The sequence below is a fragment of the Stutzerimonas sp. LR2 genome (assembly GCF_055755175.1).
In genome coordinates this window covers 1-57671 of sequence record NZ_JBVTRR010000006.1, presented here as the reverse complement: position 1 = coordinate 57671, position 57671 = coordinate 1, and the positions used below count along the sequence as shown (strand labels likewise).

45 protein-coding genes and 4 tRNA genes (1 of these 49 running past the window's edge) are annotated in these 57671 nt (G+C 65.4%); 22 read left to right on the top strand and 27 right to left on the bottom strand.

Annotation, left to right across the window (positions count from 1 at the left end; translation table 11 throughout):
• The 3 genes from ACVRRC_RS19660 to ACVRRC_RS19650 form a co-directional block, all read left to right on the top strand.
• On the top strand, positions 1 to 770 hold the end of the coding sequence (locus ACVRRC_RS19660) for a heavy metal translocating P-type ATPase (RefSeq protein WP_045159683.1). Its footprint begins 1609 nt before the window's first position; 770 of the gene's 2379 nt are visible here — the last part of the coding sequence; its start codon lies off the left edge, out of view; its stop codon occupies positions 768 to 770.
• Positions 771 to 783: 13 nt separating this feature from the next.
• Positions 784 to 1233: a Cu(I)-responsive transcriptional regulator gene (gene cueR, locus ACVRRC_RS19655; RefSeq protein WP_014597738.1), complete on the top strand. Its 450-nt coding sequence runs from the start codon at positions 784 to 786 to the stop codon at positions 1231 to 1233.
• A 176-nt stretch (positions 1234 to 1409) separates the two neighbouring features.
• Positions 1410 to 3332, top strand: a complete 1923-nt coding sequence (locus tag ACVRRC_RS19650; protein WP_045159684.1) for a methyl-accepting chemotaxis protein — start codon at positions 1410 to 1412, stop codon at positions 3330 to 3332.
• Positions 3333 to 3374: 42 nt separating this feature from the next.
• Here the strand turns inward: ACVRRC_RS19650 and bfr are convergent, their stop codons facing one another.
• Complete coding sequence (gene bfr, locus ACVRRC_RS19645; RefSeq protein WP_014597740.1) at positions 3375 to 3842, bottom strand: bacterioferritin; 468 nt, start codon at positions 3840 to 3842, stop codon at positions 3375 to 3377.
• A 246-nt stretch (positions 3843 to 4088) separates the two neighbouring features.
• Here bfr and ACVRRC_RS19640 point away from each other — a divergent pair, with 246 nt between their 5' ends.
• Genes ACVRRC_RS19640 through ACVRRC_RS19630 form a run of 3 tightly spaced genes read left to right on the top strand, consistent with a single transcriptional unit; the run spans position 4089 to position 9680 of the window.
• Complete coding sequence (locus ACVRRC_RS19640) at positions 4089 to 5168, top strand: efflux RND transporter periplasmic adaptor subunit (RefSeq protein WP_472997394.1); 1080 nt, start codon at positions 4089 to 4091, stop codon at positions 5166 to 5168.
• Positions 5169 to 5172: 4 nt separating this feature from the next.
• Positions 5173 to 8217, top strand: coding sequence for an efflux RND transporter permease subunit (locus tag ACVRRC_RS19635; protein WP_181090124.1), 3045 nt, complete (start codon positions 5173 to 5175; stop codon positions 8215 to 8217).
• Entirely contained in the window at positions 8214 to 9680 is a 1467-nt protein-coding gene (locus ACVRRC_RS19630; RefSeq protein WP_472997393.1) for an efflux transporter outer membrane subunit, read from the top strand. Before ACVRRC_RS19635 ends, ACVRRC_RS19630 begins: the two co-directional genes overlap by 4 nt.
• A 76-nt stretch (positions 9681 to 9756) precedes the next feature.
• Here ACVRRC_RS19630 and ACVRRC_RS19625 read toward each other — a convergent pair whose 3' ends face one another.
• On the bottom strand, positions 9757 to 10647 hold the full coding sequence (locus tag ACVRRC_RS19625; protein ID WP_017244499.1) for a PA4780 family RIO1-like protein kinase: 891 nt from the start codon (positions 10645 to 10647) through the stop codon (positions 9757 to 9759).
• Positions 10648 to 10804: 157 nt separating this feature from the next.
• Between ACVRRC_RS19625 and ada the strand changes: the two genes are divergently transcribed.
• From ada to ACVRRC_RS19610, 3 genes are read left to right on the top strand one after another with little or no spacing between them, the layout of a single operon-like run.
• Positions 10805 to 11845 carry a bifunctional DNA-binding transcriptional regulator/O6-methylguanine-DNA methyltransferase Ada gene (gene ada, locus ACVRRC_RS19620; protein ID WP_423565536.1) on the top strand — a complete coding sequence of 347 codons (1041 nt, stop codon included), beginning with the start codon at positions 10805 to 10807 and terminating at the stop codon, positions 11843 to 11845.
• Between the two features lie 51 nt (positions 11846 to 11896).
• Positions 11897 to 12139, top strand: coding sequence for a hypothetical protein (locus ACVRRC_RS19615; protein WP_013984058.1), 243 nt, complete (start codon positions 11897 to 11899; stop codon positions 12137 to 12139).
• A gap of 49 nt (positions 12140 to 12188) precedes the next feature.
• A complete protein-coding gene (locus ACVRRC_RS19610) occupies positions 12189 to 12968 on the top strand; it encodes a TatD family hydrolase (protein ID WP_013984059.1) in 780 nt (259 codons plus the stop codon).
• Between the two features lie 9 nt (positions 12969 to 12977).
• On the opposite strand, the gene ACVRRC_RS19605 is transcribed toward ACVRRC_RS19610, so the two are convergent.
• The 4 genes from ACVRRC_RS19605 to nfi form a co-directional block, all read right to left on the bottom strand.
• The gene (locus ACVRRC_RS19605) at positions 12978 to 15008 is read right to left on the bottom strand and encodes a methyl-accepting chemotaxis protein (protein WP_014597746.1); all 2031 of its coding nucleotides are present in this window, start codon (positions 15006 to 15008) and stop codon (positions 12978 to 12980) included.
• A 310-nt stretch (positions 15009 to 15318) separates the two neighbouring features.
• Positions 15319 to 16155, bottom strand: a complete 837-nt coding sequence (gene ampE, locus ACVRRC_RS19600) for a regulatory signaling modulator protein AmpE (RefSeq protein ID WP_019405338.1) — start codon at positions 16153 to 16155, stop codon at positions 15319 to 15321.
• A 15-nt stretch (positions 16156 to 16170) separates the two neighbouring features.
• Positions 16171 to 16722 (bottom strand): 1,6-anhydro-N-acetylmuramyl-L-alanine amidase AmpD, encoded by a 552-nt coding sequence (gene ampD, locus ACVRRC_RS19595; RefSeq protein ID WP_011914648.1) that lies wholly within the window; start codon positions 16720 to 16722, stop codon positions 16171 to 16173.
• Positions 16723 to 16825: 103 nt separating this feature from the next.
• Positions 16826 to 17551, bottom strand: a complete 726-nt coding sequence (nfi, locus tag ACVRRC_RS19590) for a deoxyribonuclease V (RefSeq protein ID WP_045159691.1) — start codon at positions 17549 to 17551, stop codon at positions 16826 to 16828.
• A gap of 154 nt (positions 17552 to 17705) precedes the next feature.
• Between nfi and ACVRRC_RS19585 the strand changes: the two genes are divergently transcribed.
• Positions 17706 to 18695, top strand: coding sequence for a GlxA family transcriptional regulator (locus ACVRRC_RS19585; RefSeq protein WP_013984063.1), 990 nt, complete (start codon positions 17706 to 17708; stop codon positions 18693 to 18695).
• 143 nt (positions 18696 to 18838) lie between these two features.
• Here ACVRRC_RS19585 and zapE read toward each other — a convergent pair whose 3' ends face one another.
• The 3 genes from zapE to ACVRRC_RS19570 all read right to left on the bottom strand — a co-directional run bounded on the left by zapE (position 18839) and on the right by ACVRRC_RS19570 (position 22133).
• Positions 18839 to 19933, bottom strand: a complete 1095-nt coding sequence (zapE, locus tag ACVRRC_RS19580) for a cell division protein ZapE (protein WP_045159692.1) — start codon at positions 19931 to 19933, stop codon at positions 18839 to 18841.
• Positions 19934 to 20096: 163 nt separating this feature from the next.
• On the bottom strand, positions 20097 to 21455 hold the full coding sequence (locus ACVRRC_RS19575; protein WP_013984065.1) for a tryptophan--tRNA ligase: 1359 nt from the start codon (positions 21453 to 21455) through the stop codon (positions 20097 to 20099).
• Positions 21456 to 21506: 51 nt separating this feature from the next.
• Entirely contained in the window at positions 21507 to 22133 is a 627-nt protein-coding gene (locus ACVRRC_RS19570; RefSeq protein WP_020305933.1) for an alpha/beta hydrolase, read from the bottom strand.
• Between the two features lie 138 nt (positions 22134 to 22271).
• On the opposite strand from ACVRRC_RS19570, the gene ACVRRC_RS19565 reads away from it, so the two are divergent.
• The gene (locus ACVRRC_RS19565) at positions 22272 to 22700 is read left to right on the top strand and encodes a Z-ring associated ZapG family protein (protein ID WP_013984067.1); all 429 of its coding nucleotides are present in this window, start codon (positions 22272 to 22274) and stop codon (positions 22698 to 22700) included.
• A gap of 40 nt (positions 22701 to 22740) precedes the next feature.
• On the opposite strand, the gene nadC is transcribed toward ACVRRC_RS19565, so the two are convergent.
• Complete coding sequence (gene nadC, locus ACVRRC_RS19560) at positions 22741 to 23589, bottom strand: carboxylating nicotinate-nucleotide diphosphorylase (protein WP_017244509.1); 849 nt, start codon at positions 23587 to 23589, stop codon at positions 22741 to 22743.
• Between the two features lie 425 nt (positions 23590 to 24014).
• Between nadC and ACVRRC_RS19555 the strand changes: the two genes are divergently transcribed.
• From ACVRRC_RS19555 to ACVRRC_RS19545, 3 genes are all read left to right on the top strand, one after another.
• Positions 24015 to 26273 (top strand): DUF1631 domain-containing protein, encoded by a 2259-nt coding sequence (locus ACVRRC_RS19555; RefSeq protein ID WP_048329919.1) that lies wholly within the window; start codon positions 24015 to 24017, stop codon positions 26271 to 26273.
• Between the two features lie 115 nt (positions 26274 to 26388).
• Complete coding sequence (locus ACVRRC_RS19550) at positions 26389 to 26562, top strand: DUF3094 family protein (RefSeq protein WP_017244511.1); 174 nt, start codon at positions 26389 to 26391, stop codon at positions 26560 to 26562.
• A gap of 53 nt (positions 26563 to 26615) precedes the next feature.
• Complete coding sequence (locus ACVRRC_RS19545; protein ID WP_011914657.1) at positions 26616 to 27911, top strand: NAD(P)/FAD-dependent oxidoreductase; 1296 nt, start codon at positions 26616 to 26618, stop codon at positions 27909 to 27911.
• Between the two features lie 117 nt (positions 27912 to 28028).
• On the opposite strand, the gene ACVRRC_RS19540 is transcribed toward ACVRRC_RS19545, so the two are convergent.
• The 6 genes from ACVRRC_RS19540 to rluD all read right to left on the bottom strand — a co-directional run bounded on the left by ACVRRC_RS19540 (position 28029) and on the right by rluD (position 32901).
• A tRNA-Lys gene (locus ACVRRC_RS19540) sits at positions 28029 to 28104 on the bottom strand.
• 5 nt (positions 28105 to 28109) lie between these two features.
• Positions 28110 to 28186: transfer RNA gene (locus tag ACVRRC_RS19535), tRNA-Pro, on the bottom strand.
• Positions 28187 to 28195: 9 nt separating this feature from the next.
• A tRNA-Asn gene (locus ACVRRC_RS19530) sits at positions 28196 to 28271 on the bottom strand.
• A 187-nt stretch (positions 28272 to 28458) separates the two neighbouring features.
• Positions 28459 to 31023, bottom strand: a complete 2565-nt coding sequence (gene clpB, locus ACVRRC_RS19525) for an ATP-dependent chaperone ClpB (protein WP_020305930.1) — start codon at positions 31021 to 31023, stop codon at positions 28459 to 28461.
• 169 nt (positions 31024 to 31192) lie between these two features.
• Positions 31193 to 31930 carry a peptidoglycan editing factor PgeF gene (pgeF, locus tag ACVRRC_RS19520; protein ID WP_472997392.1) on the bottom strand — a complete coding sequence of 246 codons (738 nt, stop codon included), beginning with the start codon at positions 31928 to 31930 and terminating at the stop codon, positions 31193 to 31195.
• On the bottom strand, positions 31927 to 32901 hold the full coding sequence (gene rluD, locus ACVRRC_RS19515) for a 23S rRNA pseudouridine(1911/1915/1917) synthase RluD (protein ID WP_011914661.1): 975 nt from the start codon (positions 32899 to 32901) through the stop codon (positions 31927 to 31929). Before rluD ends, pgeF begins: the two co-directional genes overlap by 4 nt.
• A 204-nt stretch (positions 32902 to 33105) precedes the next feature.
• On the opposite strand from rluD, the gene ACVRRC_RS19510 reads away from it, so the two are divergent.
• From ACVRRC_RS19510 to ACVRRC_RS19495, 4 genes are all read left to right on the top strand, one after another.
• Complete coding sequence (locus tag ACVRRC_RS19510) at positions 33106 to 34095, top strand: outer membrane protein assembly factor BamD (RefSeq protein ID WP_048329921.1); 990 nt, start codon at positions 33106 to 33108, stop codon at positions 34093 to 34095.
• Between the two features lie 121 nt (positions 34096 to 34216).
• Positions 34217 to 34450 carry a PP0621 family protein gene (locus ACVRRC_RS19505; RefSeq protein WP_013984074.1) on the top strand — a complete coding sequence of 78 codons (234 nt, stop codon included), beginning with the start codon at positions 34217 to 34219 and terminating at the stop codon, positions 34448 to 34450.
• The gene (locus ACVRRC_RS19500; protein ID WP_472997391.1) at positions 34440 to 36032 is read left to right on the top strand and encodes a sensor histidine kinase; all 1593 of its coding nucleotides are present in this window, start codon (positions 34440 to 34442) and stop codon (positions 36030 to 36032) included. Before ACVRRC_RS19505 ends, ACVRRC_RS19500 begins: the two co-directional genes overlap by 11 nt.
• A 130-nt stretch (positions 36033 to 36162) precedes the next feature.
• The gene (locus ACVRRC_RS19495; protein ID WP_026006503.1) at positions 36163 to 37500 is read left to right on the top strand and encodes a sigma-54-dependent transcriptional regulator; all 1338 of its coding nucleotides are present in this window, start codon (positions 36163 to 36165) and stop codon (positions 37498 to 37500) included.
• 43 nt (positions 37501 to 37543) lie between these two features.
• Here ACVRRC_RS19495 and ACVRRC_RS19490 read toward each other — a convergent pair whose 3' ends face one another.
• On the bottom strand, positions 37544 to 38602 hold the full coding sequence (locus ACVRRC_RS19490) for a DUF2333 family protein (protein ID WP_011914666.1): 1059 nt from the start codon (positions 38600 to 38602) through the stop codon (positions 37544 to 37546).
• 217 nt (positions 38603 to 38819) lie between these two features.
• On the opposite strand from ACVRRC_RS19490, the gene ACVRRC_RS19485 reads away from it, so the two are divergent.
• Both ACVRRC_RS19485 and ACVRRC_RS19480 read left to right on the top strand, forming a co-directional pair.
• Positions 38820 to 40415 (top strand): response regulator, encoded by a 1596-nt coding sequence (locus ACVRRC_RS19485; protein ID WP_014597755.1) that lies wholly within the window; start codon positions 38820 to 38822, stop codon positions 40413 to 40415.
• Between the two features lie 127 nt (positions 40416 to 40542).
• Complete coding sequence (locus tag ACVRRC_RS19480) at positions 40543 to 42504, top strand: methyl-accepting chemotaxis protein (protein ID WP_108242335.1); 1962 nt, start codon at positions 40543 to 40545, stop codon at positions 42502 to 42504.
• A gap of 39 nt (positions 42505 to 42543) precedes the next feature.
• Here the strand turns inward: ACVRRC_RS19480 and ACVRRC_RS19475 are convergent, their stop codons facing one another.
• On the bottom strand, positions 42544 to 44823 hold the full coding sequence (locus ACVRRC_RS19475) for a YgiQ family radical SAM protein (protein ID WP_061372988.1): 2280 nt from the start codon (positions 44821 to 44823) through the stop codon (positions 42544 to 42546).
• Between the two features lie 168 nt (positions 44824 to 44991).
• Here ACVRRC_RS19475 and ACVRRC_RS19470 point away from each other — a divergent pair, with 168 nt between their 5' ends.
• Entirely contained in the window at positions 44992 to 46854 is a 1863-nt protein-coding gene (locus tag ACVRRC_RS19470) for a diguanylate cyclase domain-containing protein (protein ID WP_068506197.1), read from the top strand.
• Here the strand turns inward: ACVRRC_RS19470 and alr are convergent.
• The 9 genes from alr to rnr all read right to left on the bottom strand — a co-directional run bounded on the left by alr (position 46842) and on the right by rnr (position 57378).
• The gene (gene alr, locus ACVRRC_RS19465) at positions 46842 to 47918 is read right to left on the bottom strand and encodes an alanine racemase (protein WP_068506196.1); all 1077 of its coding nucleotides are present in this window, start codon (positions 47916 to 47918) and stop codon (positions 46842 to 46844) included. The genes ACVRRC_RS19470 and alr overlap by 13 nt on opposite strands.
• A 124-nt stretch (positions 47919 to 48042) precedes the next feature.
• Complete coding sequence (gene dnaB, locus ACVRRC_RS19460) at positions 48043 to 49437, bottom strand: replicative DNA helicase (protein ID WP_013984082.1); 1395 nt, start codon at positions 49435 to 49437, stop codon at positions 48043 to 48045.
• A 104-nt stretch (positions 49438 to 49541) separates the two neighbouring features.
• The gene (gene rplI, locus ACVRRC_RS19455; protein WP_011914672.1) at positions 49542 to 49988 is read right to left on the bottom strand and encodes a 50S ribosomal protein L9; all 447 of its coding nucleotides are present in this window, start codon (positions 49986 to 49988) and stop codon (positions 49542 to 49544) included.
• Positions 49989 to 50009: 21 nt separating this feature from the next.
• The gene (locus tag ACVRRC_RS19450) at positions 50010 to 50903 is read right to left on the bottom strand and encodes a YybS family protein (RefSeq protein ID WP_011914673.1); all 894 of its coding nucleotides are present in this window, start codon (positions 50901 to 50903) and stop codon (positions 50010 to 50012) included.
• A gap of 34 nt (positions 50904 to 50937) precedes the next feature.
• On the bottom strand, positions 50938 to 51168 hold the full coding sequence (gene rpsR / locus ACVRRC_RS19445) for a 30S ribosomal protein S18 (protein ID WP_003283112.1): 231 nt from the start codon (positions 51166 to 51168) through the stop codon (positions 50938 to 50940).
• 28 nt (positions 51169 to 51196) lie between these two features.
• Positions 51197 to 51613, bottom strand: coding sequence for a 30S ribosomal protein S6 (gene rpsF / locus ACVRRC_RS19440; protein ID WP_011914674.1), 417 nt, complete (start codon positions 51611 to 51613; stop codon positions 51197 to 51199).
• A 179-nt stretch (positions 51614 to 51792) separates the two neighbouring features.
• Entirely contained in the window at positions 51793 to 53952 is a 2160-nt protein-coding gene (locus ACVRRC_RS19435) for a PAS domain-containing protein (RefSeq protein WP_312941610.1), read from the bottom strand.
• Positions 53953 to 54124: 172 nt separating this feature from the next.
• A complete protein-coding gene (gene rlmB / locus ACVRRC_RS19430) occupies positions 54125 to 54880 on the bottom strand; it encodes a 23S rRNA (guanosine(2251)-2'-O)-methyltransferase RlmB (protein ID WP_011914676.1) in 756 nt (251 codons plus the stop codon).
• Complete coding sequence (gene rnr / locus ACVRRC_RS19425) at positions 54877 to 57378, bottom strand: ribonuclease R (protein ID WP_472997390.1); 2502 nt, start codon at positions 57376 to 57378, stop codon at positions 54877 to 54879. Before rnr ends, rlmB begins: the two co-directional genes overlap by 4 nt.
• Before the next feature lie 204 nt (positions 57379 to 57582).
• On the opposite strand from rnr, the gene ACVRRC_RS19420 reads away from it, so the two are divergent.
• Positions 57583 to 57669, top strand: a tRNA-Leu gene (locus ACVRRC_RS19420).
• Positions 57670 to 57671 lie beyond the last annotated feature (2 nt).

Below are 57671 nucleotides of genomic sequence, written 5' to 3'. Positions count from 1 at the left end.
TCGCGGTGCCGGATGTGCAGAAGAGCCAGGCCCTGAGCGGCCGCGGCATCGCCGGGACGCTGGACGGTCGGCAGCTGGCGCTGGGCAATCGGCGCATGCTGGACGAATTCGGCCTGCAACCGGGCGAGCTGCTGGATACCGCCCAGCGTTGGGAAGCCGAAGGCCGCACGCTCTCCTGGCTGGTGGAGAGCGCACCGCAACCGCGCGTGCTCGGCCTGTTCGCCTTCGGTGACAGCCTCAAGGAGGGAGCTGCGGCGGCGATCGCCGCACTCGATGCCCGGCATATCCGCAGCCACCTGATCACCGGCGACAACCGTGGCAGCGCGCGGGTGGTGGCCGAAGCGCTGCACATCGACGACGTGCACGCCGAGGTGCTCCCGGCAGACAAGGCCGCCACCGTGGCGGAGCTGAAGAAGGGCGGCGCCGTGGTGGCGATGGTTGGCGATGGCATCAACGATGCGCCAGCCCTGGCCGCAGCGGATGTCGGCATCGCCATGGGCGGCGGCACCGACGTGGCCATGCACGCCGCCGGCATCACGCTGATGCGCGGTGATCCGCGCCTGGTGCCGGCAGCGCTGGAGATCGCCCGGCGCACCTACCGCAAGATCCAGCAGAACCTGTTCTGGGCCTTCATCTACAACCTGGTGGGCATTCCGCTCGCCGCCTTCGGCTTCCTCAGCCCGGTGGTGGCCGGTGCGGCAATGGCCCTGTCGAGCGTCAGCGTGGTGAGCAACGCCCTGCTGCTGCGTTCCTGGAAACCGGAAGAATGATCGGGAGCACGCCATGAACATCGGTCAGGCAGCCAAGCACAGCGGCCTTACGGCGAAGATGATCCGCTACTACGAATCCATCGGTCTGCTCACGCCCGCCGGGCGTGGCGCCAATGGCTACCGCCACTACAACGAGCGCGACCTGCACCAGCTGGCCTTCATCCGCCGCGCTCGTGATCTGGGCTTCTCCCTCGAGGAGGTCGGCAAGCTGCTGGCGCTGTGGCAGGACCGCCAGCGCGCCAGCGCCGACGTGAAAGCCCTGGCCGGCGCGCATATCGACGAGCTGAACCGCAAGATTGCCGAGCTGGTCGGCCTGCGCGACACGCTGCAGGAGCTGGTCGACCACTGCCAGGGTGATGATCGGCCGGACTGCCCGATCCTGCAGGGCATCGAAAGCGGCTGCTGCAGCACGCGTCCCGCACCCTCCCGGACAGGCATACCAGCCCGAGCGGGCGGGGCCTGATCCTCGCGCGGGCGTTCACACGCCCGCCGATCGCTCGCTGCCGCGCAGGCACGCGGGCAACCGTCCCTCGGCTGACATTCAAGTTCGCATGCGCCAGGCCGACAGTGAGGCCGAAGACAGAAGCGGCCGCCCTGCGTACCCGCTCGCATCGACAATTCATCTTGATTTGGACTGCCATGAATAACTGGTTTGCAAATATCGGGGTCAGCAGGAAGCTCGCACTGGGCTTCGGCGTCGTCCTGGCCCTCACCTTCATCCTCGCCTGGAACGGCTGGGGCAGCCTGGGCAGCGTGATCCAGCGCAGCGGCTGGATGACCGAGATCTCGCAGCTGAACAAGACCCTCACCGACCTGCGCATAGCCCGCCTGCAGTTCATGCTGGCCAACGGCGACGCCGAGTCCACCGAGCGGCTGGACAAGAACCTCGGCATCTACCTCGCCCAGCAGACCAAGCTGCTGGACACCTTCAAGAACCCGATCAACGTCGCCCAGCTCAAGGAACAGGCCGGCTACAACGCCCAGTACCAGAACTCGCTGAACGACATGCGCAAGGGCTACGCCCAGGCCAACGCCGCGCGCACCACCATCGACGGTGCCGCCGCGCGTCTGGCAGAGCTGAACGCTGGCGTCACCGGCCAGGTGCTGCGGTTGTCGGAATACGATGAAGGGCGCTTCGCGCAGTTCCAGGCCATCACCCGGATCGAGGATGACGTGCAGCGCGCCCAATACCTGCTGCGGGTCTATATGGCGGCTCCGGGTGCCGAGGCGGCCAAGGCCGTCTACGCGCAACTGGATGCCGCCCAGGCCACGCTGGATCGCCACGCTGCCGCGCTCGACGCTGACCACGCGGCGACGCTTGAGCAGATCCGTGCCGTGCTCGGCGAGTATCGCAGCGCCATCGAATCGCTGGAGGCGGCCACCGTCGCCATCGCCAAGGCACGCCAGGAGATGACCGACCAGCAGAAGGAGATCGTCCGCATCAGCGACTCGCTCTATCAGTTCCAGCTCGACCGGCTCGATGTGGAGAGCAGCGCCGCCCGCACCCGCCTGATCATCAGCACGCTGCTGGCACTGGCGCTCGGCGCCCTGGCCGCCTGGCTGATCACCCGCCAGATCGTCCTGCCGCTGCGTGCCACCCTGGCCGACGTCGAGCGCATCGCCTCCGGCGACCTCAGCCCGACGGCGCAGGTCCATCGCCGCGACGAACTGGGCGCGCTGCAACGCGGCATCCAGCAGATGGGCTCGACCCTGCGCGAGCTGATCGGCGGCATCCGCGATGGCGTCAGCCAGATCAGCGCCGCCGCCGAGGAGCTGTCGGCGGTCACCCAGCAGACCAGCGCCGGGGTGAACAGCCAGAAGGAAGAGACCGACCAGGTTGCCACCGCTATGCACGAGATGTCGGCCACCGTCCAGGAGGTCGCGCGCAACGCCGAGCAGGCCGCCCTGGCCGCCACCGAAGCGGATAGTGAAGCCCGTGAAGGCGACCGCGTGGTGCTGGAGGTGGTCAACCAGATCGAACGCATGGCCGATGCCGTGGTGCGCTCCACCGAGGCGATGAGCGCGCTGCAGAGTGAAAGCGACAAGATCGGCAGCGTGATGACAGTGATCCGCGCCGTGGCCGAGCAGACCAACCTGCTGGCGCTCAACGCCGCCATCGAAGCCGCCCGCGCCGGCGAGGCCGGCCGCGGATTCGCCGTGGTCGCCGATGAGGTGCGCGGGCTGGCGCAGCGCACGCAGAAGTCCACCGAGGAAATCGAAGGGCTGGTCGCCGCGCTGCAGAACGGCACCCAGCAGGTCGCCTCGATCATGCACACCAGCCGCGACCTGACCGACAGCGGCGTCGAACTGGCACGCCGCGCTGGCGCTTCGCTCGGCAGCATCACCCGCACCGTGTCGAACATCCAGGCGATGAACCAGCAGATCGCCGCGGCCGCCGAGGAACAGAGCGCGGTGGCCGAGGAGATCAGCCGTAGCGTGGTGAACGTGCGCGATGTATCGGAGCAGACCGCCGCCGCCAGCGAAGAGACGGCCGCCTCGAGCACCGAACTGGCGCGTCTGGGTGGTCAATTGCAGATGATGGTGAGCCGCTTCCGGCTCTGAGAAGAGGCACCGCGAGGCAGGCCCTGCCTCGCGGTGCAGCGATCAGCTGGCCTGGGATTGCAGGTAGTTCTGCAGACCGATGCGGTCGATCAGGCCGAGCTGCTGCTCCAGCCAGTAGGCGTGGTCTTCCTCGGTGTCGTGCAGCTGCAGGGCCAGAATGTCGCGGGTCTGGTAGTCGCCATGCTGCTCGGCCAGGGCGATGCCCTGTGCCAGTGCCGCACGCACCCGGTACTCCAGCGCCAGATCGTTGCGCAGCATGTCCGGCACGGTCTTGCCCGGATTGATCGGCTCCGGCGTCATGTCCGGCGTGCCTTCGAGGAACAGGATGCGCTTGAGCAGCGCATCGGCATGCTGCGTTTCCTCTTCCATTTCATGGTTGATGCGCTCGTAGAGGCGGGAGAAGCCCCAGTCGGCGTACATCCGCGAATGCAGGAAATACTGGTCGCGGGCCGCCAGTTCGCCGCGCAGCAGCTCCTTGAGATAGTCGATTACCGGTGCCTGGCCTTGCATTGCGTATTCCCCATGACTGATGCGCCTTTGACAGCGGGCAAGCATCCCCGCTGGGTTCGTCACGGTCAAGCGCTGCAGCGCCGCAGCCGTGCACCCTCCAGTGTGGCAGAGCGCGGGCAGAAATCGACTTCCCGGTCACGCTGCCGACGACAGGCGCCTGTCGAACTCCTGAGCTGACACGGGGCTCTATTGACAGTCCCGACGACCGACAGCGGCGGTCGTCCAGCCGATCAGACAGGAGCCCCGATGACGTCAACGCCAGTATTCCCCCTGTTCAAGGCCGGGTTGACCCTCATCGTCTGCGCGCTGCCGCTGCTCGGCGGCTGTTCCTCGGAGGCCGAGCCGGCACCTAAGCCGCCGCGGGTGGCGCTGGTCGAGCCGCTGCAGCCCGCCGCGCCGCAGGCCGAGGCGCTGCGTTTCTCCGGGGTGGTGCAGAGCGTGACCACCACCCAGCTGTCGTTCGAGGTGGCCGGGCGCATCGAGCGCATCCTGATCGATGAAGGCACCCGAGTCAGACGCGGCCAGCCGCTGGCGGAGCTGGACCGCACCGACTACCGCCTGCAGCTGCGTGAAGCCGAGGCGCGCCTGCGTCAGCTGGAGGCGGATCTGGCGCGCAAGCGCACCCTGCTTGCCGAAGGCATTCTCGCCCCTGCCGCCATCGAGGCGCTGGAGGCCAACACCGTGGCCGCGAGGGTGGCGCGCGACAGCGCCCAGCGCAATATCGATCACAGCACCCTGAACGCGCCGTTCGATGGCGTGGTGGCGCGCCGCCTGGCCGAGCCGGACATGGTGGTGGCGGTCGGCACGCCGGTGTTCGAGATGCAGGACAACCGCCAGATCGAGGTCAGCGTCGATCTGCCGGAAAGCGCCGCGCTGAGCATCCCGCTCGGGCCCGAGCTCGAGGCCGAAGCGCAACTGGTGATCGCCGACCTGCGCCTGCCGCTGCGCTACAAGGAGCACAGCACCCAGCCGCGCGAAGGTGCGCGCACCTACCGGCTGGTGCTGCAGGGCGAGCCGCCCGAGGACTACAACCTGCTGCCGGGCATGGCCATGCGCGTCAGCCTGCAGCGCCCCGCACAGCCACAGACTGAGGATGAGGGCTTTCGCCTGCCGCTGTCGGCGCTGCAGACCGGCAGCGACGGCAAGCACTTCATCTGGCAAGCCGATGAGGGCCGCGCGCGGCGGCTCGCGGTGCAATTGCAGCAGGTCGAGGGCGATCAGGCGCTGATCCGCGGCGAGGGCCTGGAGGCGCAGCTGCCGATCATCGTCGCCGGCGGCAGCAAGCTGCACGAGGACCAGCCGATCGAAGCGCGGGAGCGGAACTGAGCCGATGGATTTCGCCCGTTATGCCATCACTCGGCCGGTCAATATCTGGATTCTGGTGCTCACCTGCCTGCTCGGCGGCATCCTCGCCTTCTTCGAGATCGGCCGCCTGGAAGACCCGGAATTCACCATCAAGCAGGCCATCGTCAACGTGCAGTACCCCGGCGCCACGGCGCTGGAGGTCGAGCAGCAGGTGACCGAGCCGCTGGAAAGCGCCATTCAGCAGATGTCGCAGATCAAGGAGATCCGCTCGCGCTCGATGCCGGGCATCGCCGAGATCCGCGTGGAGATGCAGGACCGCTACGACGGTGACGCGCTGCCGCAGATCTGGGACGAGCTGCGCAACAAGATCAACGATGCCCAGGGCGACCTGCCGCCAGGCATCGAGCCGCCGCAGGTCAACGACGATTTCGGCGATGTCTACGGCATCTTCTACGCCCTGACCGGCGACGGTCTGACGCTCAAGGAACTGCACGAAACGGCCAAGGACCTGCGCCGCGCGCTGCTCACCGCCGACGGCGTCGGCAAGGTGGAGATCGCCGGCGTGCAGGAGGAACGCATCCTGGTGGAGGTCGATCAGGCGCAGCTGGCGGCGATGAACATCGCCCCGGACGAGATCGCCGCAGCGCTGGGCGATACCGATGCCGCGGTGGAGGCCGGCGGCGTCAACGCCGGCGATTTCTTCGTGCGCCTGCGCCCCAGCGGGGCGTTCGATTCCCTGGAGGAGCTGCGCGCACTGTCGGTCGGCCAGGGTCCGCAACGGGTCGAGCTGGGCGCCATCGCCAAGCTCTCGCGCGACTACGCCGAGCGGCCGCAGCAGATCATCCGCCACAACGGCCAGCCGGCGCTGACGCTGGGTATCAGCGGGGTGTCCGGGGCGAACATCGTCGAGGTCGGGCACAGCGTCGAGGCGGTGCTGCAGGCCAACGAGCACCGCATGCCGCTGGGCGCCGAGCTGCACCCGCTGTACGAGCAGCACCGCATCGTCGACGAGTCGGTGAACAGCTTCGCCCTCAACGTGTTTCTCTCGGTGGCCATCGTGGTCGGCGTGCTGTGCATCGCCATGGGCCTGCGCGCCGGGGTGATCATCGGCGCGGTGCTGTTTCTCACCGTGCTCGGCACGCTGCTGGTGATGTGGCTGGCCGGCATCGAGCTGGAGCGGATTTCCCTCGGCGCGCTGATCATCGCCATGGGCATGCTGGTGGACAACGCGGTGGTGGTCTGCGACGGCATGCTGGTGCGTCAGCGCCAGGGCAAGAGCATTCTCGAGGCGTCGCAGCAGACGCTGCAGCAGACGCAGTGGCCGCTGCTGGGAGCGACCATCATCGGCATCCTGGCCTTCGCCGGCATCGGCCTGTCCCAGGACACCACCGGCGAGTTCCTCTTCTCGCTGTTCTTCGTCATCGCCGTGTCGCTGCTGCTCAGCTGGCTGCTGGCCCTGCTGCTGGTACCGCTGTTCGGCCATTACCTGCTGCGCAATGCCGGCGCCGACGAGGATGCCGATGCCGCATACGACGGCCCCTGGTACGCGCGCTACCGCCGGCTGGCTACAGGCGTGCTGCGCCGGCCGAAGCTGACCATCGGCGCGCTGCTGGTGCTGACGGTGATCAGTGCGGTGATCTTCACCCGTCTGCCGCAGAGCTTCTTCCCGCCGTCGAGCACGCCGCTGTTCTACGTCAACCTGTTCCTGCCGCAGGGCACGCATATCCGCGATACCGCGCGCGCCGCCAGCGAGGTCGAGCAGTACCTGGCCGAGCAGGACGGCGTGAGCGATGTGTCGAGCTTCATCGGCGCCGGGGCCTCGCGCTTCATGCTCACCTACATGCCGGAGCAGCCGAATGCCTCGCTGATGCACTTTCTCGTGCGCACCGAGGATGCCGAGCGGATCGACGGCCTGGTCCGGCAGATCAATCAGGAGTTGCCGCAGCGCTATCCATCGGCGGACGTCAGCGCCGCCCAGTTCATGTTCGGCCCCAATGCCGAGGCCAAGCTGGAGGCGCGCATCAGCGGCCCGGACATCGAGGTGCTGCGCGAGATATCCGCCGAGGGGCGCAAGCGCCTGCAGGAGCAGGGCCAGGTGCTCAACGTGCGCGACGACTGGCGTCAGCCGGTGCTGGTGCTGCGCCCGCAGCTGGCGCTGGATCGCCTCGCCGATGCCGGGCTGACCCGCCAGGCGGTGGCGCGCGCACTGGCTGCCGGCAGCGAGGGCCAGCGCGTCAGTCTGCTGCGCGAGCGCGACGAGCTGATCCCAGTGCTGCTGCGCGCCGCGCCGGATGACCGCATCGATGCCGACAACCTGCTGCAACGGCTGATCTGGAGCCCGGCCGGCAACGGTTACGTGCCGCTGGCGCAGGTCGCCGACCGCATCGAACCGAGCAGCGAGGACGGCATCATCGTGCGCTACGACCGCGAGCGCACCATCTCCATCCGCGCCGAACCGCGCGACGGCGAGAACACCAACGAGGCGCACGAGCGCATCCGGCCGCTGATCGAGGGCATCGAACTGCCGGTCAACTACAGCCTGAAGTGGGGCGGCGACTACGAGCAGTCCTCCGATGCCCAGCAGGCGCTGGCCAGCACGCTGGCGGTGCCTTATCTGGCGATGGTGCTGGTCACCGTGCTGCTGTTCGCCCGGGTGCGCCAGCCGCTGATGATCTGGGCGGTGGTGCCCATGGCCATCTGCGGCGTGAGTTTCGGCCTGCTGCTCACCGGCCAGGCCTTCGGCTTCATGGCGCTGCTTGGCCTGCTCAGCCTGACCGGCATGCTGATCAAGAACGCCGTGGTGCTGGTGGATGAAATCGACCGGCAGATCGCCGCCGAGGTGCCGCGCCTGACCGCCATCATCGAGGCCTCGGCCTCGCGTCTGCGCCCGGTGACGATGGCCGCCGGCACCACGGTGCTGGGCATGGTGCCGCTGCTGTTCGACCCGTTTTTCGCCAACATGGCGGTGACCATCATGGGCGGCCTGGGCTTCGCCACGCTGCTGACCCTGCTCGCCGTGCCCTGCCTGTACTTGCTGCTGATGAAAGTGCGCCCGGAGGAAACCGCATGACTGCCAAGGCCCTAGCCGCTCCGCTGCTGCTCGCCCTGGCCCTGAGTGCCTGCTCCAGCGCACCGCAGCACCCGGCGCCGCAACTGCCGGATACCTGGTTCAGCGCCGCCGGCGCCCACCCGGCCGATGCCGAGTCGCTGGCCAGCTGGTGGCGCCAGTTCGACGACCCGCAGCTCACCGCGCTGGTCCACCGCGCCATGCAGCAGAACCACGATGTACGCCTGGCCATGGCGCGGGTCGACAGCGCCCGCGCGCAGCTGCGCCAGTCGCGCGCCGGCCTGCTGCCGAGCTTCGACCTGCCGGGCTCGGCCAGCCGCCAGTGGATCGAGAACGACCAGGACGCCGAACCCGGCAGCCCGCTGGCCGAGTTCATTCCGGACGACGACCCGATCGCCTTCGACAGCTGGGAACTGGCGCTGCAGGCGACCTGGGAGCTGGACCTGTTCGGCGCCACCCGCGCCCGACGCGACAGCGCCGCCCAGCAACTGCGCTCGGCCGAGGCGCAGACGGTGGCCGCACGCCTGGCCGTGGCTGCCAACACCGCGCAAGGCTATCTGCAACTGCGCGCGCTGCAGGGGCAGCGCGCGCTCTTGGTCGAAGGCATCGAGGTGGCGCGCGAACTGGAGCGCATCGCCGGGCTGCTGTTTCACGCCGGCGAGGTGACCCGGCTGGACGTGGAGGCCACCTCCGCCGAACGCGCATCGCTGGAAGCCGATCTGGACGAGCTGGATATCCACCTGGCCGAAGCGCAGCTGGCACTGGATACCCTGCTCGCCGCGCCGCCGGGCAGCAGCGCCGTCCAGCTCGCCGCCAGTACGGCGGTGCCGTTGGCCGAACCGCGCATCGCCGCCGGTCAGCCCATCGACCTGTTGCGCCGTCGCCCGGACCTGATCGCCGAAGCGGCGCGGCTGGATGCCGCCGAACTGCAGGCACTGGCCGCCCGCCGCGACCTGTTCCCGAAACTGGCGGTGCAGGCTGCCGTGGGGCGCTCCGGCTTCGCGTTGGGCGACGCCGTTTCCAGCGCTTCGAACTTCGCCCGGGTCGGCGCCACCTTCGGTCTGCCGCTGCTGGACTATGCAAACCGTGGCGCCGCCATCGAACTAGCCGATGCCGAAGGCGAGACCGTCTACATCGCCTTCGAGCAGGCCCTGGCCCGCGCGCTGGAGGAGGTCGAACGCGGCCTGACACGCATCGCCGGCCAGCAACGTCGACACGCCGCCCTCAGCCGCACCCGCGAGCACCGCGAGCGCGCGCACCGGCTGGCGCAGCGCAGCTACGAGCTGGGCGAGGCGAACCTGAGCGAGGTGCTGGACGCCCAGCGCGGCGCACTGCAGGCGCGCCAGCGGGCACTGGAAGGCCGCACTGCACTGGCGACCGCGCAGGTGGCGTTGTACGTGGCGCTGGGCGGTGGCTGGAACGCCGCGGATGGTGCGGCGGTCTCTGAGGATCAGTCAGCGCCCTGAGGGGTCGGTTGGTGACAATGCAAGCCGGCTGGCGAATGGGCTACTCGGCAGCGGCCGGGCCGAGTAGCCAGAACCATCACCCCTTCATCCAGGGCGGCTCGGGCGCCTCGTCCGGCTCGCCGTCTTCTGCGCCCCGCATGGCCTCCCGCCGCGCCTGTTCGGCCAGCGTCGCCTTGATCTCCCGCATCACCGCATCGATATCCGCCGCATCCTCCGGCTCGGCGAACTCGCCGGTCAGCTCGGTCTCAGGGGTCAGCTTGCCCTGCTGATAGAGCGCCCACATCTCCTTGGCATAGCGGGTGAACCTGAGCTCCGGGGCGAAGCGGCCGAAATAGGCCGACATGTTGCCGACATCCCGCTCAAGCATCTCGAATGCATGGTTGTTGCCCGCCGCGTCCACGGCCTGCGGCAGGTCGATGATGACCGGGCCGTGCTCGTCGAGCAGCACGTTGAACTCCGACAGGTCGCCGTGCACCAGCCCGGCGCAGAGCATCTTCACCACTTCATGGATCATGAAGGCGTGGAATTCGCGGGCATCGTCCGGATGCAGGTCGACATCATTGAGGCGCGGTGCGGCATCGCCATCCTCGCCGGCGATCATTTCCATCAGCAGGACACCATCGAGAAAGTCGTAGGGCTTGGGCACCCGCACGCCGGCGTCAGCCAGGCGGAACAGGGCCGCCACCTCGGCGTTCTGCCAGTTCTCTTCCTTCTCCTTGCGCCCGTGCTTGGAGCCCTTGGCCATGGCGCGCGCGTCGCGACTGCTGCGCACCTTGCGCCCCTCCTGGTATTTCACGGCCTGGCGGAAACTGCGCTTGTTGGCTTCCTTGTAGACCTTGGCGCAACGCAGCTCGTCGCCGCAGCGCACCACATACACCGCTGCTTCCTTGCCGCTCATCAGCGGCCGCAGCACCTCGTCGATCAGGCCATCCTCGATCAGCGGTTCGAGTCGTTTAGGCGTTTTCATCAGCGGCTTGCAGGTCCTTCGGTCAGGGGCGGTGTTGCAGGTTACGGCAATCACAAACCGGCTTCCATGCCTGCCATCGAGTTTGAAAGCGCGCTTTGGATTGGCGCACAGCACGTTCAGCGCCGACAATCGAGCCATCATTCCCTGGAGCACCGTCATGCTCGATGAAGACCGTTGCTGGCAGGCGCTGTGCGAGCGCGATGCCGCCTTCGATGGGCGTTTCGTCTTCGCCGTGCGCTCGACCGGCATCTTCTGCCGGCCCAGCTGCCCGGCCCGCCGCCCCGCCCGCGAGCGGGTGGCCTTTTTTGCCGATGGCGAAGCGGCCCACGCCGCCGGCTTTCGTCCCTGCCGACGCTGCTCACCGATGGGGCCGAGCCCGAGCGAGCAATTGGACGCGCTGGTCGTCGCCGCCTGTCGCCTGCTCGACGAAGCCACCGCGCCCATGACACTGCCCCAGCTGGCTGCACGTATCGGCCTGTCGCCGACGCATCTGGCCCGCGCCTTCAAGGCGCGCACCGGTCTGACGCCCCATGCCTGGGCAACCGCGCGCCGGCGTGAACGCCTCGATGCCCAACTGCCCGAGGCCGGTTCGGTACTGGATGCCGCCCTTGCCGTCGGTTACTCCGGCACCCGTGCGCCCTATGCCGAGGCACGGGCGCTGACCCCGGCACAACGGCGTCGCAAGGGCGCCGGCGAAACCCTGCGCTATGCCCTGGCGCCCTGCCCGCTCGGCCTGCTGCTGCTTGCGGCCAGCGATAAGGGCATCTGTGCCCTGCTGTTCGGCGATGACGAAGGCGCGCTGGAGCAGGAGCTGCGCTCGCGCTTCGCCGCCGCCGACCTGCACCGCGATCAGGCCGGGCTGGGCGACTGGCTGCAGGCAATCGTCAGCCAGCTGGAAGAACCGCAGCGCGCCACCCAGCTGCCGCTCGACCTGCGCGGAACAGCCTTTCAGCAGCGCGTCTGGCAGGCGCTGCAGCAGATTCCCGCCGGCGAGACACGCCGCTACGGCGAGCTGGCGGCGACCCTCGGCAGCCACGCGCGGGCGGTGGCGCGTGCCTGCGCCAGCAACCCGATCGGCCTGCTGGTACCCTGCCACCGCGTGGTCGGCAGCCAGAACGCGCTGACCGGCTACCGCTGGGGCCTGGCGCGCAAGGCCAGGCTGCTCGATCGGGAAGGGCAAGGCGAGTCGGGAGCCTGAGCGGATTTCAGCGGTCGGATATTGCAGTGCCGCCCACCGCAGGAAGCCGTCATGACCGAACTGAAGCGTTACCGCATCCACTACCGCATCAATGGCGAGCCCGCCTCGCTGCTGATCAGCTCGTTCGAGATGCCCGGTCTCGAACAGGCCGAGCTGGAGATCCTGCTGCATCATGTCCGCGAGCCGCGTGCCGCGGTCGACGCACCCTGGGAGAACCCGGTGCACCCCAGCGAAGCCAGCCGCTTGAGCGAACTGGGCGTCAGCGATATCCAGATCGAAGAGGAAAGCCGCTGAAGTCCCGGTAGCATTGCCCACCCGCCCTCGCAGACCGCATGGAGCCCTCGTGCAGCTGATCGACACTCATACCCACCTCGACTTCGAGATGTTCGACGATGACCGGGCGCAGGTAATCGCCCGCGCCCGGAACGCCGGTGTCGAACGCATCGTGGTGCTCGGGGTGCATGCCGCCAACTGGCAGCGGGTCTGGCAGTTGGCCTGTGACGAACCGTCGGTGCATGCGGCGCTGGGCCTGCATCCGGTGTTTCTCGAGGAGCACCAGGACGCCCACGTGCAGCAGCTGCGCGACTGGCTGGAACGTCTGCGCGGCGAGCCTAAGCTCTGCGCCGTCGGCGAGATCGGCCTGGATTACTACATCGACAACCCGGACATCGAGCGCCAGCAACGGTTGCTCGAGGCGCAGCTGGCGCTGGCGGCCGATTTCTCCCTGCCGGTGCTGCTGCACGTGCGCCGCGCCCATGCGCCGATGATCGCCACGCTCAAGCGTTACAAGCTCGAGCGTAGCGGCGTCATCCACGCCTTCAGCGGCAGCTGGGAGGAAGCGCGCGAGTATCTGCGCCTCGGATTCAGGCTCGGTCTCGGCGGCGCCGGCACCTGGCCCCAGGCGCAGCGGATGCATCGGGTACTGCGGCAATTGCCGTTGGAGGCCATCGTGCTGGAAACCGACGCGCCGGACATTCCACCCGCCGGCCATGCCGGCGAACGCAACAGCCCCGAGCTGCTGCCGGAAATCTGCCGACGCCTGGCCGACCTCAAGGGCATCGATGCGCACGCGCTGGCGGCGGCCAGCTATCGCAACAGCTGCGAACTGTTCGGCTGGCGCTGAGCCGCCCCGTCAGACGCGGAAGGCGGCGATCAGCTGCTGCAGGTGGCCGACCAGCTGGGTCAGCTCCCGACTCGCCTGCTCGGTGTGGCCGGCGCCCTCGGCGGTGCGCTGGCCGGCCTCGTTGATGGCGACGATGTTGCGATCGATATCGTGAGCCACCGCCGTCTGCTGCTCCGCGGCTGCGGCGATCTGCTGGTTCTGATCGACGATCAGGCCGACCGCATCGAGAATGTGCTCCAGCGCCTGCTCCACCTGCGCCGACTGGCCGACGGTGTCTTCGGCCAGCGCATGGCTGGCATGCATGGTCTTGACCGCCGCGCCGACGCCGTTCTGCAGGCGCGCGATCATCTGCTCGATTTCCGCCGTGGATTTCTGCGTGCGCTGTGCCAGTCCGCGCACCTCGTCGGCCACGACCGCGAAACCGCGTCCCTGCTCGCCGGCGCGGGCCGCCTCGATGGCCGCGTTGAGGGCCAGCAGGTTGGTCTGTTCGGCGATGGTCTTGATCACGTCCAGCACCTGGCTGATCGCCTGGCTGTCACCGGCGAGCTGGTTGATCACGGTGACCGACTGCTCGATCTCGCTGGCCAGGCGCTGAATCCCGCCCACCTGCGCGACCACCAGGGCACGGCCGTTGACGGTTTCTTCGTTGACGCTCTGAGCGCTGCCCACCGCGGCTTCGGCGCTGGTGGCAACCGCCTGGGCGGTGGCCGACATCTCGTTCATGGCAGTGGCCACCTGCTCGATCTGGCCGCGTTGCTCGGACACCGTCTGGTTGCTTTCGCCGGAAACGCTCTCCACCCGTCCGGCCTGGCGTTCCACCTCGGCGACGGTCTGGCCGACCCGCTCGATCAGCTCGCGAACCTGCGCCACGGTGGTGTTGAACACCTGGCCCAGCTCACCCAGTTCGTCGCGGCTGCGGACCTGGAAACGCACGGTCAGATCGCCATCGGCAACCTTGCCCATGATTTCCCCCAGGCTACGCAGCGATGCCCGCGTCGAGGCGTAGAACCCCGCATAGAGATAGGCCACCAGGCAGAGCACCACGGCCAGCGCGGAAAGCAGCAGGGTCATCAGCAGGCGCTTCTGCTCCAGCCGCTCGCCGAGTTCCACGGCAAGAAAGTCGAGGACGCCATCGTTCAGCTCGTAGGTCTTGGCCATCTGCGCGCTGATGCGCTCGTAGAACTGTTCCCAGGGACGATCCAGCGCATCGGCCATGATCACCTCGTCCTGCAGGATGTCGCTGCTCACCTGCAGCGACTCGCGGCTGGCGCTCGCCAGCGCATCCAGACGCCGCCTCGCGGCCTCGCTGGCCGCCAGCGCGTCCTGCAACTGCGCGGCGTACTGCACCTGCAGCTTCTCCAGCTCCAGCACGAGGTTGTCCAGCGTGTTGCTGGCATCGGAGTTCAGGTAACCCTGGCCGAAGGTGTAGGAGCCTACCGCGCGTCCCTGGCCGAGCGAGGCGCTGATGGCCGGCGTGACGGACGTCAGCAGTTCGGCCAGCAGCCGAACCTCGCGCTCGAGGTCTTGGCTGAGCCCGGATTGCCCGGCCACGAGTTTGATCATCACCTGCGACTGACCCAGCAGCGTCTCGGCCATCGCCGCCTTGGACTGCAGCGACTGCTCGGCCTGAGCCGCCCGCAGGCCGGCCACCAGCTCGTCGCGCCGGGCATTGAATTCCGCCACCTGCTCGGGCGCATCGCTGACCGGGGCGAGGGCCTGCAATTGCGCCGACAGCTCGGCCTCGATACGGCTCAGGCGGGTGCCCAGAGCCTCGACGTTGCCGGTCTGGCCGATGATCGACTCGATGCGCACCAGGTCCTTCCAGTCCTCCATGCTGCGCCGTACCTGCAGGGTCGAACCGAGCAGTTCCAGACTCTGCAGCTCCGTTCGCGTGCCGACGAAGGCCCGGTACGACTCGCGCACCAGGTAGTAATTGCTCAGCAGCATGGGAACGAAGAACAGGACGCTGACCAGACTGAACTTCATGCCGAAGCTCAGGCGGTTCATGAACGCGATCGCGGGATACAACAGGCTATTCACACGACGTCTCCCAAATCTTATTGGTATGGGCTTGCACGCAATTGCAGCGCGCAGCAGGGCTCGTCAGAGAGTGGCATCTGCCGGGGTTATACGGGATATCGGTAGCGGAATTTGTAACTTAAGGTAATGGCTAACTGATGGCTCGCCAACGACCAGCGGTCGCCCGAGCTGCGAAGCGTCTAGCCTGAGCTCTGCAGCGTTGCGAGCCGGTTTGCGCCATACAGCGGCCGTATGGCGGCGTATTCAGAAATGCGTCAGTGAACGCCAAGCGAGTGGCCTGTGCCCGCTGTGCGGGCCAGGTTTACACAAACTAGGCCAGCAGCGTCAGCACCGCGATCACCGCGTACCACAGCACGCGGGTGCGTACCAGCAACGCCGCCAGGCCGTCGAGGCGAGCGATGCCGGCTTCGCCGTCGATCGCAGCGGGCAGGTCGGCGGCAAGGGGCCCGGCGTCGGCCAGCAGGCGCCGGGCCGACACGTCCCAGCTCAGCAGCTCGTGCAGCAGCGCGCGGTTGACCGCGACGAAATTGCCGACCAGGGCGAAGCTCCCCAGCAGCAGACGCACCGGCAGCCAGTCGAACGCATGTCGCAACTGCTCGGCGCGTTCGCGCAGCCCGTCTTGCTGGGCGTGCTCGACGCACAACGCCAGCAGCCGATAAGCCAGAGCCGCCATCGGTCCGAGCAGCAGATACCAGAAGATCACGGCAAAGAAGCCTTCGTAGCTCTTCCACAACAGTCGCGTCTGCACCGCGTGCATCAGGCTGGCCGGGTCATTCTCGCGCAGGCCGGCATCGCGCTCGGCAGCCAGTGCCGCGGCTTCTTCGTCGCCGCGCCGCCAGGCATCACGGAAGGCGCCGAGCTCGGCCTTGGCGTGACCGCGGCCGAGGCTGTAGAGCAGTACCAGCAAGTGCACCGGCAGGGCCAGCCAGCCATAGGCCAGCGGCTCCAGGACCTCCAGCAGCAGACCGAGCAGCACCACCGGCAACACGACCAACAGCAGCAGCGTCAGCCAGGGCGCATCCCGCAGGCGCGGAGTGGCTTCGGCCTGACGCAGCCTGGTCAGCCAGGGGCCGTCGTGCTGCAGGCGTGGTCGCCAATCGGAGAACTTGTCCACCAGCAGCACGAGCAGGATCACCAGAAAACTCATCGTTCCTTCCTTTCGTCAGCAGGTAATGGAGGCCGCCCGCAGGCGCAGCCAGTCGAAGGCCGGCCCCGGATCGGTCTTGCGTCCCGGCGCGATGTCGCTGTGGCCGCATACACGCTCGGGCGTGATTGCCGGATATGCACACTGCAGCAGCCGGCAAAGCTCGATCAGCGCCTGGTACTGCGCCTCGCTGAACGGCTCGTGGTCGGTGCCTTCCAGCTCGATACCGATGGAAAAGTCGTTGCAGCCCTCGCGGCCGTCGAAGCAGGACACACCGGCATGCCAGGCCCGATCCAGACAGGAGACGAACTGAGTGATGGCGCCATCACGCTCGATGAGAAAATGTGCGGAGACCTGCAGCCCGGCGATCTCTTCGAAGAAAGGATGCTCGTCGCACTGCAGACAGTTCTGAAAGAACTGCTGAACCCTGCCGGTACCGAACTGGCCTGGCGGCAGGCTGATGTTGTGGATCACCAGCAAGGAAATCTCGCCGGCCGGGCGCTGATTGAAGTTCGGCGAGGGGCAGTGGCGCACGCCATGGCACCAGCCGGTGGCGGAATCCAGGTGCATCGTGGGAAGGCCCATGCTGAAGGCAGGCGAGCAGGCTAGCGCCTGCATGACACCCGCTGCAAGCGCAGCGTCCGGCGCCAGTATGGCCTGATGTGTCCCGCTCTTACCTGAGCGCGGCCAGCCGCCGACTGGCTGCCTTCTCCTCGCGCCGCGAGGCGAGCCGGTCGGCCAGGCGCGTCGGTTCCGGCAGGCGGTAGCGGGTCACGTAGCGCATGACCAGCTCCGGCGCCGTGGCGATGCTGACCCGGTTGCCCGGCGAGATGATCAACGGCCGCACCTTGTCCTTGCTACGCAGTACACAGCCGATCACCTCGCCGGTCTTCTTGTCGCGCAGCGCCACCCGGGCACCGCGCTGCAGGTCCAGCTCGTCATGCTCGCCGGTGAGCAGCTTCTTCGCCACGCCAATGGTGGGCAGGCCGGTCACCACGCCCAGATGCGCAGCGATGCCCAGGCGCCGCGGGTGGGCGATGCCGTGGCCGTCGGAAAAGATCAGGTCGGGAACTGCCGGCAATTCCGCCAGCGCCTGCAGTACGGCCGGCAGCTCGCGAAACGACAACAGGCCGGGCACGTACGGCATGTTGGTGGGGATTCGCGCCAGGCTGCTGCCCACCAGTTCCAGGGTATCGGCATCCAGCAGCACCGCTGCCGCCCGGGTGATGCTGCCGCCGTCCTCGAAGCCGACATCCACCCCGGCGATCAGGCGCAGCGCTGGGAAATCGTCCTGCAGCCGCACCTGCGCAGCCAGCGTCAGCTGCATCGCTCGTGCCGCGGCAGGACTGCCATCCCAGTCGCCGAACGGGGCAGCGGGATAGTGACTGATCTGGCTCATGTTTCGCTCCTCTGCATCAGCGATTCGACGCCGCACCGCCCACGCCGTTCAACGCGACGCGCTGAGTTCGTACTGGACTTTGCCCTGGAAAAATAGGACGCTCCAGCCACCGCACGGCTGATTTACCCTGAAATCCCACAATAATTAGAATCGTATGACCCATCTCGCCTCGATCCAGCGCGTCAGCATATTGGCCACCGAAGGGGTTTTCGCCTCGACGCTCATGCAGGCCAAGGACTTTTTCCATATGGCTAGCCTGCGCTACGGCCGCCAGCTCGGCCTTGACCTCAAACCGGCATTCGAAACCCGCCTGGTCAGCCCGGACGGCGGTGCGGTGAGCACCTTCAGCGGAACCAGCATTGCCGTGGATGGCGCGCTGGACAATGCCGACATGCTGATCCTGCCGGCGTTCTGGGGCGATTTCGACGCGCTCTGCGCGCGCTACCCGCAAGTCGCCCGCTGGCTGCGCGAACGCCATGCCGCCGGCAGCGTCATCTGCGGCGAAGCCACCGGAGCTTTCTGGATGGCCCAGGCCGGGTTGCTGGAAGGCCGCGAGGCGACCACCCACTGGCGCTTCGCCGGGGAGTTCGCCGAGCGCTTTCCCGGGGTGCAGTTCAGCGCCGACAAGCACCTCACCGACAGCGACAACCTCTACTGCGCCGGCGGCACGACCTCGGCCTGCGACCTGTACATGTACCTGATCGAGCGTTTCTGCGGCGCCCATGTCGCTCAGGGCATGGCGCGCGATGTGCTGTTCGAACTGCAGCGCAGCTACAGCCCGGGCCGACTGGGCTTCGGCGGGCAGAAGCTGCACCTGGATACCCGCATCCTGCAGATCCAGGAATGGCTTGAGGCCAACTACGCAGAGAAATTCCGCTTCGAGGACGTCGCCCGCCAGCACGGCATGAGCATCCGCAACTTCATGCGGCGCTTTCAGGCCGCCACCGGCGACAAGCCGCTGCACTATCTGCAACGCCTGCGCATCGAGACGGCCAAGAGCCTGCTCGCCACTACGGGCAAGAGCATCAAGACGATCAGTTACGAAGTGGGCTACGACGATGCCAGCTTTTTTGCCCGCCTGTTCCGCCAGCACACGGAGCTATCGCCGAACCACTATCGGCAGAAGTATCGGCCGGCATCCTAGGGCAAACACGGAAAAGCCATGCGTGCTGAAGCGGGCTGCCGATTGCAGCGCGCGGCCTGGCAGGAAGACCGCTCCGACACCAGCGCAGTAATCGTGGGGGAGGCCCCGGCCGCGAAGAACAGGTCTTCGCGACCGGCTCACGGTCAGGGCTTGTGTGGACGCGCCAGGTACTCGTGGGACTGCATCTCCAGCAGCCGGCTCAGGGTCCGCTGGAATTCGAACTCCAGACGGCCGCCGGTGTAGAGGTCCTTCAGTTCCACTTCGGCGGAAATGATGAGCTTGACGTTGCGGTCGTAGAACTCGTCCACCAGGTTGATGAAGCGACGCGCCATATCATCCTTGGCGACGTTCATCTGCTCGACGTTGGCCAGCAGGATGGCACCGAAGATCTTGCCCAGCTCGATGTAGTCGTTCTGGCTGCGCGGCCCGTCGCAGAGCTCGCGGAACTCGAACCAGGCCACGTCGTTGCCGGTCTTCACCGCGCGGATTTCACGGTTCTCGATCATCAGCGCGTCGTTGTTCACGACCCGGCAGTTCTCCGGCAGCAGGCTCTTGAAGCTGCGCTCCAGGCTCTGTTCGGCCTCGGCATCGAGGGGGAAGTGGAACAGTTCGGCCTGCTCCAGCGCACGCAGGCGATAGTCGATGCCGCTGTCGACGTTGACGATCTCGGTGTGCTTCTTCAACAGGTCGATCGCCGGCAGGAAGCGCGCACGCTGCAGGCCGTCCTTGTACAGGCCGTCCGGCACGATGTTGGACGTCGCCACCAGGCTCACGCCGTTCTTGAACAGCTCGTCGAGCAGCGTGGCGAGAATCATCGCATCGGTGATGTCGGAGACGAAGAATTCGTCGAAGCAGATGACCCGGGCCTCGTCGGCGAAGCGCTTGCCGATGATGGTCAGCGGGTTCTTCTCGCCCTTGAGGGTTTTCATTTCCTCGTGCACGCGCTTCATGAAGCGGTGGAAGTGCGTGCGCATCTTCTGCTCGAAAGGCAGCGCGTCGAAGAAGGTATCCACCAGGTAGGTCTTGCCGCGGCCGACGCCGCCCCAGAAGTAGATGCCCTTGATCGGACCCTGCTGCTTCTTGCCGAACAGCTTGCCGAGCAGGCCGCTCTTGCTGCGATCGTCGGCGACTAGGTCGTCGTACAGACGCTGCAGGTGACGCACCGCGTTTTCCTGGGCGGCATCGTGGAAGAAGTCAGGACGTTTCAGGTCGGCCTGATAGCGCTCAAGAGGAGTCATGGCGGAGTCTGGGTAGTGAAACGGGGCCGCCACTTTAGCGGCGCCCTCGGTGGTTGGCAATTTACTCAGGTCGTTCAAGCGTCAGCCCTCCTGGGACACCCGTACTTGGAAATCACCGCGTCGCCGAGCGCACCCATCGGCCGCGCCCGGCCTGCCAGCAGCGTTACTCGACAAGCGTGGCCAGCGCCTCGCGCACCCGCAACATGGCGGCGTCGAGCGCTTCGGCGCTCTCGTAGTGCGGGCTGTCGGCGATGCATTCGTCGTCCAGCCACAGGGTGAATTGATCACCTTCGTCCTCGCGAAGTTCCAGGGCATCCGGGCCGCCGGCGATCAGGCGCTGGGTCAGGCTGCCGATGGCCTTCGGATTGCTCAGCGGACGGGACAGCAGCAGCTCCTCGCCGTCGGCGGCGAAGAAGCGGAAACGGAAGGCGCCATCGGCCTCGCGGAAGCTGGCAAAACGAGCGGTCTTGCTGGACTTCTTCTTGGTCGGCGCCGCGCTTTTCACTTCGCTGCTGAAGTTGCGCAGCCCCACCGCCTCGCGCAACTCGCCGAGGAATGGTGTGGCGATCCGGCGTGCCTTGGCCGCTCCCGCCTGCAGAATGTCTTCCAGCTCGGCCGGCTTGGCGATGAGCTGGTGATACAGCTCGCGCGCCTGGCCCAGTTCGTTGTCGAGCAGCTCGAACAGACGTTGCTTGGCATCGCCCCAGGCCAGGCCATCGAGCAGCTCCTGGCGGAAGTCAGCCTGCTGCTGCGCGGTGGCAAAGGCCTGGTAAAGCGTGAACAGGTGGGAGTTGTCCGGATCCTTCGGTTCGCCCGGCAGGCGCGAGTCGGTGACGATGCGTGCGATCGCTGCCTTCAGCTCCTTGGCACTGCCAAACAGCGGGATGGTGTTGTCGTAACTCTTGGACATCTTGCGCCCATCGAGCCCGGGCAGCGTGGCGACGCTCTCCTCGATCACCGCTTCGGGCAGGGTGAAGAACTCGCGGCCGTTGCCGAACAGATGATTGAAGCGCTGGGCAATGTCACGGGCCATTTCCACATGCTGGATCTGGTCGCGCCCCACCGGCACCTTGTGCGCGTTGAACATCAGGATGTCCGCCGCCATCAGCACCGGATAGCTGTACAGGCCCATGGTGACTCCGGCATCCGGGTCTTCGCCGTTCTCCACGTTCTTGTCCACCGACGCCTTGTAGGCATGGGCGCGGTTGAGCAGGCCCTTGGCGGTGACGCAGGTCAGCAGCCAGGTCAGTTCGGGAATCTCAGGCACATCCGACTGGCGGTAGAAGGTCACGCGCTCGGCATCAAGGCCGCAGGCCAGCCAGGTAGCGGCGATTTCCAGACGCGAGCGCTGGATGCGTAGCGGATCGTCGCACTTGATCAGCGCATGGTAGTCCGCGAGGAAGTAGAACGAATCGGCGGCCGCGTCGCGGCTGGCGAGGATGGCCGGGCGGATCGCTCCGGCGTAGTTGCCCAGATGCGGCGTACCGGTAGTGGTGATACCGGTCAGGATGCGGGTAGTCATGCAGTCATTCTCGAATCGTTGCAGCGCGACGGAGGGGATTGGCACGCAGCATCAAAGCCGCGGGACGACCAGTTCCTTCAGCTCCACCAGCTTGCCGTGAAAAAAGTGGCCGCATTCTGCCACTTTCAGCAGCTCGTGGGGGTGCTGCAGCTGCGCAGAAAAGGCATACACGGACTCGGCATCGATCACCTCGTCCTGCTCCGGCTGGATGATCGTCAGCTGACAATCTTCAGCCAACGACAGCGCCGCAAGACGCGACACCGCCGGAGCCACCATCATCAACCGCTGCACCGTCACGCCCTCGGCGTTCAATCGGCCGGCCAGATTGCCGGCAACGAACCCACCGAAGGAGAACCCCAGCAGCGTCAGCGGCAGCTCGGGGTTCTGCTGGCGCAGCCAGCGCAGCGCGGCCTCGGCGTCATCCACCTCACCCTCGACCATGTCATGCGCGCCGGCACTGCCGCCGACACCCCGGTAATTGAAGCGCAGCGTGCTGTAGCCGGCATCCCGCGCGGTGCGCTGCAGGGTCGAGACCACCTTGTTCAGCATGGTGCCGCCCTTGACCGGGTTCGGATGGCAGATCAGCGCCAGGCCGCGGGCCTGCGGCTGATCGAAATACAGCGCTTCCAGCACCCCGCAGGGGCCATCGATAGAGAGGGGCTCTTCGCGTTTCAACAAAACAGGAACTCCGTGACCTTGGGACGAGTCGACTCGTCTTGCTAACTAGCTGCCGATAACCGCCGCCTCGCGTTGCGGTATACAGAGCAGGTACGAGACGTTAACGTAAGCACAGCCGTTTATATAGAGGAAGGACTCGTGGAACAGACCCTCGCGACCTGGTTGCTCCCGATCGTCGGCCTGATCGCCGGCATCGCCATCGGTTATCTGGTGGCGCGCAGCAGCGCACCCAACCGCACACAGCGTCAGGTCGACGACCTGCAAGAGCGCTTCGACACCTATCAGAGCGAAGTGGTCACCCACTTCAACACCACTGCCAGCCTGCTGCGCAAGCTCACCCAGAACTACCAGGACATCCAGGAACACCTGTCCGATGGTGCCAGCCGCCTGGCGCTCGACGAGCAGACCCGCCAGCGCCTGATGGCCGCCCTGCACGAGGAAAACCATGGCTCGCGCGAGCGGCTCTCCTCGCCGGCCTTCACCGAACCGCCCAAGGACTACGCTCCCAAAGGCGACGATACCCCCGGCACGCTGCACGAAAACTTCGGCCTGAAGAGCCGTCACTGATCCATCGCCTGGCGCAGCCACTGCGCCAGGCGCCCCTCTCCTACTGACGCAAGCGCATCGACAGGTCCACCGCCTGTACATGCTTGGTCAGCGCCCCGATCGAAATGTAATCCACGCCGGTTTGTGCAACGCTGCGTAGCGTGTCGTCGCTGATTCCACCTGATGCTTCGAGCTTGGCCCGGCCCGCCGTGATCGCCACGGCCGTGCGCATGTCGTCAAGCGTCAGTTCGTCGAGCATGACGATATCCGCCCCTGCCCCCAGCGCCAGCTCGAGCTCGTCGAGGCTCTCCACCTCGATCTCCACCGGCTTGCCCGGCGCGATGCGATGCGCAGCCGCCACCGCCTCGGCGATCCCGCCACAGGCGGCGATGTGGTTCTCCTTGATCAGAAAAGCGTCATAGAGGCCGATCCGGTGGTTATGGCAGCCCCCGCAGGTCACGGCGTACTTCTGTGCCAGGCGCAGGCCTGGAATGGTCTTGCGAGTGTCCAGCAGGCGCACGCCCGTGCCCTCGACCATGTCGGCGTAGTGTCGGCAACGAGTGGCCACCCCCGACAGCATCTGCAGGAAATTCAGCGCGCTGCGCTCGCCGGTCAGCAACGCCCGAGCCGGCCCTTCCAGGTGGAACAGCACCTTGTCCGCCTCCACCCGGTCCCCGTCGGCGACCTGCCAGTGGACTGCGACCCGAGAGTCCACCTGCCGGAACACCGCGTCGACCCATGCGGTTCCACTGATCACCGCCGCCTCGCGCGTGATGACCGAGGCATGTGCCAACCGCTCGGCAGGGATCAGCTGCGCGGTGATATCTCCGCTGCCGACATCTTCGGCTAAGGCGCGGCGTGCATTGGCATCAATTTCTGCGGATAGATCGGCAAGGCTGAGATTCGGCATGTCGGGCTCCTCGAGTTTGCGCGGAGTATAAAGGCTCGCACCGACCGCGGCAGCGTCAAGCTGCCGACAGCCTACGGATCGCTCGACCGGCTTTTTTTACCTCCTGGCGGAAAACCTGCGAGCATCTGTGAGCCAGGTCATGTCCAATGAAAAACTGACCTTGGCAGGGGAGCACAATGCTTATAATCCCCTCCAAGAATATTGACGCCACCTAACTGACGATACTTGCTGACGAGGCGTCGTTGTAAAATCAAAGCGCTCGGCTATGCTGCGTCTGGATCCGGTTCGACAGAAGAAACCCGCACAAGATTGCGGGCTCGCCCGGTACCTTCCGCCTTGCCCTGCCGACTTGGTTACCTATATAAGACGCTGCCGAATTCAAGCGTTGTGACCGCCGCAAAGCAGGCGACCGCAGGAGAGTCTCGATGCGAACCGATGCGAAAGTGGTGCACCTGAACAAGGTTGCCCCTGAGCACAAGCCGTCTTCACCGGCAGGCCGCCTTCCGGTGGCGCTCATCAGCGTGCGCGACAAGGCCGCCCAGCAACTGCGTCAGGCGCTGCAATCGCTGTTCGACAACGCCGATGACTCGCTCTTCGAGATCGCCGATCGCGCGACCAGCAACGCCGAACAGAACGCTTTTTTCGAGGCTATGCGCGACCTGCGCATGAAGCGCCGCAACATCGAACGCGGCTTCCTGCAGCAGCTGTTCGAAGCATTCGCCAAGCTCAACCAGTATGAAATCGGCAAGCCGCCCGCGCTGGATGCCGTCTCCTTCGACAGCCTTTCCCTGGTGCAGAACGACGAGCTGGAAGAATCCGTAGCCGTCGACACCATGGTCGCCAAGGTCATGAGTCGTGCCGCCCAGCCGCTGGGCCACCTGACCACGCGCATGAACGCGCTGATCAGCAAGAAGCTCGACGACAAGAGCAACCCCCTCGGCCCTCATGCGCTCTGTGACTATTTCATCGAAGCCAGCAGCAGCCTGGGCGTGCAGATCAAGGTCAAGCTGATCATCTTCAAGCTGTTCGAGAAGCATGTTCTTGGCGATATCGACCAGCTATATGCCGAAGCCAATCAGACCCTGGTGGCTGCCGGCATCCTGCCCGAACTCCAGTCTGCGCCGCCGCGCCGACAGCAGCGCCCGGGCGGTCCGGCTGCCAGTCACACCTCGCCAGCGACGCATAGCCAGCCGGTCCATGTCGACGAGGGGCTACAGGAAGCCGCTTTCAGCGCCTTGCACAACTTGCTGTCCGACCTGCGCGGCAGCAGTGTTCTGCCTGCCCGCAACGTGCCCAGCGACGCCATCCCGATCTCCAGCGGAGACCTGCTCCGCCTGCTGTCGCACATGCAGACCCGCGCGCCACAGACGGTCGACGATTTCGATCTGCAAGAGCAGCTCGGCAGCCTGCTGAGCCGGGTAAGTGCCAAGACCGGAAAATCGCGGGTGGTTGGCGAGATCGATGACGACGTCATCAACCTCGTCTCCATGCTGTTCGAGTTCATTCTCGACGACCGTACCCTGCCGGATTCTCTCAAGGCTCTGATCGGGCGCCTGCAGATCCCGTTGCTCAAGGTCGCGGTGATCGACAAGACCTTCTTCAGCCGCGGCAGTCACCCCGCGCGCCGCCTGCTGAACGAAATCGCGTCGGCGGCGATGGGTTGGGGCGATCAGGACGAGGCGCAACGCGACAGCCTCTATCAAAAGATCGAGCAGATTGTGGCCCGCCTGCTCAATGACTTCGTCGATGATCCGGCGATCTTCTCCGAGCTGCTGGCCGATTTCCTCGCCTTCATCGGTGACGAGCGACGCCGCAGCGAACTGCTCGAGCAGCGCACCCGTGACGCCGAGGAGGGTCGCGCCAAGGCTGAAATCGCTCGCCAGGAAGTCGAGCACGCGCTGAACCAGCGCCTGCTGGGCAAGACGCTGCCGGAAGTGGTGGTGCGCCTGCTGCAGGAGGCCTGGAGCAAGGTTTTGCTGCTTACCTGCCTGAAGCACGGCACCCAGTCCGAGGAATGGCAGGCAGCCCTGGACACCATGGATGACCTTGTGTGGAGCGTGACTCCCCACGAGGACGACGAATCCCGCGCGCGTCTGCTGGAGCTGGTCCCGAGCCTGCTCAAGGCATTGCGTGAGGGGCTGGTCAGCGCCGCGTTCGACCCCTTCTCCACCGGCGACTTCTTCACCCAGCTCGAAGCACTGCACGTACAGACCCTGCAGCGCATTCAGCAACCGCAAGCCACTCCAGGCGCATCCGGACCGGCCGCTGACGCGTCAGGCGAGTTGATCACCGCTGCAGCGGTCGAGGCTGCGCCGGCCATGGTCGAGGTGGTGGACGAGATCGTGCTGCTGGCACCCGGCGAGAGCCGCGAGCCCGAGCCTGAAATCAGCCTGCCGGACAACGACGAAGCGCTGATCCAGGTGGACAATCTGAGAGTCGGCAGCTGGGTGGAATTCCAGGAAGATGAAGAGCACAAGCTGCGCTGCAAGCTGGCCGCGGTGATCAAGCCCACCGGCAAGTACATCTTCGTCAACCGCACCGGCATGAAGGTCCTGGAGAAGACCCGCATGGGCCTGGCCAGCGAGTTCCAGCGCGGCGCCATTCGCCTGCTCAACGATACCCTGCTGTTCGACCGAGCCCTGGAATCAGTGATCGGCAACCTGCGAAAGCTGAAGAACACCTGATCCGCGCCGAGCATGCCTGCCGGCATGCTCCTTCCCTGCGCGGCAAAGCGCCGCACTTCGCGCTTGGCTTTTGACCCCGCGCAGCTAGAATGCCTGCATTCTACTCGAGGTGCCTATGCCCAGCCGCCTGAACCCCGAAGACCAGCAGCGCGTCGATGAATACCTCCGCGCCCCGCAGCATCAGGTCGAACGCCAGCCGTTTCGCCCCTGGATCCTGCTGCTCGTCGTGCTGGCGGTGGTAGTCGGCCTCGGGCTTCTGAGCCGCCTCCTGAGTCGCCTGGTGCTTTGAGCCTCGCTCGCCCCGTCGCGCCGCCGTTTCTCTTGCAGCTATGAGTCATTCCCATGTCACATCGAATCGTAATCGTCGGCGGCGGCGCTGGCGGCCTGGAGCTTGCTACCCGCCTGGGTAGAACCCTGGGCAAGCGCGGCAAAGCCCGGGTCACCCTGGTCGACGCGAATCTCACCCACATCTGGAAGCCGCTGCTGCATGAAGTGGCAGCCGGCTCGCTGAACTCGTCAGCCGACGAGCTCAACTATGTGGCGCAAGCCAAGTGGAATCACTTCGAGTTCCAGATGGGCCGCATGGCCGGCCTGGACCGTGCGAACAAGTGCATCCGCCTGGAAGCCACACGCGACGAGTTCGGCGTGGAGCTCGTGCCCTCGCGTGCGTTGAATTACGACACCCTGGTGATAGCGGTCGGCAGCACGACCAACGATTTCGGAACCCCCGGGGCCGCCGAGCACTGCATTTTCCTGGATACCCGCGAGCAGGCCGAACGCTTCCATCGCCAGCTGCTGAGCCGTTACATGAAGGCACATGCCGGTGAAACCGGGCCGAGCGGCATCAGCATGGCCATCGTCGGCGCTGGCGCCACTGGTGTCGAACTGGCCGCCGAACTGCTGCATGCAGCCAAGGAACTGGCCGCCTATGGCCTCGATGGAATCAAGCCGGAAGATGTGAAGATCACGCTCATCGAGGCCGGCCCGAAGGTTTTGCCGGCACTGCCCGAGCGCATCAGCCAACCGGTACACCAGACACTGCTCGACCTGGGTGTGAAGGTGCTGACCGGCGCAGCGGTCAGCGAAGTCACCGCCGACGGCCTGCACACCAAGCAGGGTGAATTCGTGCCGGCCAGCCTCAAAGTCTGGGCGGCCGGCATCAAGGCGCCCGCCTTCCTGCATGAAATCGATGGGCTGGAGACCAACCGGATCAATCAACTGGTCGTCCACCCCACCCTGCAGAGCACCCGCGACGAGAACATATTCGCCTTCGGCGACTGCGCCGCCTGCCCGCAGCCGGACAGCGACCGGAACGTGCCGCCTCGCGCCCAGGCAGCCCACCAGCAGGCGTCAATGCTGGCCCGGTCGATCCGCAACCGACTGGAAGGCAAACCCCTGCCGACCTACCGCTACAAGGATTACGGCTCGCTGATATCGCTCTCGACCTTCTCGGCCGTGGGCAATCTGATGGGCAATTTGACGGGCAACGTCATGCTCGAGGGCTGGCTGGCGAGGATGTTCTATATCTCGCTGTACCGCATGCACCAGATCGCACTGTACGGCATGCCGCGCACGCTGCTGATGATGCTGGGCGACAAGCTCAGCCGTAGTACCGAACCACGCCTGAAGCTCCATTGACGCATTGATGGCGCACCCGAGCGGTGCGCCATCTGGCAAGCACTAAACGGCAGGCAATAAAAAAGCCGGATGCCCGTATGGACATCCAGCTTTTCATGCTTGCCGAGCAAGCCTGTATGGTGGGTCGTGTAGGATTCGAACCTACGACCAATTGGTTAAAAGCCAACTGCTCTACCAACTGAGCTAACGACCCAAAAATGGTCGGGGTAGGGGGATTCGAACTCCCGACATCCTGCTCCCAAAGCAGGCGCGCTACCGGACTGCGCTATACCCCGATTGGAATTTGGCTCCGCGACCTGGACTCGAACCAGGGACCCAATGATTAACAGTCATTTGCTCTACCGACTGAGCTATCGCGGAACAACTAGCATTCCAGCTCCTTGGCGTTACGTTCCCGCCTCAGAGGCGCGCCATTTTACGGTTCCAAACCCTGCTGTCAACCCTAAAAATGCGATTAGCGACAACAGTTTGCGTCCGGCGCGCGGCCGCGACCCGTTGATCGGACGACCGCATGGCATTCGTCATGCCATGCGGATTGCCCTGGGCCTCAATCGAAGACGATCTGCTCGCCCTCCACCCGAGCCTTGACGCTGCTGCCCGGGGCGAACTGACCCGCGAGGATCTGCTGCGCCAGCGGGTTCTCGATCCAGCGCTGGATCGCGCGCTTGAGCGGCCGCGCACCGTAAACCGGGTCGTAGCCGACGGCGATCAGCTTGTCCATCGCCTCCTGGCTCAGCTCCAGGCTCAGTTCGCGCTCGGCCAGGCGCTTGCGCAGCCGGCCCAGCTGGATCTCCGCGATGCCGGCGATCTGCTCGCGACCAAGCGGATCGAACACCACCACCTCGTCAATACGGTTGATGAACTCCGGACGGAAGTGGTGCGCCACCGCATCCATCACCGCAGCGCGCTGCGCATCGGGGTCGCCAACCAGCTCCTGGATCTGCGCCGAGCCCAGGTTCGAGGTCATGACGATCACGGTGTTCTTGAAGTCTACGGTCCGCCCATGGCTGTCGGTCAGACGACCATCCTCGAGCACCTGCAGCAGCACGTTGAACACGTCCGGATGAGCCTTCTCCACCTCGTCCATCAGCACGACCGAGTAGGGTTTGCGACGCACTGCCTCGGTCAGGTAGCCGCCCTCCTCGTAGCCGACGTAGCCCGGCGGTGCGCCGATCAGACGCGCGACCGAATGTTTCTCCATGAACTCGGACATGTCGATGCGGATCATCGCCTCTTCGGTATCGAAGAGGAATTCGGCCAGTGCCTTGCACAGCTCGGTCTTACCCACACCGGTCGGGCCGAGGAAGAGGAAGGAACCGCTCGGCCGGTTCGGGTCGGCCAGCCCGGCGCGCGACCGGCGCACGGCATTGGCCACTGCCACTACCGCCTCATGCTGGCCGATGACACGTGTGTGCAGCATGTCTTCCATGCGCAGCAGTTTGTCCCGCTCGCCTTCGAGCATCTTCGACACAGGAATGCCGGTCCACTTGGAGACCACCTCGGCGATCTCCTCATCGGTCACCTTGTTGCGCAGCAGCTGGTTTTCCTTCTTGCCGTGCTGGTCGACCATTTCCAGGCTGCGCTCGAGGTCTGGGATGATGCCGTACTGCAGCTCGGCCATGCGCGCCAGGTCGCCCTTGCGCCGCGCCGCCTCGAGGTCGGCCTTGGCCTGCTCGATCTTCTGCTGGATCTGCGCGGAGCCCTGGACCTCGGCTTTTTCCGACTTCCAGATCTCCTCCAGATCCGAATATTCCTTCTCCAGCTTGGCGATATCGTCCTCAAGCTTGGCCAGGCGCTTCTTGGTGGCCTCGTCGTCCTCCTTCTTCAGCGCCTCGCGCTCGATCTTCAGCTGGATCAGCCGGCGGTCGAGACGATCCAGCTCTTCCGGCTTGGAGTCGATCTCCATGCGGATGCGGCTGGCGGCCTCGTCGATCAGGTCGATGGCCTTGTCCGGCAGCTGACGATCCGTGATGTAGCGATGGCTGAGCTTGGCCGCGGCGATGATGGCGCCATCGGTGATGGTCACGCCGTGGTGCACCTCGTAGCGCTCCTTGAGGCCGCGCAGGATGGCAATGGTGTCCTCCTCGCTCGGCTCGTCCACCAGAACCTTCTGGAAGCGGCGCTCCAGGGCGGCATCCTTCTCGATGTACTGACGGTACTCGTCGAGGGTGGTGGCGCCGACACAGTGCAACTCACCCCGGGCAAGAGCGGGCTTTAGCATGTTGCCGGCATCCATGGCGCCCTCGGCCTTACCGGCACCGACCATCGTGTGCAGCTCGTCGATGAACAGGATGACTCGGCCTTCCTGCTTGGACAGCTCGTTGAGCACGGCCTTGAGACGCTCCTCGAACTCGCCGCGGAACTTGGCACCGGCGATCAGCGAGCCCATGTCCAGCGCCAGCAGACGCTTGTCCTTCAGGCCATCCGGCACCTCGCCATTGACGATGCGCTGGGCCAGTCCTTCGACGATGGCGGTCTTGCCGACACCGGGCTCGCCGATCAGCACCGGGTTGTTCTTGGTGCGCCGTTGCAGGACCTGAATGGTGCGGCGGATTTCGTCGTCACGGCCGATCACCGGATCGAGCTTGCCCTCCTCGGCGCGCTTGGTCATGTCGACGGTGTACTTGTCCAATGCCTGACGCGACTCCTCGGCATTGGGGTCATTGACCGCCGCGCCACCGCGCAGGTTGCTGATGGCGTTCTCCAGGGCCTTCTTGCTCACGCCCTGGGCCAGCAGGAGCTTGCCCAAACGGGTGTTGTTGTCCAGCGCGGCAAGCAGTACCAGTTCGCTGGAGATGTACTGGTCGCCCTTCTGCTGGGCGAGGCGATCGGCCTGGTTGAGCAGACGCGCCAGATCCTGCGACAGGTTCATGTCACCGGTGGGGTTCTGCAGCTTGGGCAGCTGGTCCAGCTCCTTGGTCAGGGCCTGGCGCAGCGCGTTGATGTCGAAGCCGACCTGCATCAACAAGGGCTTGATCGAACCGCCCTGCTGCTCCAGCAGGGCCTGCATCAGGTGCAACGGCTCGATGGAGGGGTGATCCAGGCCAACGGCAATGGATTGGGCATCGGAGAGCGCAAGCTGGAGCTTGCTGGTCAATCGATCGATACGCATGGATGTTCATCCTCAGGTAAAGCGGGCCGGCACCATGAATCGCGCCTTACAAATAACCCGCGAGATGGAGCATAGATGAGGATGATTGTTGGAGATTCAAGGCGGATGACATTGATGCAGGTCATGCCGGGACCGCGGAGTCACGGCGCTATCGAACCGCTAGGTAGGGCTAAGGCTGCAGCCAGATCAGACTGGCGAAGCGCCCCGTGCGTGAGGCACGGCGATAGGAATAGAAACGCGGATCGCTGAAGGTGCACAGCCCGCCGCCGTAGACGGCTTCGACTCCGACCGCAGCCAGGCGAATGCGCGCAAGCTGATACAGATCGGCCATGAAGCGCCCCTCGTTGCGGCTCGGCACGAATGTCGCCGCAGCCGCCGGGTGCTGCGCGACGAATGCCTCGCGCACCTCGCCCCCCACCTCGAAGGCAGCGGGCCCGATCGCCGGTCCCAGCCAGACCAGCACGTCTTCGGCACGAATCGCCAGCGCCTCGAGCGTTGCTTCCAGCACGCCGCCAGCCAGCCCGCGCCAGCCGGCGTGCGCCGCCGCGACACGACTGGCGGCGCGATCGCAGAACAGCACCGGCAGGCAGTCGGCGGTGAGCACCGCACAGGCTTCGCCCGGCGTCTCGCTCCAGCTGGCATCGGCAGTGGCGCAGACGCCGGGAATTGCGTTCACGGCCACACAGGAATGCACCTGTTCCAGCCAGATCGGCTGGCAACCCAACACATCGCGCAGATGCTGGCGATTGCAGGCCACCGCAGCCGGATCATCGCCGACATGATCGCCGAGATTGAAACTGTCGAACGGAGCCGCGCTGACACCCCCCTGGCGGGTCGTCACGCAGGCACGAACGCGTGCCGGCGCCGGCCAGTCGGGCAACAGCCAATTCTCGTTGCCGACAGTCACCCGACGAAGGCCTCGCGATCCTGTTGCAGGAGCGTCAGCAGCCAGACGAAGTCGTCCGGCAATGGCGACTCCCACTTCATGCGCTGCCCGGTCACCGGATGATCCAGCTCGAGGAAACGGGCATGCAGCGCCTGCCGTGGGAACTCGCGCAGCGTCTGCACCAGTGTCGGATTGGCAGCTGGCGGAATACGGAAACGCCCGGCATACAGCGGATCGCCCACCAGCGGGTAGCCGAGGTGGGTCATGTGCACACGAATCTGGTGGGTACGCCCGGTTTCCAGCTTGACCCGCACATGGGTGTGCGAGCGGAAGCGCTCGAGCACACGATAGTGACTGACCGCGGGCTTGCCCCCCTCCACCACCGCCATGCGCTGGCGCTGCTGGCCGTGACGGCCGATCGGCGCATCCACGGTGCCGCCGGTGATGATTACGCCGATGACGATGGCTTCGTAGATACGGCTGACACTGCGCGCCTGCAGCTGCTCCACTAGGCGGGTCTGTGCCTGCAGCGTCTTGGCCACCACCATCAGCCCGGTAGTGTCCTTGTCCAGACGATGAACGATGCCGGCGCGCGGCACGTTGATCAGGTCAGGTACGTGATGCAGCAACGCGTTGAGCAGCGTGCCGTCGGCATGCCCGGCCGCCGGATGCACCACCAGCCCGGCCGGCTTGTCGATCACCAGAATCTGGTCGTCTTCATAGACGATGTCGAGCGGAATGTCCTGCGCCACCCATTCGCCCTGCGCCTGCTGTTCGGCGCTCAGCTCGAGCACCGCACCGGCATGCACGGTGTCGCGAGGGCGTAGCACGGCGCCATCCACCGTCAGCAGACCATCCTTGATCCAGGCCGCGAGGCGCGAACGCGAGTGTTCGGAGAAGAGCTGCGCCGCGACCTGATCGAGACGTTGCCCGCCTAGGTCAAACGGCACCTCGGCACGGAGTTGAATGGCCTGTTTGGAGATCGTGGACATACGGCGAGATAGATTCGTCAGAGAGAGGCGAGCGACATCCGTTGCTGATGGATGCCCGGAGGACCGCAGATGGCGGAGCGGCCTTTGGTTTCGGCTACACGCTTGTGTTTAAATACGGCGTCTTTGTCCCGGCGCACCGGGGCGCCCATCATAACAGGACGGCTCCGCGCGAGACAGCCAGCCGTCACAGGGACGCAAGCCGCCATGCAAGTGAAACACCTGCTGCTGATCGCCATTTTCGCCCTTACCGCCGCCTGTTCATCCAACGAAACCGTCGACGAAAACCTGGGCGAGGTCGAGCTGTACCAGCAAGCACAGGCCGACCTGGACAACAAGAGCTATACCAGCGCCATCAGCAAGCTCAAGGCGCTGGAGTCGCGTTACCCGTTCGGTCGTTTCGCCGAGCAGGCGCAGCTCGAGCTGATCTACGCCTATTACCGCAACGCCGAGCCGGAAGCTGCACGCTCGGCTGCCGAGCGCTTCATCCGCCTGCATCCGCAGCACCCGAACGTCGACTACGCCTACTACCTCAAGGGCCTGGCCTCGTTCGATCAGGACCGCGGCCTGCTCGCTCGCTTCTTGCCGCTGGACATGACCAAGCGCGACCCGGGCGCTGCCCGCGACTCGTTCAACGAGTTCGCCCAGCTCACCAGCCGCTATCCGAACAGCCGTTATTCGCCGGATGCCAAGGCGCGCATGATCTATCTGCGCAACCTCCTGGCAGCCAACGAGATTCACGTCGCCCACTACTACCTCAAGCGCCAGGCCTACGTGGCCGCCGCCAACCGCGGGCGCTACGTGGTGGAAAACTTCCAGGGCACACCGGCCGTGGCGGACGGTCTGGCTGTGATGACCGAGGCCTACCAGCGCCTCGGCCTCGATGACCTCGCCGATGCCAGCCTCAAGACACTTCAGCTCAACTACCCGGATCATGCCACCCTCGAGGACGGCAAGTTCACCCCCATCGAGCGCGAAGAAGACACCCGCAGCTGGCTGAGCAAGGCCACGCTCGGCCTGATCGAAGGCGAAGCGCCGCGTCCCGACACCTCCCGTGCCAACCGTGACGTGTTGCGCCAGTACGAGAACGCTGCGCGTGACCTGCCGGAAGAACTGCGCCCCGTACTCAAGGATGTGGAACAGCAGGAGCCGAAGCGCTCCTGGTGGAGCCGCCTGACCTTCGGCCTGTTCGACTGAAATGGGCTGACCATGCGCCGCTGCGTCGAGCCCTGTGCTCGTCACCGTCGGCGCACCGGGCCAGGACCGGCCCTGGCTCGACCAGTGGCCGGTCGCCACGCATAAACAGGAAGGAATCGATATGGGGCTGTTTCGACTGCTGTTCTGGATCGCACTGATCGCCGCCGCCTTCTGGCTGTGGCGCCGCCTGACCCGGAAGAAGACGCCTACCGCGCAACAGCAGGGCAGCCTGCCGATGGTCCGCTGCGCTCAATGCGGCGTGCACGTGCCGCAGAACCAGGCCCTGCAGGCCCATGACCGCTGGTACTGCAGCCAGGCTCACCTCGAGCAGGACAGCACCTCTGGTGGGCACTGAGAACCTCACCTTCCTCGGCGATCAGGGGCGGCGCATCCTTCGCCTGTATCACCTCTACCGCCTGACCATTGGCCTCGCGCTGGTGCTGCTGATCAGCAGCGACCTGCACAACGATCTGCTGCAGATGAGCAATCCGCAGCTGTTTCAGTACGGCGCCTGGCTCTATCTGATCCTCAACATCATCGTCGCGGTGCTGGTGCAGAGCCCCGAGCGCGACCTGCCAGTGCTCAGCCTGGCGCTGATGGACGTGATCCTGCTGTCGGGATTGTTCTATTTTGGCGGAGGAACGCCGAGCGGCATCGGCAACCTGCTGATCGTCGCCGTCGCCATCGCCAATATTCTCCTGCGGGGGCGGGTCGGTTTCTTCATCGCCGCGGTCGCTGCCACCGGCCTGATCTACCTGACCTTCTACCTGAGCATCAGCCGTTCCGAAGCCAGCAGCCAATACGTCCAGGCCGGTGCGCTCGGAACGCTGTGCTTCGCCGCAGCCTTTCTCGTCCAGGGACTGACTCGGCGCCTGCAGGTCAGCGAGACTCTGGCCCGCCAGCGCGCCGAGGAGGTCGCCAACCTCGAGGCCCTCAACGCCCTGATCCTGCAGCGCATGCGCACCGGCATCATGGTGTTGGACCCGCAGGAGCGCGTGCTCCTGGCCAATCAGGGGGCGCTGCAGTTGCTCGGCCAGGAATCGCTGGCCGGCGAGCGCCTCGCGCCGCGCTGCCCGGAGCTGCTCAAGGCACTGCAGCACTGGCGTGGCAATCCCACACTGCGCCCGCCGAACCTCAAGGCCACCCCCGGCGGACCGACGCTGCAGCCGAGTTTCGCCGCCCTGCAGCACGGCAACAAGCTCGACACTCTGGTGTTCCTCGAGGACATCTCGCAGATCGCCCAGAAGGCCCAGCAACTCAAGCTCGCCTCCCTCGGACGACTCACAGCCAGCATTGCCCATGAAATCCGCAATCCGCTGGGCGCCATCAGCCATGCTGCTCAGCTGCTACAGGAATCCGAAGAGCTGGACGGCCCGGATCGGCGGCTGGCGCAGATCATCCACGACCACTCGCGGCGGATGAATCTGGTCATCGAGAACGTGCTGCAGCTTTCCCGGCGCCGCCAGGCGGAGCCCCAGCTGCTGGATCTCAAATACTGGCTGCATCGCTTCGTCAGCGAGTTCCGCCAGGGGCTCAGCCCGCAGCAGACGGTTCACCTGGAAACCATCGGCAGCTCGCTGCAGACGCGCATGGACCCCAACCAGCTGACCCAGGTGCTCACCAACCTGGTGCAGAACGGCCTGCGCTACAGCGGCAAGGAGCACGATCGCGCTCAGGTCTGGCTCCGCCTGTTTCGCGACGAAGCCAGCGATCTGCCGGTCGTTGAGGTCCTCGACGATGGACCCGGCATCGCCGCCGAGCAGTTGCACAACGTTTTCGAACCCTTCTTCACCACCGAGAGCAAAGGCACCGGGCTCGGGCTGTACATCTCCCGCGAGCTGTGCGAGAGCAACCAGGCACGCCTGGACTACCGCGAGCGCGCCGAAGGCGGCAGCTGCTTCCGCATCGTCTTCGCGCACCCGCGCAAGCTGAGCTAGGCGCAGCAGAACAGTTGCCGGCAACGCATCACACATCGACCAAAGCGGCAGCCACGGCGGCGCCGGGAGAGTTAACATGCTCGCCAGCCGCCCGGAAGGCGACACCCGCTTCAGGAACCAGAGCAAGACCATGACCGCGCGCCAGAAAGCCCTGATCATCGACGACGAGCCGGACATCCGCGAGCTGCTGGAGATCACCCTCGGCCGCATGAAGCTCGATACCCGCAGCGCACGCAACCTCAAGGAGGCGCGCGAGCTGCTGGCACGCGAGCACTACGACCTGTGCCTGACCGATATGCGCCTGCCCGACGGCAGTGGCCTTGAGCTGGTCCAGCACATCCAGCAACAGTACCCGCAACTGCCCGTGGCGATGATCACCGCCTATGGCAGCCTGGATACCGCCATCGGTGCACTCAAGGCCGGTGCGTTCGACTTCCTCACCAAACCGGTGGATCTGAACCGCCTGCGCGAGCTGGTCAGCACCGCCCTGCGCCTGCGCGCGCCCGCAGCCGAAGCGCCGGTGGACAGTCGCCTGCTGGGCAGCTCGCCGCCGATGAAAACCTTGCGCAAGCAGATCGGCAAGCTCGCCCGCAGCCAGGCACCCGTCTACATCAGCGGCGAGTCGGGCAGCGGCAAGGAACTGGTGGCACGCCTGATTCACGAGCAGGGCCCGCGCAGCGAAAAGCCATTCGTGCCGGTCAACTGCGGTGCCATTCCGTCGGAGCTGATGGAAAGCGAGTTCTTCGGCCACAAGAAGGGCAGCTTCAGCGGCGCCATCGAGGACAAGCCCGGCCTGTTCCAGGCCGCGAACGGTGGCACGCTGTTTCTCGACGAGGTGGCGGACCTGCCGCTGCCGATGCAGGTCAAGCTGCTGCGCGCCATCCAGGAAAAGGCCGTGCGTGCCGTTGGCGGTGCGCAGGAAGTGATGGTCGATGTACGCATCCTCTGTGCCACCCACAAGGATCTCGCCAGCGAGGTCGCCGCAGGCCGTTTTCGCCAGGATCTCTACTACCGCCTGAATGTCATCGAACTGCGTGTACCGCCACTACGCGAACGCCGGGAAGACATCGGCCTGCTCGCCGATGTCATGCTGCGCCGTCTGGCGCAGGAATGCGGCGAGGCCACGGCCCGCCTGCATCCCGATGCCCTGGCCAAGCTGGAGAACTATCGCTTTCCGGGCAACGTCCGCGAGCTGGAGAACATGCTCGAACGCGCCTACACCCTGTGCGAAGGCGACGAGATCAAGGCTGGCGACCTGCGCCTGGCGGATAGCCCCGGCCTGCCGGAAAACGGCGAAGCCAGCCTGGCGCAGATCGACAACCTGGAGGACCACCTGGAGGAGATCGAGCGCAAGCTGATCATGCAGGCCCTCGAAGAAACACGCTGGAACCGCACCGCGGCCGCCCAACGACTGGGGCTGACCTTCCGCTCGATGCGTTACCGTCTGAAGAAACTCGGACTGGACTGAGTGGCAGGCGTAGACGCCTGCCACCGGACACGAACGCTGCGTCCTACCCCTGCGACAGCAGGTTGCGCAGATCGATGATCGCCGCGTTGGCGCGGGAGATGTAGTTGGCCATCACCAGCGAGTGATTGGCCAACACGCCGTAGCCGCTGCCGTTGAGCACCATCGGACTCCACAGCGGCTCCTGCGCCGCCTCCAGCTCACGAATGATCTGCCTGACGCTGATCGTGGCGTTCTTCTTGGCCAGCACGTCGGCGAAGTCCACCTCGATCGCCCGCAGCAGATGTGACAGCGCCCATGCCTGACCACGTGCCTCGAAGAACACATTGTCGATCTGCATCCAGGGCGTCTCGACCACCTGCTCCTTGACCTGCGGCACGATGCCGGCCCGCTCCTGCTCCGGTGCGATATCGGCATCCAGGCGCACCCGACCGACACTCGCCGACAGGCGCTGGGACAACGATCCGAGGCGGGTCGCCGCGTCACCCAACCAGTTGTTCAGGTTGTCGGCGCGGGTATAGAACAACGCCTTGGGCTCCGGCTCGCTGAGGCGCGCCAGATAGCGATCCAGACTGCGGATGCCGTTGCGGTATTCACTTTCCGAGGCGGGCAGGGTCCAGCTGCGGTTGTCGAAGTTGAACAGCGGCTCGGCCTTGGCCAGATCCGGGTCCTCAGTGGACTGTGACTGCGAACGGGCGAAATCCTTGCGCAGCGCCCGCGCCAGATCACGAACCTGCACCAGCACGCCGTATTCCCAGCTCGGCATGTTGTCCAGCCACAGCCCCGGCGGGGCGATGTCATTGCTCAGATAGCCGCCGGGCTTGTCCAGCAGGGTACTGGCCACGCGCTTGAGGGTTTCCACCGTGGTATAGCCGCTGACCAGCTGGCGCTGCGAAGCCTCCGCCGCCTGGCGCGTATGCTGCTGTACCGGAAACAGGTCCGGCTCGCGACTCCAGTACCATCCCAGCAGCAGCGTCACCAGCAGGTAGATGCCCAGCAGAGCGGCAAGAATCAGCAGAAGCGGGTTGCCTGCGCGTTGGCCAGCCGCTCCGGCCGAGCCGTTGGAGCGGCCGAGGCGAGCGAAGCGATTCTTCCAATCCGACATGGGCTGTGTGTCCTTCTGGCGAGTTCAGGGGTTCGACCGCCCGGCACCGGAGACGTTGCGCAGGCATGTCTTTACTATAACGCAGGGCCCAGGCGTGCTCAGCGCCAAATTGAGAACCACTACCGCGCAACGCCCTTCCAAAGCGCACCGACGGTGATAGCATGCCGCCATTACAATGCACCAGGGCAGCGCACCTGGCGCGCCAGGAATAATCGCGATGTCGGATCAGGAAGAGCTTAAACAGCATTTCGCCCAGCGGGTCATCCACCAGGCACGGGAAGTGCTGGAGGTCTGGCAGCAACTGCAACGCAGCGAATGGAACGAGGACTACCATGCCGCGTTGACCGAAGCGACGACTCGTCTTCGGCGCTTTGCCGATCGCTTCGAGCAGACCGAGCACAGCGAGCTGGCGTTGAACATCGAGGATTGCCTGAGCGACATCCGCGACAACCGCGGGCGTCTGTCCAGCAGCACCATCTCCACACTGAGTCAGCTGATCTATCGCCTTGCCCGCACCGGACTGCGCCACAGCGATCCGCACAACCAGTCGTTCCTGCCGCCGCTGAGCAAGCCGGTGTACATCGCCCTGCAAGACCAGGAGCGCGCCGAGCATCTGGTACGCCAGCTGGACTTCTTCAGCATGTCCGCACAGGCTTTCAGCAATGTCGCCGCGTTCCGCACGGCGATGCATCGCCGGCACCCGGCCGCCATCGTGATGGAGGTGGACTTCAACGGACCGGGCGAAGGGCTGCGCCTCGCCGAACAGGTGCAACTCGGTCTGGAGCCGAAGCTGCCTATGCTGTTCTTCAGCCACGCCGAAACCGACACGCCGACTCGCCTGGCCGCCGTCCGCGCCGGCGGTCTGGAGTTCTTCACCGGTACCCTGGACGCCAGCAGCCTGCTGGAGAAGATCGAGATCTTCACCCGCACCGCGCATTACGAGCCGATTCGCGTGCTGATCATCGATGACTCGCGTGCCCAGGCGACGCATACCGAGCGGGTGCTGAACAACGCCGGCATCGTCACCCAGACCCTGACCGAGCCGATCCAGGCCATCGGCGCACTCGCCGAGTTCCAGCCGGACCTGATCATCCTCGACATGTACATGCCCGACTGCCAGGGCACCGAGCTGGCCAAGGTAATCCGTCAGCATGAGCGCTACGTCAGCGTGCCGATCATCTACCTGTCCGCCGAGGACGATTTGGACAAGCAGTTGGACGCCATGGGCGAAGGCGGCGACGACTTTCTCACCAAGCCGATCAAGCCGAGCCACCTGATCGCCACGGTACGCACCCGCGCCACCCGCGCGCGCAGCCTGAAGGCGCGCATCGTGCGCGACAGCCTCACCGGTCTGTACAACCACACCCACAGCCTGCAGCTGCTCGAGGATGCTCGCTTCCGCGCCCGTCGCGACAATCGACCGCTGAGCTTCGCCATGCTCGACATCGATCACTTCAAGCAGGTCAACGACACCTTCGGCCACCCCATGGGTGACCGGGTCATCAAGAGCCTGGCGCTGTTTCTCAAACAGCGCCTGCGCAAGACCGATCACATCGGCCGCTACGGTGGCGAGGAGTTCGCCGTGGTGCTGCCAGACACCCCGGCAGAGGCCGCCTGCAAGGTGCTGAACGAGATCCGCCAGCGTTTCGCCGAGATCCGTTTCCCGGCGCAGCCGCGCGATCTGAGCTGCACCTTCAGCTGCGGCATCACCGAGCTGACCGCCGATGCCGAGGTCAAGACGCTTACCCAGCAGGCCGACGAGGCGCTCTATCGTGCCAAGCACGCCGGTCGTAACCGCGTCGAGCGTTACTAGCCGCCAATACAGGCGCGGCCGCCAACGTCGCGGGTCGTGTAGCGATCGTCGGAGCGGCCGGCTGTCACGCGAATGACATCAAACTGCCATACCTTGCAAGGCCTCCGAATTGCTTTGCGAGGCGAGCATGCGCCTGAAGTCGCTCACCACTCTCAATACCCTGCTGCTGATCGCGGTGTGTCTGGCACTGGGCGCGACGCTCTGGTGGTCCGAGCGCGCCATGGAGCGTCCCTACCTGCTGATGGTGCGCTATCTGGCGCTGTCCCAGCAGTTTCAGCAGCAGGCGGTGGACAACATTCACGGCTACCTCGCCAGCGGTGACGCGCTGCGCCACAGCCAGGCGCAGCAGGCGCTCACCGAATTCGCCGATGACAGCAGCGCGCTACCGGAGGACCTGGCAGCGCGGCTGCGTCCCAGTCTCGCCGAACTGTCGCGCTTCACCGCCGACGAGCTGCTGGCCGCGGGCAAGCTGGCCGGCGACCCGCAAGGGCTGCTGCTGCAGGCCGAGCGCGAAATGGCCGGCGTGCTCTCGCAGCTCGACGACTACCGCGCGCACGCCGATCATCCACGCGCCGCAGACTACCAGCGCCCCCTGTTCGCCGCCGGGCAGCAGCTGTTTCGTCTGAGCCACGCCCGCGGCAAGCTGGTGAGCAGCGGCCGTGACGAGCTGAACTCCGAGGTGGAGCAGGTGCTGCGCAGCCTGGAGCAGGAGGCGGCACGACTCGACACGCTGCCGCTGCTCGGCGTGCTCACCCAGAACCAGTCCGCCACCAGCACCTTTGCCGCGCTGCTCGACCTGGGGGCGGCAGCGGATCAGCACAGCGAAGACCGTGGTATTGCCCTCAAGCGCGAGTTCGCCAGCCTGATCAAGCGCTACCCGGCCGAGCTGCAGCGCACCCGCGAGCTGATCCGCCAGCGTAGCGCGCTGCTCGACAGCAGCGCGCAGAAGATCGCCAGCGTCGAGCAGGCGCTGGCCGCGCTGGAGCCCGCGGTACGGGCCGAACACAGCCGCATCCAGAGCGAAGTGCGCCTGATCCAGATCGGCATCATTGCGCTGATCCTGCTCATCGCTCTGGCCATCGACCGCCTGCAGCGTCAGCTGACTCGAGCCCTCGGCCAGCTGGTGCCGGCTTTGTCCAACTGGGCGCGAGGTGACTTCAGCGCAGAGGTACGCATCGCGAGCCGGATTCGCGAGATCGACGACATCGAGACCTCGCTGAACCAGCTGCGTACCTACCTGCTGGAACTGGTCGGCACGCTGCGCAAGCAGGCGACGCGCGTCGCCGAAAGCAGCCGCAGCCTGGACGAGATGAGCAGCAGCCTGCATGACGGCGCCCAGCGCCAGACCGGCGACACCGCGCAGATTCGCGACTCGCTCGGCGAGCTGGAGGCGACCATCCAGCAGGTGGCCGACGGCGCCGGCGAAGCCGCCCAAGCCAGCCGCGCAGCGGCGCGTGCGGTGCAGCACGGCCAGCAGGTCATCGGCGAGAGCCTGACCGGCCTGCATGGGCTGGTCAGCGAGGTGCAGGGCAACGCTGTGGCAATCGAACGACTGGCCGACGAAACCGTCACCATTGGCAAGGTCCTGACGGTCATTCGCGCGATTGCCGAGCAGACCAATCTGCTGGCGCTCAATGCGGCGATCGAAGCGGCCCGCGCCGGTGGTCACGGCCGCGGCTTCGCGGTGGTCGCGGACGAAGTGCGCTCACTGGCACAGCGTACCAGCGGGGCCACCGAGGAAATCCAGCAGCTGATCGGCCGTCTGCAGCAGGCCGCGCGGCAGTCCGTGGAGGCGATGCGCAGTCAGGTCGAGCATGCCGAAAGCACGGCCAGCCTGGCGCAAAGCGCCGATCAGGCCCTGGAACAGATCGTCTCGACCATAGCCAGCATCAACCATATGGCCGAGCAGATCGCCCAGGCCACGGCCCAGCAGGGCGAAGCGGTGGGCGAAATCCGTGGCCACAGCGAACGTATCCATCAGCTGGGCGATGCCAACCTGGGGCACATCAGCCGCGGCCGGGAGCAGAGCGCCGAGATGCTGCAACTGGGCAGCGAGCTGGATCGAGCGACCCAGGCCTTTCGCTTCTAGCCGGCGCGCTTGCCGATGGGCGCTCCAGACGATGCCCCGCTAGCGCGGCGCGACCGGACGCTGCGGCTTGCGGCCCTTGCCGGCGGGCTTGCCACCGTTGGCCGCCTTGCGCCGCGCCTCGGCGGCGGCCTTGGCCTGCTCGCGCTTGTCCCAGGCGTTGCCGTCGTGGCTGCGTGGCGGCAAGCCGTTGTGCTGGGTGAGGATCTTGCCACCCTGCCCGGCCTTCTTGCTGCCGACCGGCGTGGAGTTCTTGCGTCGCGCGCTCTGGTAGCCGTCCACCGCCGGCTGGTGCGCCGGAATCAGCTGGTGCTTGCCGCTGCCGATCAGGTCGGCGCGACCCATGCGAATCAGAGCCTCGCGCAAGAGCGGCCAGCCCTTGGGGTCGTGATAGCGCAGGAAGGCCTTGTGCAGGCGACGCTGCTCCTCGCTCTTGACGATGGTCACACCCTCGCTCTTGTAGGTCACCTTGCGCAGCGGGTTCTTGCCGCTGTGGTACATCGCGGTGGCGGTGGCCATTGGCGAGGGATAGAAGGCCTGCACCTGGTCTGCGCGGAAGCCGTTGGCCTTGAGCCACAGTGCCAGGTTGAGCATATCCTCGTCGGTCGTGCCCGGATGCGCGGCAATGAAGTACGGGATCAGGTACTGCTCCTTGCCCGCCTCTTTCGAGTACTTCTCGAACATGCGCTTGAAGCGGTCATAGGTGCCGATGCCCGGCTTCATCATCTTGTCCAGCGGACCACGCTCGGTGTGCTCCGGCGCGATCTTCAGGTAACCGCCGACATGGTGGGTGACCAGCTCCTTGACGTACTCCGGCGACTCGACGGCGAGGTCGTAGCGCAGGCCGGAGGCGATCAGGATCTTCTTCACGCCCGGCAGTGCACGCGCCTTGCGGTACAGCTCGATCAGCGAGCTGTGATCGGTATTAAGGTTCTCGCAGATGCCGGGGAACACGCAGGACGGCTTGCGGCAGTGCTTCTCGATTTCGTGGCTCTTGCAGGCCAGGCGATACATGTTGGCAGTCGGCCCGCCGAGATCGGAGACCACACCGGTGAAGCCCGGCACGTTCTTCATCTCCTCGATCTCGTGCAGGATCGACTCGTGGGAGCGGCTCTGGATGATGCGCCCCTCGTGCTCGGTGATCGAGCAGAAGGTGCAGCCACCGAAGCAGCCGCGCATGATGTTCACCGAGAAGCGGATCATTTCGTAGGCGGGAATCTTCGCGCCGTTGTATGCCGGGTGCGGCACGCGCGCGTAGGGCGCGGCGAACACGTAGTCCATTTCCTCGGTGGTCAGCGGAATCGGCGGCGGATTGAGCCACAGCTCACGGTCGTCGTGACGCTGCACCAGCGCGCGGGCGTTGCCTGGGTTGGTTTCCAGGTGCAGCACCCGGTTGGCGTGGGCGTACAGCGCCGGATCGTTGCGCACCTTTTCGAAGGACGGCAGACGGATCACCGTGCGGTCACGCTCCAGCTTCGGGTGCGGCAGCAGCTCCACCGGCCGGGCTTCGTTCGGGTCATCCTGCGGCCCCTTGTCCTTCTCGATGGCGCAGGCGGACAGGTCCTGCGTGTTGACGTAGGGGTTGATGATCTTGTCGATCTTGCCCGGGCGGTCGATGCGAGTGGAGTCGATTTCGAACCAGCCTTCGGGTGTGTCCTTGCGAATGAACGCGGTGCCGCGCACGTCGGTGATCGCTTCAACCGGCTCGCCACGTGCCAGGCGCTGCGCTACCTCGACGATGGCGCGCTCGGCATTGCCGTAGAGCAGGATGTCCGCGGTGGCGTCCATCAGGATCGAGCGGCGCACCTTGTCCGACCAGTAGTCGTAATGAGCGATGCGGCGCAGCGAGGCCTCGATGCCGCCGAGCACTACCGGCACATTTTTGTAGGCCTCCTTGCAGCGCTGGCTATAGACCAGGCTGGCGCGATCCGGCCGCTTGCCGGCCAGACCACCCGGGGTATAGGCGTCATCGGAGCGGACCTTGCGATCGGCGGTGTAGCGATTGATCATCGAGTCCATGTTGCCGGCCGCGACGCCGAAGAACAGATTCGGCTCGCCGAGCTTCATGAAGTCGTCTTTGCTCTGCCAGTCCGGCTGGCTGATGATGCCCACGCGAAAGCCCTGCGCCTCGAGCAGACGGCCAATGATCGCCATGCCGAAGGACGGATGATCGACATAGGCGTCACCCGTGACGATGATGATGTCGCACGAGTCCCAGCCGAGCTGATCCATCTCCTCCCTGCTCATCGGCAGGAACGGCGCCGGACCGAAACACTCGGCCCAGTACTTGGGATAGTCGAACAGTGGCTTGACGGCGTGCATGGCGGAAAACCGGGGCAACGAAAACGGGCGCGGAATATAGCACAAAAAATAACCAAGTCCGACCAGCGTGCAGGGTCTTTATCGACCTTGGCGACAGGCGCGCGCTGCGCTTTCGCCTCCCGCTATACTCGCGCCACCCGACCCACGCATCGAGCCCGGGAGATCCTGGTGCACGCCGTCCTCCTTGCCCTGCTGCTGTGCCTAGGCACGTTCTTGCCAGCCCATGCCGATACCGCCCTGATCGGCGTGCATGACAGCGGCCGAAGTCTGAATGCCCATGTGGAATTGCTGATGGATCACGGCGCCGAGTTGAAGGTGACGGACCTGCAACGCCCTGAGGTGCAGGCGCGCTTTCAGCCGGCGCAGGGCAAGGCCAGCGTCGGCCAGAGCCCGCACCCCTGGTGGGTTCGGGTCACGCTGCAGCGGGCCAGCGACGCGCCGTCTCAATGGTGGCTGGAAGTTGGCTCGGTGACCCTGAAAGACCTGCGCATCTATTTGCCGGACGGCAACGGTGGCTGGACCGAGCGTCAATCCGGCGAGCTGGTCGGCTTTCACGAAGGGCGCGACCACGCCTACCGGCGCATGCTGTTCCGCCTGCCGGAACTTAGCGACCAGCGCCCGCTGACCTTTTATCTGCGCAGCTACGATCCGGCCGGCAACTCCTTTCCGCTCAAGGTCTGGCAGCTCGACGCCCTGCAGGAGCAGGCAGTGGGCGAGAACCTGTTTCTCGGCCTGATCTATGGCCTGATCCTGGCCATGCTGCTGTACAACCTGTTCATCTTCCTCAGCCTGCGCGATACCGCCTATTTCTGGTACGTGATGACCACCAGCGGCGCGCTGCTGATGATCCTCGGCATGACCGGACACGGCTTTCAGTACCTCTGGCCGAACGGACCGGTGCCCTTCTGGCTGGATCGCATCAGCATCCCGGCGCTCTGGGGCTTCAGCGCCTGCCGCTTCACCCAGACCCTGCTGCAGACCCGCCGTTTCGTGCCCTGGGCCCATCGCCTGCTGACCTTCGCCCTGTGCCTCTATGTCACGGCCGTGCTGCTCAACATCTTCGGGCTGCGCGCGTTCGGCGCCTGGGTCTTCGTCGCGCTGGCCCTGACCGCGATCCCGGCCTCGCTCTGGGCCTCGTTCCGCCGCTGGCGCCAGGGTTACTTTCCCGCCCTGCTCTACCTCTGCGGCTTCGGCGTGATCCTGGGCAGCGTCAACCTGCTGTTGCTGCGCGCCACCGGCGTGATTCAGCCGGCGGCCTGGAGCGGCTACGTCTTTCCGCTGGCGGTGGCGGCCGAATCCATCCTGTTCTCCTTCGCCCTGGCCTCGCGCATCCAGATACTCAAGCAGGAACGGGCGGCGGCGCTGGAGCATGCCGACCGGGAGAAGTCCGCGCGACTGAAGCAGGTCCAGGCCAGCGCCGAACAACTCAGCCTGGCGGTGGAGGCGCGTACCGCCGAGCTGGCACAGGCCAACCGGGACCTCAGCGAACGGGAAATCGAGCTCAAACAGGCCGCCTTCCACGACCCGCTGACCGAACTGCCCAATCGCCGCTACCTCATCGAGCGCGTCGAAGCGGCCATCGCCGAGGCCGCGCGGCGCGGTGAGTCGATTGCGCTGCTACTGATCGATCTGGACCACTTCAAGCCGATCAACGACGGCCATGGCCACGACGCCGGTGATCTCCTGTTGCGCACACTGGGCCAGCGACTGCGCAGCCTGGTGCGCAGCAGCGACATGGCAGCCCGGCTGGGCGGGGATGAATTCGCGATACTGCTGACCGGGGCAACCGTTGAACAGGATGCCGGGCAGGTCGCCGAACGCCTGTTGCACGAGCTGTCGTTGCCGGTGCCTTACCGGGGCACCAGCCTGGCGGTGACCGTGAGCGTCGGCGCCGCGTTCTTTCCGCACCATGCCGAGGAGTTCAGCCGGCTCTACAAGGCCGCTGACGAGGCGCTCTACCGCGCCAAGCAGCAGGGCCGGGCGAGCTGGGTCCAGCAGGACGGCCGCGCGCCGGCCGATCAGCCGACATAACGGCGCGGCACCCGCCCGGTCACCTTGGTCAGCAGCTCGTAGCCGATGGTGCCGCAGGCCTGGGCGAGCTCATCGATAGGCATCTGTGCCCCCCACAGCTCCACCGCGTCGCCGAGCTGCGCCTGCGGCAGGTCGGTCAGATCCACGGCGAGCATGTCCATCGACACCCGCCCGGCCAGCGGCACGCGCTGCCCATGGATCACCACCGAGGTGCCGGAAGGCGCGGTACGCGGATAACCATCGGCATAGCCGCAGCTGACGGTGCCGATACGCGAAGGGCGCTGCGCCACCCAGCTCGCACCGTAGCCAACGCTTTCACCGACCGGCACGTCGCGCACCGCGATCAGCGCGCCGGTCAGCGTCATCACAGGTTTCAGTCCAAGCTCCCGGGCGCTCAGCTCGGCGAACGGCGTCGCACCGTAGAGCATGATGCCAGGCCGGATCCAGGCCATATGCGCCTGCGGCAGGGTCAGCACGGCGGCGGAATTGGCCAGCGAACAGTGCTCGAACGGGAGCTCCAGCAGCTCTGCGTAGCGCTCCAGCTGGGTTTCGGTCAGCGCATGGCCACGCTCGTCGGCGCAGGCGAAGTGACTGATCAGATTGAGTTCGCCGACCTGGGCCGCTCCCTTGAGCCGCGCGTGACACTCGCGCAGGCCGTCCACGCTGAAGCCCAGCCGGTGCATGCCCGAATCCAGCTTGAGCCAGACGTTCAGTGGCCGCCCCAGGTCGGCGGCCAGCAGCCAGTCGGCCTGGCGCGCGTCCTGAACGGCGATGTCCAGCCCCAGCTCGGCCGCGCGCAGATACTCGGATGGCTCGAAGCAGCCTTCCAGCAGCAGGATGCGCGCCTCGGGTGCGCATCCGCGAATCACCTCCGCCTCTTCCAGGCAGGCCACGGCGAAACCATCGGCAATCTCGCGCAATGCCGTTACCGCCTCTGGCGCACCATGGCCATAGGCGTTGGCCTTGACCACGGCGAAGGCCTTGCGCTGGGGTGCGCATTGTTTGGCGAGCAGGTAGTTGTGACGAAGCGCGGTCAGGTCGACCGTGGCAACCAGCGGACGCATGGGACTGTTCCTGTACAACGGCGGGTGAGGCTGGAATCTTACTCCGCTCGGCACGACCGTGCAGACCGGAACTCGGCGAGGGGCATGGACGACACCCTGCCCCGACGCCGAGCGAGGCGGACGACTAGTCGTCGTCGAACTGATAGCTGCCCGGCGCGAGGTTCTCGAAGCGCGAGTACTTGCCGAGGAAGGCCAGCCGGGTGGTGCCGATCGGGCCGTTCCGCTGCTTGCCGATGATGATCTCGGCGACGCCCTTGTACTCGGTTTCCGGGTGATACACCTCGTCGCGGTAGACGAACATGATGATGTCCGCATCCTGCTCGATCGCCCCCGATTCACGAAGGTCTGAGTTCACCGGGCGCTTGTTGGGTCGCTGCTCCAGCGAGCGGTTGAGCTGCGACAGAGCGATCACCGGACAGTTGAATTCCTTCGCCAGGCCCTTTAGCGAGCGCGAGATTTCGGAAATCTCGTTGACCCGGCTGTCGCCGCTGGACCCTGGAATCTGCATCAGCTGCAGGTAGTCGACCATGATCAGCGCGATCTCGCCGTGCTCGCGGGCCAGGCGACGGGTCCGCGCACGCATCTCCGAGGGGCTGATGCCAGCGGTATCGTCGATGAACAACTTGCGATCGTTGAGCAGGTTGACGGCCGAGGTCAGTCGCGGCCAGTCATCGTCATCGAGCTTACCGGCGCGCACCTTGGTCTGGTCGATGCGCCCGAGCGAAGCGAGCATACGAATGACGATGGAGTCGGCGGGCATTTCCAGAGAGAACACCAGCACCGCCTTGTCGGTACGCAGCACGGCGTTTTCCACCAGGTTCATGGCGAAGGTGGTCTTGCCCATGGACGGACGGCCGGCAACGATGATCAGGTCGGCCGGCTGCAGGCCGCTGGTGGCTTCGTCCAGATCGGTGAAACCGGTGGACAGGCCGGTGATCGCCTCGCCAGCATTGAACAGGGTGTCGATGCGGTCGATGGCCTTGACCAGAATGTCGTTGATGCCGATCGGCCCGCCGGTCTTCGGTCGCGCTTCGGCAATCTGGAAGATCAGTCGCTCGGCTTCGTCGAGGATCTCCTCGCCGGTGCGGCCCTGCGGGGCATAGGCGCTGTCGGCGATCTCGTTGCTGATGCCGATCAGCTGGCGCAGCGTCGCCCGCTCACGAATGATCTGCGCGTACGCCTTGATGTTCGCCACCGACGGTGTGTTCTTGGCCAGTTCGCCGAGATAGGCAAGGCCGCCGACCTGGGACAGGTGCCCCTCCTTGTCCAGCTGTTCGGACAGGGTGACCACGTCGAACGGCGAGTTGCGTTCAGCCAGGGCGAAGATGGCGCGGAAGATGAGGCGATGATCGTGGCGATAGAAATCGCCGTCGGATACCTGGTCGAGCACACGCTCCCAGGCATTGTTGTCCAGCATCAGACCGCCAAGCACCGCCTGCTCAGCCTCGATGGAGTGTGGCGGCACCTTGAGCGCGGCGGTTTCCAGATCGTACTGCTGGGGGACACTGATGTCGTTCATGGCACTCGAAATTCGAAACTACGGAAAAAACAAAGGGCACGTTCCACTCGCGCGGAAACGTGCCCGATGTTACTCGTCAGGCACCAGCGGTGCCAGACGACGGCTTAGCCGGCTACGACGATCAGCTTGACGGTCGCTTCGACGTCGGTGTGCAGGTGCACAGCCACGTCGTATTCGCCGGTCTGGCGAATGGTGCCGTTCGGCAGACGAACTTCGCTCTTGGCCACTTCGACGCCGGAGGCGGTCAGGGCATCGGCGATGTCGGCAGTGCCGATGGAACCGAACAGCTTGCCCTCATCGCCCGCGGTAGCGGTGATGGTGACTTCCAGTTCGGCCAGCTGAGCAGCGCGAGTTTCGGCAGAAGCCTTCTTCTCGGCAGCAGCTTTTTCCAGCTCGGCGCGGCGGGCTTCGAACTCGGCGATGTTGGCCGGGGTCGCAGCGGTAGCCTTGCCTTGCGGCAGCAGGTAGTTACGGCCGTAACCGGCCTTGACGTTTACCTTGTCGCCCAGGTTGCCCAGGTTGGCGATCTTTTCCAGCAGGATGACTTCCATTTGAGTCTTACCTCTTAACTTTTAACCTTCACCGTTCGCAGGTCCCGCGCCGTTCTTGCCGGCCGCGCGACCACGAAAATCAAACAGACTGTCGACAATGGCCAAAACGGCCAGTAGCGGATAAATCAACTGCATGAACAGCACCAGCGTGACGTACAGCCCCACCAGCCAGAACCGCGGCAGGCGCCCCTGAGCCACCAGTCCGTGCATCAGCGCGAGACCGGCGAACACCAGCGGTACACTGCACAGCGGCGTCAGCACGGCCAGCTGCGCACCGAGATTCGGCCCCAGCAGCATGCCCACCAACAGCAGCATCGCCAGAATCGGAGGAAACCGCAGCGCACGAAACTCGCTGCCGAAACCACCCGGGTTGTACAGCGCGGCCTGCCAATAGCGCCCCAGCATCAGGCTCAGCAGGGTGACGATCTGCAGCAACGCGGCCAGCAGGCCGGTCAGCACGGGCACCAACAGCGACTCCAGACGCCCGCGCTCTTCCACCGAAAGCTGCTGATAGGCCCCCGACAGCGCGTCGGGCAACACTTTCTGCAGTTCGCTGGCCAGCGCCGCAATCGGCTCGCCGAACACCGCACTGAGCGCCCAGACATACAGCAGTCCGAGGCCCACGCTACATACCATCACTCGCACCCACGACGCATGACTGCGCAGCAGGAGCGCCAGCCCCAGCGAACCGAGCAGTACCAGCAGGGTTCGCGGATCGCCGAAGTACCACCAGGCCAGGGCCGGTATCACCGCCCAGACCAGCACACTCAACGCATCGTTCAGCCCGCGTCGCAGCAGCACGAGACTGCCTGCGGCAGCGCTCAGCCAGAACAACATGGGCAGTGCCGCAGCACCGGCCACCACGAAGATGGCCTGCATGCGGCCGCGCATGATGAACTCAGCCAGGGCGCGCATGCGATTTATCCTTTACTTCTGTCGACCAGCCGGATCAACGGCCGTGGCTGTCGGTGTAGGGCAGCAGGGCCAGGTAGCGGGCGCGCTTGATAGCGGTGGCCAGCTGACGCTGATAACGTGCCTTGGTTCCGGTGATGCGGCTAGGAACGATCTTGCCGGTCTCGGAGATGTAGGCCTTCAGGGTGTTGAGATCCTTGTAATCGATCTCTTTCACGCCTTCGGCGGTGAAGCGGCAGAACTTACGACGACGGAAAAAACGTGCCATGAAATAGGCTCCTCAATAGATCCGTGGATTACTCGTCAGCGTTGTTATCGCTGTCACTGTCGTTCTCGTTGGAGCCGTCAGTGTTGTCAGGGCGATCACGACGCTCGCGGCGCTCGCTACGGTTTTCCTCGGCCTTGAGCATTTCGGACTGCTCGGTCACGGCTTCGTCGCGACGAATGATCAGGTTGCGGATGACGGCGTCGTTGTAGCGGAAGTTGTCTTCCAGCTCGGCCAGGGCCTTGCCGCTGCACTCGACGTTCAGCATCACATAGTGAGCCTTGTGCACGTTGTTGATGGCATAAGCCAGCTGACGACGGCCCCAGTCTTCCAGACGATGGATCTTGCCACCGTCTTCTTCGATCAGCTTGGTGTAACGCTCCACCATGCCGCCGACCTGCTCGCTCTGGTCCGGGTGAACCAGAAAGATGATTTCGTAATGACGCATAACTGCTCCTTACGGGTTGCAGCCTGCCGACGATGCGGTCAGGCAAGGAGTGAATGACTTGTTGTCTTGCTTGCAGAAAGGCGCGCAAACGCCTGCCATCCAGGCAAGGGGCGCCATTCTAGAGAAGGGGCAACAGCGGCGCAAGGCAAACTGGTGATTATTTGACCAGCACGTGGTAATCAGCCACGTAGCGCCTCGCGCTCGGCGCGAATGCCGTCGAGCAGCTCGCGCACCTGGTGGATATCGTAGGGTTTGAGCATGGTGCGCAACCGCTCGACGCCGACGTCCGAAGCGTTGACGGCGTAGCCCGAGGCGATCACCACGGACAGTCGCGGATGCCGCGTCGCCGCCTCGCGCGCCAGGTCGATGCCACTCATGCCGGCCAGACCGACATCGGTCAGCAGCACGTCGAACGGCTCCCGCGCGAGCGCCTCGAGCGCTTCCTCGGCTGTCTCGCTGGCCACGACATCATGACCGAGTTCCATCATCACCTCGCCGGTCAGCATGCGCAGCGTGGGATCGTCCTCGACGAAGAGAATCTTGAGCGCACCGCCATCGGCCTCTGGCGCGACAGCCCCGGAAGAGGACGGCGCGCCCGCCGACGCTGGCGCTGGTTCAGCCGAAAACTCCCTATCAGCCGCGCATGCCTGCTCGTCAATATGACGGGGCAGATGCACACGCACGGCGGTGCCCCCGCGCTCGCCGCTTTCCAGGCTGACGAAACCGCCGCTCTGCTTGACGAACCCATAGACCATGCTCAGCCCGAGGCCGGATGCGTTGCTCGCCTGCTTGGTAGTGAAGAAGGGCTCGAACGCCCGGGCGCGGACGTCCTCGCTCATGCCGCTGCCTTCATCGATCACGCTGAGCAGCACATAGTCGCCGCCCTGCCCCGACGGGGCATCGGCAGCGACCAGACGATTCTCCAGGCGCAGCACTACGCGGCCGCTGCCAGACATCGCATCACGCGCATTCGCGGCCAGATTCAGCACCACGCTCTGCAGATTGCCGACATCGACGAACACCGGCCAGGGCTGGCCGAGCACCTCCAGCTCCAGCTGCACGGCCGAACCCAGCGCGCCGTTGAGCAATTCATGCATCTGCTCGAGCAGCTGGGGCAGATGCACCTGCCTTGGCAGCAATGGCTGACGACTGGCGAAGGCCAGCAACTGCGAAGCCAGCCGGGCGCCTTTCTCCACGCCGCTGACGGCCGAATCCAGACGCCGGGCAGCGGTCTCGTCGCCACCGAGGCTGCGACGCAGCAACTGCAGGTTGCCACCGATGATCTGCAGCATGTTGTTGAAGTCGTGGGCGATGCCGCCGGTCAGCTTGCCCACCGCCTCCAGCCGCTGCGCCTGCTGCAGAGCCTGTTCGGCGACCTGCCGCTCCGCCTCGCTCTGCTCGAGCGCCAGGGTCCGCTCGCGCACCAGCTCCTCGAGATGTTCACGATAGCGCTGCAATTCCGATTCGTTGCGCTGCTGCTCGGTTACATCTTGACCCTGCACGAAGATGCCGGTGACGTTGCCCTCGTTCTCGATGATCGGCTGCAGCACGAAGTCCAGAATCGTCTCTTCCGGCTCCCGGTCCGCTTGGCGCTTGAGAAACAGCGACACGCGCTTGCCGATGTAGGATTGCCCGGTGCGGTAGACCTCGTCCAGCAGGTCGATCAGCCCCTGGTCGACAACTTCGGGCAGGCCCTCGCGAACCGTCTTGCCCAGCAGCTGGCGATGCCCGGTCACCTCTCGGTAGGCATCGTTGACCAGTTCGTAGACGTGATTCGGCCCGCGCAGAAAACAGACGAATCCTGGCGCCTGCGCGAAGAGGCGCCGCAACTGCTCGCCCTCGGATTGCAGCAGCCTGGCGCGGGACATGACGCCTTGCTCGAGCTGCTGCACAGGCTGATGCCCGGCAGGCTGCTTCAGCGAATCCTTCATGGCCTGCAGCTCGGTGATGTCGGAGGTGTGCTGCAGGATGGCCACGACTTCGCCCTGCTCATCCAGGATCGGCGTGTGCGTGGCGCTCCAGTAGCGATCCTCGTAGACAGACCCGAGCGGCGTGTGGCGGGCGATGGAATAACGGATTACCGGCAGCGTATCGATGGCCTTGCGGCTGAGCACGCGGGCAAAGGAGTCGAGCAGCTCCTGCACACGAGTCGTCTCGGGGCTGAGCGGGTCTGCTGCGAACGCTTCGTGAAGGCGCTGCCCCTGGATCTCCTCCAGCCTGCGGCCGGTCAGGGCCAGGTAGGCCGCGTTGGCATCCAGGATGACCAGATCGCGGTCGAGCAGAACATAGGCGTTCGGCGACAGCCGGAACAGGCTTTCAAAAGACGGGCGCTGCTGCATACAACCTCCATGGTACGAGCCTGACGCCGCGTAACGAACCCAGCAAGGCTCCGAGTCTGGAGCCCTCAAGCAATATGATGAAAAGACGCTATCCGGCGAACCAGCCTGTGACAGCGATTGACCACAAAAAGGTCAGTCGGTTTCCGAACGAACCGGAAGGATCGGTCCGGGATCAATCGGTCGCCGCACCACGCCCACGCTGACGTAGCGCTTCGAACAGGCAGACACCGGTGGCAACCGATACGTTGAGGCTGCTGACGCTTCCCGCCATGGGCAGGCGTACCAGATAGTCGCAGTGCTCGCGGGTCAGCCGGCGCATCCCGCGCCCTTCGGCGCCCATGACGAGCACGATGGGGCCGGTGAGGTCCTGCGCATAGAGCGACTGCTCAGCCTCGCCAGCGGTTCCGACGACCCACAACCCTTTCTGCTGCAACTTTTCCAGGGTGCGCGCCAGGTTGGTGACCGCCACCAACGGAATCACCTCGGCGGCACCACAGGCCACCTTGCGCACCGTGGCATTGAGGGTGGCGGACTTGTCCTTTGGCACAATCACCGCCAGCGCGCCGGCCGCGTCGGCCGTACGCAGACAGGCGCCGAGGTTGTGCGGATCGGTCACCCCGTCGAGCACCAGCAGCAATGGCGGGCCTTCGGCGCGATCGAGCAGCTCGTCGAGCATCGCCTCACCCCACACCTGACTCGGGCTGACGTCGGCCACCACGCCCTGATGCACACCCTCGACCCAGGCATCCATCTCGCGGCGCTCGCACTGGCCGACACTGACCCGCGCCTGCGCGGCCAGTTCGATCAGCACCTGCACACGCGGGTCGCCCCGGCCTTCGGCCAGCCATACCTGCTTGACGCGCTTGGGATGGTGGCGCAGCAACGCTTCCACGGCGTGCAGGCCATAGATCTTTTCCAGCTGACTCATGACTTGGCCTTGCGCTTTCTGGGACCACCGCTGGAGGCTGGCGACTTCTCGGCCGGCTTGCCAGCGGACTTCGGCTTGGATGCGCCAGACCTGGACTTGCTGCCACCTGCCTTGTCGGCCTTGCCCTTGCGCCCGCCCGACTTGGCCTCGGCCATCAATGCCTGCTTCAGCTCACGGCTCTTGCGGATATCGGCGTTACCCGGCTCACGGCCGCGCTCACCGCTGTCACGCTGGCCAGCTGTCTTGCTGCCCCCGGCGATCAGCTCGAAGTCGATCTTGCGTTCGTCCAGGTCGACGCGCATGACACGCACCTCGACGCTGTCGCCAAGGCGGAAACTGCGACCGCTACGCTCACCGGAGAGACGGTGATGCAACGGGTCGAAGTGGTAGTAGTCGCCCGGCATCGCCGTGACATGCACCAGGCCCTCGACATAGATGTCGGTCAGCTCGACGAACAGGCCGAAGCCGGTCACCGCGGTGATCACACCGGGGAAGGTCTCGCCGACGCGATCCTTCATGAACTCGCACTTGAGCCAGTTGACCACGTCGCGGGTGGCCTCGTCGGCGCGCCGCTCGGTCATCGAACACTGCTCGCCCAGTTGCTCCAGCGCCGCCTCGTCATACGGGTAGATGCGCGCCTTGGGCATGCTCGGGGCGCCTTCACGCCGCACGTGCGGCGTGTCTCGCCGGGACCGGATGACGCTGCGAATGGCGCGATGCACCAGCAGGTCCGGATAGCGCCGGATCGGCGAAGTGAAGTGTGCGTAGGCTTCGTAATTCAGACCGAAGTGGCCATGGTTCTCGGCACTGTAGACCGCCTGGCTCAGCGAGCGCAGCATCACCGTCTGGATCACGTGAAAATCCGGACGCCCCTGGATCTTTTCCAGCAGCGCCTGGTAATCCTTGGGCGTCGGCCCCTCCTTGCCCTTGTGCAGGGAAAGCCCCAACTCACCGAGGAAGGCGCGCAGCTTCTCCTGACGCTCCAGCGGCGGTGCGTCGTGCACGCGATACAGCGCAGGGATCTCATGCTTCTGCAGGAACGCCGCGGTGGCGACGTTGGCGCAGAGCATGCACTCCTCGATCAGCTTGTGCGCATCGTTGCGCTCGGTGGGCTTGATCGCGGCGATCTTGCGATCGGCACCGAAGACGATACGGGTTTCCTGAGTCTCGAAATCGATCGCACCGCGGGTATGGCGCGCCTTGAGCAGCACCTTATAAAGCGAATAGAGCTGCTTGAGGTGCGGTAGCACTTCGGCGTACTCGGCGCTCAGCCGCTTGCCTTCGGCAGACCTGGGCTGTTCCAGCATCGCGCTGACCTTGTTGTAGGTCAGCCGTGCATGGGAGTGGATCACCGCTTCGTAGAACTGGTAGTCGGTCATCTTCCCCGACTTGCTAAGGGTAATCTCGCAGACCATGGCCAGACGATCGACATGGGGATTCAGCGAGCAGAGGCCGTTGGACAGTTCCTCGGGCAGCATCGGCACCACGCGCTCGGGGAAGTACACCGAGTTGCCGCGAACCACAGCTTCCTTGTCGAGCGCCGAGTCCACCTTCACATAGTGCGACACATCGGCAATGGCCACATACAGACGGAACCCGCCGGTCAGCAGCTTCCAGCCGCCCGGCTTCTCGCAGTAGACCGCATCGTCGAAGTCGCGAGCATCCTCGCCGTCGATGGTGACGAACGGCAGATGGCGCAGGTCGACGCGCTTGTGCTTGTCCTTTTCCTCCACCTCGGGCTTGAGCCGCGCAGCCTCCTTGAGCACCGCCTCGGGCCATACGTGCGGAATATCGAAGCTGCGCAGCGCGACGTCGATCTCCATGCCCGGCGCCATGTAGTTGCCGATCACCTCGACGATATCGCCCTGCGGCTGGAAGCGCTGCGTCGGCCAGTGAGTGATCTTCACCTCGACGAACTGACCCGGCTTGGCATCCAGCGCCCGCCCGGGCGTGACCAGCACTTCCTGCTGAATCTTGGGGTTGTCCGGAACGACGAAACCGACATCGCTCTCGATGTGATAACGGCCCACGATGCTCTCGTGAGCGCGGCTGATCACCTCGACGATGGCGCCTTCGCGGCGCCCACGGCGATCGAGGCCCGCGACACGCGCCAGACAGCGGTCACCATCGAACACCAGGCGCATCTGCGCCGGGCTGAGGAACAGGTCGTCGCTGCCATCATCGGGGATGAGGAAGCCAAAACCGTCACGATGGCCGCTGACGCGCCCGCAGACCAGGTCCAGCTTGTCCACCGGGGCATAGGTGCCGCGCCGGGTGTAGATCAGCTGGCCGTCTCGCTCCATCGCACGCAGGCGGCGACGCAACGCTTCGATATCTTCGTCGGACTCCAGCCCGAACTCTTCCACCAGCTCTTCACGGGCAGCTGGCGAGCCACGTTCGCCGAGATGCTGAAGAATCAGCTCACGGCTGGGAATAGGGTTTTCGTACTTTTCCGCTTCACGAGCGGCCTCGGGATCGAGGGATTGCCAATCGGCCATTAAGAGATGTCACCTTTCATTCATTTATAGAGGCAGAACGCCCTTTTTCTATTGAAGCGCGAATCGCTGCCGGACGGCAGCTTTCATGCGAATTATTTTTCGCCATCAGGGGTTTACAAGGCCAAACCTCGGCCGTATAGTTCGCGCCCACAATGTCTGGCAGACGTTGTAACACGGAAACGGCCAAGTATCATCGTTTCTCGTGCCCAGGTGGCGGAATTGGTAGACGCACTAGGTTCAGGTCCTAGCGGTGGCAACACCGTGGAAGTTCGAGTCTTCTCCTGGGCACCACT

Bases quoted from the DNA above. Each gene is read 5' to 3' on its own strand.
- cueR (WP_014597738.1), top strand. From the start codon at position 784: ATGAACATCGGTCAGGCAGCCAAGCACAGCGGCCTTACGGCGAAGATG.
- ACVRRC_RS19650 (WP_045159684.1), top strand. From the start codon at position 1,410: ATGAATAACTGGTTTGCAAATATCGGGGTCAGCAGGAAGCTCGCACTG.
- bfr (WP_014597740.1), bottom strand. From the start codon at position 3,842: ATGCAAGGCCAGGCACCGGTAATCGACTATCTCAAGGAGCTGCTGCGC.
- ACVRRC_RS19640 (WP_472997394.1), top strand. From the start codon at position 4,089: ATGACGTCAACGCCAGTATTCCCCCTGTTCAAGGCCGGGTTGACCCTC.
- ACVRRC_RS19635 (WP_181090124.1), top strand. From the start codon at position 5,173: ATGGATTTCGCCCGTTATGCCATCACTCGGCCGGTCAATATCTGGATT.
- ACVRRC_RS19630 (WP_472997393.1), top strand. From the start codon at position 8,214: ATGACTGCCAAGGCCCTAGCCGCTCCGCTGCTGCTCGCCCTGGCCCTG.
- ACVRRC_RS19625 (WP_017244499.1), bottom strand. From the start codon at position 10,647: ATGAAAACGCCTAAACGACTCGAACCGCTGATCGAGGATGGCCTGATC.
- ada (WP_423565536.1), top strand. From the start codon at position 10,805: ATGCTCGATGAAGACCGTTGCTGGCAGGCGCTGTGCGAGCGCGATGCC.
- ACVRRC_RS19615 (WP_013984058.1), top strand. From the start codon at position 11,897: ATGACCGAACTGAAGCGTTACCGCATCCACTACCGCATCAATGGCGAG.
- ampE (WP_019405338.1), bottom strand. From the start codon at position 16,155: ATGAGTTTTCTGGTGATCCTGCTCGTGCTGCTGGTGGACAAGTTCTCC.
- ampD (WP_011914648.1), bottom strand. From the start codon at position 16,722: ATGCACCTGGATTCCGCCACCGGCTGGTGCCATGGCGTGCGCCACTGC.
- nfi (WP_045159691.1), bottom strand. From the start codon at position 17,551: ATGAGCCAGATCAGTCACTATCCCGCTGCCCCGTTCGGCGACTGGGAT.
- ACVRRC_RS19585 (WP_013984063.1), top strand. From the start codon at position 17,706: ATGACCCATCTCGCCTCGATCCAGCGCGTCAGCATATTGGCCACCGAA.
- zapE (WP_045159692.1), bottom strand. From the start codon at position 19,933: ATGACTCCTCTTGAGCGCTATCAGGCCGACCTGAAACGTCCTGACTTC.
- ACVRRC_RS19575 (WP_013984065.1), bottom strand. From the start codon at position 21,455: ATGACTACCCGCATCCTGACCGGTATCACCACTACCGGTACGCCGCAT.
- nadC (WP_017244509.1), bottom strand. From the start codon at position 23,589: ATGCCGAATCTCAGCCTTGCCGATCTATCCGCAGAAATTGATGCCAAT.
- ACVRRC_RS19555 (WP_048329919.1), top strand. From the start codon at position 24,015: ATGCGAACCGATGCGAAAGTGGTGCACCTGAACAAGGTTGCCCCTGAG.
- ACVRRC_RS19550 (WP_017244511.1), top strand. From the start codon at position 26,389: ATGCCCAGCCGCCTGAACCCCGAAGACCAGCAGCGCGTCGATGAATAC.
- ACVRRC_RS19545 (WP_011914657.1), top strand. From the start codon at position 26,616: ATGTCACATCGAATCGTAATCGTCGGCGGCGGCGCTGGCGGCCTGGAG.
- clpB (WP_020305930.1), bottom strand. From the start codon at position 31,023: ATGCGTATCGATCGATTGACCAGCAAGCTCCAGCTTGCGCTCTCCGAT.
- rluD (WP_011914661.1), bottom strand. From the start codon at position 32,901: ATGTCCACGATCTCCAAACAGGCCATTCAACTCCGTGCCGAGGTGCCG.
- ACVRRC_RS19510 (WP_048329921.1), top strand. From the start codon at position 33,106: ATGCAAGTGAAACACCTGCTGCTGATCGCCATTTTCGCCCTTACCGCC.
- ACVRRC_RS19505 (WP_013984074.1), top strand. From the start codon at position 34,217: ATGGGGCTGTTTCGACTGCTGTTCTGGATCGCACTGATCGCCGCCGCC.
- ACVRRC_RS19495 (WP_026006503.1), top strand. From the start codon at position 36,163: ATGACCGCGCGCCAGAAAGCCCTGATCATCGACGACGAGCCGGACATC.
- ACVRRC_RS19490 (WP_011914666.1), bottom strand. From the start codon at position 38,602: ATGTCGGATTGGAAGAATCGCTTCGCTCGCCTCGGCCGCTCCAACGGC.
- ACVRRC_RS19485 (WP_014597755.1), top strand. From the start codon at position 38,820: ATGTCGGATCAGGAAGAGCTTAAACAGCATTTCGCCCAGCGGGTCATC.
- ACVRRC_RS19480 (WP_108242335.1), top strand. From the start codon at position 40,543: ATGCGCCTGAAGTCGCTCACCACTCTCAATACCCTGCTGCTGATCGCG.
- ACVRRC_RS19475 (WP_061372988.1), bottom strand. From the start codon at position 44,823: ATGCACGCCGTCAAGCCACTGTTCGACTATCCCAAGTACTGGGCCGAG.
- alr (WP_068506196.1), bottom strand. From the start codon at position 47,918: ATGCGTCCGCTGGTTGCCACGGTCGACCTGACCGCGCTTCGTCACAAC.
- dnaB (WP_013984082.1), bottom strand. From the start codon at position 49,437: ATGAACGACATCAGTGTCCCCCAGCAGTACGATCTGGAAACCGCCGCG.
- rplI (WP_011914672.1), bottom strand. From the start codon at position 49,988: ATGGAAGTCATCCTGCTGGAAAAGATCGCCAACCTGGGCAACCTGGGC.
- ACVRRC_RS19450 (WP_011914673.1), bottom strand. From the start codon at position 50,903: ATGCGCGCCCTGGCTGAGTTCATCATGCGCGGCCGCATGCAGGCCATC.
- rpsR (WP_003283112.1), bottom strand. From the start codon at position 51,168: ATGGCACGTTTTTTCCGTCGTCGTAAGTTCTGCCGCTTCACCGCCGAA.
- rpsF (WP_011914674.1), bottom strand. From the start codon at position 51,613: ATGCGTCATTACGAAATCATCTTTCTGGTTCACCCGGACCAGAGCGAG.
- ACVRRC_RS19435 (WP_312941610.1), bottom strand. From the start codon at position 53,952: ATGCAGCAGCGCCCGTCTTTTGAAAGCCTGTTCCGGCTGTCGCCGAAC.
- rlmB (WP_011914676.1), bottom strand. From the start codon at position 54,880: ATGAGTCAGCTGGAAAAGATCTATGGCCTGCACGCCGTGGAAGCGTTG.
- rnr (WP_472997390.1), bottom strand. From the start codon at position 57,378: ATGGCCGATTGGCAATCCCTCGATCCCGAGGCCGCTCGTGAAGCGGAA.